Annotated in this window: 46 protein-coding genes and 1 pseudogene (1 of these 47 running past the window's edge); 21 read left to right on the top strand and 26 right to left on the bottom strand. The window is 45.0% G+C overall.

All coding sequences use genetic code 11. The annotated features are described in order from the left end of the window. A protein-coding gene (locus tag V3V99_11510; GenBank protein MEE9443279.1) for an O-methyltransferase crosses the window boundary here: on the bottom strand, positions 1-165 show its start. Its footprint begins 426 nt before the window's first position; 165 of the gene's 591 nt are visible here — the first part of the coding sequence; its start codon is at positions 163-165; its stop codon lies off the left edge, out of view. 294 nt (positions 166-459) lie between these two features. Here V3V99_11510 and V3V99_11505 point away from each other — a divergent pair, with 294 nt between their 5' ends. The 10 genes from V3V99_11505 to hemG all read left to right on the top strand — a co-directional run bounded on the left by V3V99_11505 (position 460) and on the right by hemG (position 11,356). Beyond that, positions 460-912 (top strand): ubiquinol-cytochrome c reductase iron-sulfur subunit, encoded by a 453-nt coding sequence (locus V3V99_11505; protein ID MEE9443278.1) that lies wholly within the window; start codon positions 460-462, stop codon positions 910-912. Continuing rightward, positions 912-2,039 carry a cytochrome b N-terminal domain-containing protein gene (locus V3V99_11500; GenBank protein MEE9443277.1) on the top strand — a complete coding sequence of 376 codons (1,128 nt, stop codon included), beginning with the start codon at positions 912-914 and terminating at the stop codon, positions 2,037-2,039. The genes V3V99_11505 and V3V99_11500 overlap by 1 nt, the downstream gene beginning before the upstream one ends. 10 nt (positions 2,040-2,049) lie before the next feature. Next, complete coding sequence (locus tag V3V99_11495) at positions 2,050-3,285, top strand: cytochrome c3 family protein (protein MEE9443276.1); 1,236 nt, start codon at positions 2,050-2,052, stop codon at positions 3,283-3,285. 140 nt (positions 3,286-3,425) lie between these two features. Then, entirely contained in the window at positions 3,426-4,307 is an 882-nt protein-coding gene (locus tag V3V99_11490; protein MEE9443275.1) for a DMT family transporter, read from the top strand. A 181-nt stretch (positions 4,308-4,488) separates the two neighbouring features. Next, a complete protein-coding gene (locus tag V3V99_11485) occupies positions 4,489-5,829 on the top strand; it encodes a HAMP domain-containing sensor histidine kinase (GenBank protein MEE9443274.1) in 1,341 nt (446 codons plus the stop codon). Then, positions 5,826-6,536 (top strand): response regulator transcription factor, encoded by a 711-nt coding sequence (locus V3V99_11480; GenBank protein MEE9443273.1) that lies wholly within the window; start codon positions 5,826-5,828, stop codon positions 6,534-6,536. The genes V3V99_11485 and V3V99_11480 overlap by 4 nt, the downstream gene beginning before the upstream one ends. Further along, entirely contained in the window at positions 6,533-7,597 is a 1,065-nt protein-coding gene (gene hemE / locus V3V99_11475) for a uroporphyrinogen decarboxylase (GenBank protein MEE9443272.1), read from the top strand. The genes V3V99_11480 and hemE overlap by 4 nt, the downstream gene beginning before the upstream one ends. Further along, on the top strand, positions 7,575-8,942 hold the full coding sequence (gene hemN, locus V3V99_11470) for an oxygen-independent coproporphyrinogen III oxidase (GenBank protein ID MEE9443271.1): 1,368 nt from the start codon (positions 7,575-7,577) through the stop codon (positions 8,940-8,942). Before hemE ends, hemN begins: the two co-directional genes overlap by 23 nt. A gap of 6 nt (positions 8,943-8,948) precedes the next feature. Beyond that, positions 8,949-9,989: a ferrochelatase gene (hemH, locus tag V3V99_11465; GenBank protein MEE9443270.1), complete on the top strand. Its 1,041-nt coding sequence runs from the start codon at positions 8,949-8,951 to the stop codon at positions 9,987-9,989. Further along, positions 9,986-11,356 (top strand): protoporphyrinogen oxidase, encoded by a 1,371-nt coding sequence (gene hemG, locus V3V99_11460; protein ID MEE9443269.1) that lies wholly within the window; start codon positions 9,986-9,988, stop codon positions 11,354-11,356. The genes hemH and hemG overlap by 4 nt, the downstream gene beginning before the upstream one ends. 92 nt (positions 11,357-11,448) lie before the next feature. Here the strand turns inward: hemG and V3V99_11455 are convergent, their stop codons facing one another. The 4 genes from V3V99_11455 to V3V99_11440 all read right to left on the bottom strand — a co-directional run bounded on the left by V3V99_11455 (position 11,449) and on the right by V3V99_11440 (position 16,958). Then, positions 11,449-13,062 carry a (Fe-S)-binding protein gene (locus V3V99_11455; GenBank protein ID MEE9443268.1) on the bottom strand — a complete coding sequence of 538 codons (1,614 nt, stop codon included), beginning with the start codon at positions 13,060-13,062 and terminating at the stop codon, positions 11,449-11,451. Continuing rightward, a complete protein-coding gene (locus tag V3V99_11450; GenBank protein MEE9443267.1) occupies positions 13,055-13,990 on the bottom strand; it encodes a respiratory nitrate reductase subunit gamma in 936 nt (311 codons plus the stop codon). The genes V3V99_11455 and V3V99_11450 overlap by 8 nt, the downstream gene beginning before the upstream one ends. Before the next feature lie 57 nt (positions 13,991-14,047). After that, positions 14,048-14,572: an Rrf2 family transcriptional regulator gene (locus V3V99_11445; protein MEE9443266.1), complete on the bottom strand. Its 525-nt coding sequence runs from the start codon at positions 14,570-14,572 to the stop codon at positions 14,048-14,050. Between the two features lie 232 nt (positions 14,573-14,804). Continuing rightward, entirely contained in the window at positions 14,805-16,958 is a 2,154-nt protein-coding gene (locus V3V99_11440; protein MEE9443265.1) for a thrombospondin type 3 repeat-containing protein, read from the bottom strand. Positions 16,959-17,558: 600 nt separating this feature from the next. Here V3V99_11440 and V3V99_11435 point away from each other — a divergent pair. The 7 genes from V3V99_11435 to V3V99_11405 all read left to right on the top strand — a co-directional run bounded on the left by V3V99_11435 (position 17,559) and on the right by V3V99_11405 (position 26,600). Beyond that, on the top strand, positions 17,559-17,954 hold the full coding sequence (locus V3V99_11435; GenBank protein MEE9443264.1) for a CBS domain-containing protein: 396 nt from the start codon (positions 17,559-17,561) through the stop codon (positions 17,952-17,954). Between the two features lie 367 nt (positions 17,955-18,321). Next, positions 18,322-20,070, top strand: coding sequence for a serine/threonine-protein kinase (locus V3V99_11430; GenBank protein MEE9443263.1), 1,749 nt, complete (start codon positions 18,322-18,324; stop codon positions 20,068-20,070). Positions 20,071-20,154: 84 nt separating this feature from the next. Further along, on the top strand, positions 20,155-21,207 hold the full coding sequence (locus V3V99_11425) for a CsgG/HfaB family protein (GenBank protein MEE9443262.1): 1,053 nt from the start codon (positions 20,155-20,157) through the stop codon (positions 21,205-21,207). A 34-nt stretch (positions 21,208-21,241) separates the two neighbouring features. Beyond that, positions 21,242-22,573 (top strand): tetratricopeptide repeat protein, encoded by a 1,332-nt coding sequence (locus tag V3V99_11420; protein ID MEE9443261.1) that lies wholly within the window; start codon positions 21,242-21,244, stop codon positions 22,571-22,573. After that, positions 22,560-23,699 carry a hypothetical protein gene (locus V3V99_11415; GenBank protein ID MEE9443260.1) on the top strand — a complete coding sequence of 380 codons (1,140 nt, stop codon included), beginning with the start codon at positions 22,560-22,562 and terminating at the stop codon, positions 23,697-23,699. The genes V3V99_11420 and V3V99_11415 overlap by 14 nt, the downstream gene beginning before the upstream one ends. A gap of 12 nt (positions 23,700-23,711) precedes the next feature. Further along, positions 23,712-24,560: a hypothetical protein gene (locus tag V3V99_11410; GenBank protein ID MEE9443259.1), complete on the top strand. Its 849-nt coding sequence runs from the start codon at positions 23,712-23,714 to the stop codon at positions 24,558-24,560. Between the two features lie 63 nt (positions 24,561-24,623). Next, the gene (locus V3V99_11405) at positions 24,624-26,600 is read left to right on the top strand and encodes a hypothetical protein (protein ID MEE9443258.1); all 1,977 of its coding nucleotides are present in this window, start codon (positions 24,624-24,626) and stop codon (positions 26,598-26,600) included. A 51-nt stretch (positions 26,601-26,651) separates the two neighbouring features. Here the strand turns inward: V3V99_11405 and V3V99_11400 are convergent, their stop codons facing one another. The 21 genes and pseudogenes from V3V99_11400 to V3V99_11300 form a co-directional block, all read right to left on the bottom strand. Further along, positions 26,652-27,179, bottom strand: a complete 528-nt coding sequence (locus V3V99_11400; GenBank protein MEE9443257.1) for a hypothetical protein — start codon at positions 27,177-27,179, stop codon at positions 26,652-26,654. A gap of 28 nt (positions 27,180-27,207) precedes the next feature. Next, entirely contained in the window at positions 27,208-29,406 is a 2,199-nt protein-coding gene (locus tag V3V99_11395) for a GTPase domain-containing protein (protein MEE9443256.1), read from the bottom strand. 6 nt (positions 29,407-29,412) lie between these two features. Then, positions 29,413-30,327, bottom strand: coding sequence for a hypothetical protein (locus V3V99_11390; GenBank protein ID MEE9443255.1), 915 nt, complete (start codon positions 30,325-30,327; stop codon positions 29,413-29,415). A gap of 23 nt (positions 30,328-30,350) precedes the next feature. After that, positions 30,351-31,793, bottom strand: a complete 1,443-nt coding sequence (locus V3V99_11385) for a hypothetical protein (GenBank protein ID MEE9443254.1) — start codon at positions 31,791-31,793, stop codon at positions 30,351-30,353. Positions 31,794-31,890: 97 nt separating this feature from the next. Next, positions 31,891-32,802 (bottom strand): type VI secretion system baseplate subunit TssG, encoded by a 912-nt coding sequence (locus V3V99_11380; protein MEE9443253.1) that lies wholly within the window; start codon positions 32,800-32,802, stop codon positions 31,891-31,893. Next, complete coding sequence (locus V3V99_11375; protein ID MEE9443252.1) at positions 32,799-34,487, bottom strand: hypothetical protein; 1,689 nt, start codon at positions 34,485-34,487, stop codon at positions 32,799-32,801. The genes V3V99_11380 and V3V99_11375 overlap by 4 nt, the downstream gene beginning before the upstream one ends. A 3-nt stretch (positions 34,488-34,490) precedes the next feature. Next, positions 34,491-34,865 (bottom strand): GPW/gp25 family protein, encoded by a 375-nt coding sequence (locus V3V99_11370; GenBank protein ID MEE9443251.1) that lies wholly within the window; start codon positions 34,863-34,865, stop codon positions 34,491-34,493. 8 nt (positions 34,866-34,873) lie between these two features. Then, complete coding sequence (locus V3V99_11365; GenBank protein MEE9443250.1) at positions 34,874-36,655, bottom strand: phage baseplate assembly protein V; 1,782 nt, start codon at positions 36,653-36,655, stop codon at positions 34,874-34,876. A gap of 66 nt (positions 36,656-36,721) precedes the next feature. Then, positions 36,722-37,126 carry a type VI secretion system tube protein TssD gene (gene tssD / locus V3V99_11360; GenBank protein ID MEE9443249.1) on the bottom strand — a complete coding sequence of 135 codons (405 nt, stop codon included), beginning with the start codon at positions 37,124-37,126 and terminating at the stop codon, positions 36,722-36,724. 39 nt (positions 37,127-37,165) lie between these two features. Further along, on the bottom strand, positions 37,166-38,602 hold the full coding sequence (locus V3V99_11355; protein MEE9443248.1) for a hypothetical protein: 1,437 nt from the start codon (positions 38,600-38,602) through the stop codon (positions 37,166-37,168). A gap of 16 nt (positions 38,603-38,618) precedes the next feature. Then, the gene (locus tag V3V99_11350) at positions 38,619-39,062 is read right to left on the bottom strand and encodes a type VI secretion system contractile sheath small subunit (GenBank protein MEE9443247.1); all 444 of its coding nucleotides are present in this window, start codon (positions 39,060-39,062) and stop codon (positions 38,619-38,621) included. A 30-nt stretch (positions 39,063-39,092) separates the two neighbouring features. Beyond that, positions 39,093-40,181 carry an AAA family ATPase gene (locus V3V99_11345; GenBank protein ID MEE9443246.1) on the bottom strand — a complete coding sequence of 363 codons (1,089 nt, stop codon included), beginning with the start codon at positions 40,179-40,181 and terminating at the stop codon, positions 39,093-39,095. Then, complete coding sequence (locus V3V99_11340; protein MEE9443245.1) at positions 40,181-41,635, bottom strand: AAA family ATPase; 1,455 nt, start codon at positions 41,633-41,635, stop codon at positions 40,181-40,183. Before V3V99_11340 ends, V3V99_11345 begins: the two co-directional genes overlap by 1 nt. 158 nt (positions 41,636-41,793) lie before the next feature. Further along, a complete protein-coding gene (locus V3V99_11335) occupies positions 41,794-42,558 on the bottom strand; it encodes a hypothetical protein (protein ID MEE9443244.1) in 765 nt (254 codons plus the stop codon). A 3-nt stretch (positions 42,559-42,561) separates the two neighbouring features. Further along, positions 42,562-44,082 (bottom strand): LysM peptidoglycan-binding domain-containing protein, encoded by a 1,521-nt coding sequence (locus V3V99_11330; protein MEE9443243.1) that lies wholly within the window; start codon positions 44,080-44,082, stop codon positions 42,562-42,564. Further along, positions 44,083-44,988 carry a hypothetical protein gene (locus V3V99_11325; GenBank protein MEE9443242.1) on the bottom strand — a complete coding sequence of 302 codons (906 nt, stop codon included), beginning with the start codon at positions 44,986-44,988 and terminating at the stop codon, positions 44,083-44,085. A 2-nt stretch (positions 44,989-44,990) separates the two neighbouring features. Next, positions 44,991-45,425, bottom strand: a complete 435-nt coding sequence (locus tag V3V99_11320; protein ID MEE9443241.1) for a DcrB-related protein — start codon at positions 45,423-45,425, stop codon at positions 44,991-44,993. A 47-nt stretch (positions 45,426-45,472) separates the two neighbouring features. After that, the gene (locus tag V3V99_11315) at positions 45,473-45,979 is read right to left on the bottom strand and encodes a hypothetical protein (protein ID MEE9443240.1); all 507 of its coding nucleotides are present in this window, start codon (positions 45,977-45,979) and stop codon (positions 45,473-45,475) included. Then, positions 45,966-47,075, bottom strand: a complete 1,110-nt coding sequence (locus V3V99_11310; protein ID MEE9443239.1) for a PQQ-binding-like beta-propeller repeat protein — start codon at positions 47,073-47,075, stop codon at positions 45,966-45,968. Before V3V99_11310 ends, V3V99_11315 begins: the two co-directional genes overlap by 14 nt. Before the next feature lie 17 nt (positions 47,076-47,092). Further along, on the bottom strand, positions 47,093-50,506 hold the full coding sequence (locus tag V3V99_11305; GenBank protein MEE9443238.1) for a hypothetical protein: 3,414 nt from the start codon (positions 50,504-50,506) through the stop codon (positions 47,093-47,095). Between the two features lie 774 nt (positions 50,507-51,280). Then, positions 51,281-51,580: pseudogene (locus V3V99_11300) on the bottom strand (PAAR domain-containing protein). Between the two features lie 287 nt (positions 51,581-51,867). Here V3V99_11300 and V3V99_11295 point away from each other — a divergent pair. Genes V3V99_11295 through V3V99_11280 form a run of 4 tightly spaced genes read left to right on the top strand, consistent with a single transcriptional unit; the run spans position 51,868 to position 57,256 of the window. Continuing rightward, positions 51,868-53,673 carry a serine/threonine-protein kinase gene (locus V3V99_11295; GenBank protein ID MEE9443237.1) on the top strand — a complete coding sequence of 602 codons (1,806 nt, stop codon included), beginning with the start codon at positions 51,868-51,870 and terminating at the stop codon, positions 53,671-53,673. Between the two features lie 33 nt (positions 53,674-53,706). Then, the gene (locus V3V99_11290) at positions 53,707-54,381 is read left to right on the top strand and encodes a hypothetical protein (GenBank protein ID MEE9443236.1); all 675 of its coding nucleotides are present in this window, start codon (positions 53,707-53,709) and stop codon (positions 54,379-54,381) included. Between the two features lie 38 nt (positions 54,382-54,419). Beyond that, positions 54,420-55,328, top strand: coding sequence for a hypothetical protein (locus V3V99_11285; protein ID MEE9443235.1), 909 nt, complete (start codon positions 54,420-54,422; stop codon positions 55,326-55,328). Between the two features lie 2 nt (positions 55,329-55,330). Further along, positions 55,331-57,256, top strand: a complete 1,926-nt coding sequence (locus tag V3V99_11280; protein MEE9443234.1) for a T9SS type A sorting domain-containing protein — start codon at positions 55,331-55,333, stop codon at positions 57,254-57,256. Positions 57,257-57,671 lie beyond the last annotated feature (415 nt).

The raw sequence follows: 57,671 nt of genomic DNA, 5'->3' as shown, positions 1-57,671 counted from the left end.
CCCGGCCGGAGCGGAAGCGGCCATCAAAGCAATAAATTTTCCCGATTCGGGAGGAATCTGACGCAGGCGATCCATTCGGTCGGTGCCGTCGGTTCTATCGCGGGCATCCATCTCTTCAAGATAATTCATTCTTTTTTTTACAGCTTCCGGGATATCTCGCAACATTTGCCACTCCTATATTCATTTCGGCATTCAATAAATAAGCCGAAAATTGTTGAAACCGTGATTTTACAATTATATTGACGTAAGCAATCGTGATATTATCAATAAAAATCTGCATCATGGACTATCATGGATTATCTAACTCAATTTTTCTATTGCCGATGTGACACATTATTATTACATTCCTGTCTGAGATATCTACAACATTAGGGGTTGTTTTAATTTTATTGACTTGAGATATTGCTCAGGGTATAAGTGCGCTTTTAAATCCGGGAATTTTGATCGAAAGGGTAAATATTGCAGGAAAAAAACGTTTCCAGACGTGGCTTTATAAAATGGATAACGGGGGGCGGAATAGTCGCTTTTCTTGCATCGGTTTTCTTCCCCGTTGTAAAATTCATTATTCCGCCCGAATCAGGCGAAGCCAACGTATCGCAAGTCAAATTACCATTCGGGCGTGCTGAAATTGAAGCCGAAGCCAAAAAATCCAAAACCTTCAAATTTGGCCGTTCTCTCGGTATAATCGTCGCAACTCCCGAAGGCGAACTAAAAGCTCTGGCCGCGGCCTGTACTCATCTCGACTGCACCGTTCAGCATCGCCCCGATCTGGGAATAATCTGGTGTTCCTGCCATAACGGTCGATACGATCTGAACGGCAATAATATATCAGGCCCTCCCCCGAAACCGTTGGAACAATACATTGTCAATGAAGTCGGCGATGAAATCTTTGTTGCCAGGGAGACGTCATAATGCCGAATGATAATAATCGCAGAGTTTCGAACTTGAAAGAGCTATCATTTAATTGGATTGACAGTCGCCTGAAAATTAAAGCCCTGATCGATTACATGAGCAGTAAAATCGTCCCCCGGCATAATCATTCTTCTTTTTATTATCTGGGCGGCGTTACCCTGTTTCTATTCCTGGTTCAGGTTTGCACCGGAATTTTGCTGTTGATGTATTATCGCCCGGGGGCTGAATCGGCCTATGAATCGGTAAAATTTATTGTCACCGAAGTTTCCTTCGGATGGTTGATTCGATCGCTTCACTCATGGTCGGCAAATTTGATGGTCCTTTTTGCCTTCCTCCACATGTTTACCGTATTTTTCACCCACGCTTATCGCAAGCCGAGAGAATTAACCTGGTACACCGGTATCGGCATCCTGGGGTTATCATTGGCATTCGGGTTTTCAGGATATCTTCTTCCCTGGAATGAGTTGTCTTTCTTCGCGACTCGAGTTGGTACCGGGATGGCTGGCGCGGTTCCGATTATTGGAAAGCAACTGATGATTATCATGCGCGGCGGTGAGGAGGTTACCGGGGCTACGATTGGGCGATTCTTCGGATTGCACGTCGCGATCTTGCCGGCCCTATTCGTTGGATTATTATCTTTACATTTGATCTTTATCCAGCGTCAGGGCATGAGCGAGCCTCTTGAATGGGCCGACAAAAAACCTGAAGAAAAAAAATATATCAAGTTCTTCCCCAATTTTCTGTATCGTGACGCTCTGGTTTGGCTGATAATGTTAAACATCCTCGCGCTCCTCGCGGTTATTTTCCCGGATGGAATCGGCGTTATCCATTGGCCGTTGGGTGAAAAAGCCGATCCCTTCGCACCGCCCCCGGCCGTTATCAGACCCGAATGGTATTTTATGTTCGCGTTTCAAGCCCTGAAAATGCTGCCCGCGCATGTGTGGTTCATCGAAGGCGAACTTTTCGGAATGGCTGTGTTTGGACTGGGCGGGATGATCTGGCTATTAATACCGGCTTTAGACAGAAAGGCGGCAAAAAGTAAACGATCTAAGTTAGTCGTAGCCTTCGGGGCAGTCGTGGTTCTGTTTATGCTGGCTATGACAATCATTGGTTACCTGGTGGAATAAAGGCATGATTATGAAAACTATATTGAGCATACTGGCGTTGGCGTTATTATACATACCCGTTTTAGGTCAGGGAAACAGTGATAATTGTCTGAATTGCCACCTCGACTGGGAAGACGATGACGGACCGGCGCACAAAATAACTCGCGATGTTCATTTTCAAAAAGGCCTTGGTTGTGCCGATTGCCACGGTGGAAATACTTCCGCCGATGACATGGACGACGTTCGCGAAAGCCGCGATTATATCGGAATTCCGGATTTCCTGAAAGTTCCCGATTTTTGTGCCCACTGCCATTCGGACGCCGCATACATGCATGAACATAATCCCTCTCTACCCGTTGACCAGTTAGCCAAGTATAAAACCTCGATTCACGGACAAAGATTATTCGGCAGGAAAGACAAAAAAGTTGCCAACTGCGTATCGTGCCATTCAGTCCATGAAGTAGGCGGGGGACGTATGCCGCATTCCAGTACCCACCCGGTCAATCTTCCGCAAACATGCGGCAAATGTCACGCCGATACCGAATACATGGCTGAATATGGAATCTCGACATCGCAACTCGACGAATTTACCAATTCGATACACGGGCAGGCATTACTCGAAAGAAATGATTTAGGCGCACCGGCCTGCAATGATTGTCACGGAAATCATGGCGCCGCCCCTCCCGGTGTTAATTCATTAGCGGCGGTTTGCGGATTATGTCATGCTATCGAGGCAGAACTTTTCAATCGATCACCTCATGCCGAGGCCTTCCGGGAAAATGATATTCCGATGTGTGAAATCTGTCATTCAAATCACTTCATCATCAAACCTTCGGATAGCATGATCGGCTCCGAAGAACCCGCCATTTGTACCGACTGCCATAGCGCCGATGACGGCACGATTGGATTTATGACGGCCGACAGCTTGCGAGTATCTATCGATAATTTGGTCCGCTTTCACGGAAAGGCTCAGCAAACGTTGGATGAAGCGATCGCTAAAGGGATGATGACCACCGATGAAGAATTTTTGATGAAAGAAGTCGATCAGTCTCTGATTCAAACCCGAATGCATATTCACGCCTTTAATATCGACTCAGTCGAGCCCAAAGCCAAACTTGGTATTGCCAAAGCCGATTCAGTCAGGGTTATGTCGGCCGAACTTATTGATGAATACTATTTCCGGAGACAAGGTTTAGCGGTCGCAACTTTGATTATTACTTTCCTCGCGATCATGCTCTACAGGAAAATCAGAAAGATCGAAAAATAGATTTATCTATAATCATCACATGATTCAAAAGATTGAAATCGGCCGTTTTAATACGGCCGATTAAATCCATAATAGATAACAATATCTCCGGGCAATATAACTTGACATTGCCTTAACAATAGTTTTACTGAAGATTAATCATGGCCTCCAAAAAGCTCAAATCAGCCTTCGCCGGCGCGGGTTTGATATATTCCGCCGCAATATGGGGATCGACATTTTTTATCGTCAAAGATGCCTTAAGCGGCGTGGATCCGGTAATTATGGTAGCATACCGATTTTTACTTGCCGGAATTATTCTGCTTCTATTTCTGATATTTACAAAGAGGAATGCTCTTCAGAATCTCCGCCGGGGATTTATTCTGGCGTTAGCGTTGTGGATACTCTATATTCTCCAAACTATTGGTCTCCAATATACGACCGCTTCAAATTCGGGATTTATTACCGGACTTTTTGTCGCCTTCATCCCTGTTTTTAATTTTATCATCTTTGGTCGCAAATCACAATTCATGGAGTTGCTGGCTGTATTTTTGGCACTCCTTGGCCTCTGGATTCTAACCGGAGGATTGCGGGATATAAATACCGGCGATATCCTGACCGTTGGCGCAGCTGTTATGTACGCGCTCCATGTCTTATTTGCTGACAAATACATGAAAGGCGGCAGCGACGCCTATGTTTTAAGCTGCCAACAATTTTTGTTTATGGGAATCTTTAGTGTAATAGCCGGAATTATATTCAATTTACCCTTTACTATTGCCGGGCCGGAAATAGGATGGGTAATTGTTTTCCTTGCTTTATTTCCGACCTTATCAGCCTTCGTGATCCAACTTCTGTCCCAAAAACTTGTGGCGCCCTTAAAAGTTTCCCTGATTTTTGCGACAGAACCGGTCTTCGCGGCCGTCTTTGCCTGGACCTTCGGAGGCGAAACCCCAATCTTGCATCGAGCCCTGGGAGGCGTATTGATTTTCATATCTCTTGTAGTTTCAGGATTGCCATCACCCAAAATATTCGCGCGGGGAAAATAATTATTCATTGCGCTGTCCCCCAATATATAGACCTCATGACATTTCTATGACAATTACTTTTAGGTCGGAACTAAATTCGTCAACGAAAGGTTACTTTTATCGAAATTGTTAAATTTGACAATTAGCGTATAGAAATTATATGTTAGAAAAATAAGACAATATTCCAGAGGAATTTCTGCTAATGACGACTATTCGTGAAAAAAGACCAACCCGGTTCGCCTTCATTGTTTTTATTTTTGTTGTCCTGTTTTGCATCGGACAATTGACCTGGTGGATTATTTTCCAAATCGATCAAGCCCAAACATTGTACCATAGGTCCGTCGAAATTTATGAATTAAAAATTGAGAAACTTACCGCCCAAATTAATAGTGAATTTCTACGAGTACTTGAAAGCGCCATTATGGATTTGGAATCGCAGAAAACTTCTAACCGAAATCTCGCTCAATATCTTGACAGCCTGCTTACTGACGCAAGTGTCTCCGGATGGATGACTGAGGAAAACAATATTAGGCAAACCGGAGGTAAAATAGATTCGGCGTTTTATACCGTATTGTCATCGGGAATCATAATTTATTTTGACAGAAACTACCCGGCACGCCTGGCCGAACAAAAAAGTCTTGAATTGGAATTCTATTTTTCCGGCCAATCTAACGGCCAATCGGGATACTGGGTATCTTCGGAAATGTTTTCCATCTCTCCCGGAGTATTAGATAATCTGGAAAATGAACTTGATCGCCGGATTAGAATGTTCTTCTCCGAAGGCGGCTTTTTTACACTGATTATTCTTTTGGGGGCTGCCTTCATTTATCGCACGTTGCGTCGGTCGGAAGAATTGAAGGCCCGACAGCAGAATTTTATTCAAGCCGTAACCCATGAATTCAGGACGCCTATTACTTCTCTTCGACTGTACCTGGAAACACTCCAATCGGGCAACGTCAACTCGGAAAAAACAGGAAAAATAATCCCCCGGATGATTGACGACACCAATCGTCTGGAAGACATGATCGATAATGTTTTACAGGCCGGTCATTTCAGCAAGAGCGATTATTCACCAAAACTCAGGAAGACGAATTTATCCGATGATCTGGGGGAATATCTGGACGGCATTGAACCGTATATAACTCGGAATAGAGGCAAACTTAATCGCGACATTCAGCCCGATATATATGCCCAAACCGATTATCAGGCTTTGGGGCGAGCCGTCAGAGCGTTAATCGATAACGCCATGAAATATTCACCTCCGGATAATAAAGCGATTTCAATAATCCTTACCGCTGCTGAAAGAAATGCGGTAATACAGATTATCGATACCGGAATTGGAATCCCGCCTACGGAAATCACTAAAATTTTCGACAGATTTTACCGTATCGGCGATGAAATGACTCGTACTGTTAATGGTAGCGGATTAGGCCTGTATCTGGTCAGGCAAATTATCAATGCCCACAGTGGCACCGTTACGGCATCATCCAGGGGGACCAACCAGGGTTCGAAATTTGTGATAACTCTTCCAATAGCAAAATGATGAAGAAAAAAATACTCATAGTCGAGGATGAAGCTCATATCGCCGACGGCCTCCAGATGAATATGGAGGCTCAAGGTTATGAGGCTGTTATCGCCGCAGACGGAAATATGGCTCTGAAATTATGGCGTCGGGGCGCCTTTGATCTGATTATTCTCGATATTATGCTCCCCGGCATCGATGGCCTGACAGTTTGCCGTACGATTCGCAAGAATGGCGATCGCATTCCAATATTATTTCTTACTGCCCGGGATCAAACCGATGACAGGGTTGAGGGGATAATCGCCGGCGGTGATGATTACCTGACCAAACCGTTCAACCTAAAGGAACTGTTGGTTCGCGTGTCCGCCATTTTCAGACGCCAGGCCTGGTTCAGCGACAAAGCGATATCTAAGGATAGATTTTCATTCGGAGATTTCTGGGTTGATTTCAAATCTTTCCGCGCCCGAGGCATCAACGGTGAACAGGAATTATCTCAGAAAGAATGCATGATTATGAAATTATTGACCGAACATGCTGACGAAGTCGTTACCCGGGATATGATCCTTGATGCCGTCTGGGGATATGACATTTATCCTTCCAATAGAACCGTTGATAATTTCATCGTCAAGCTACGAAAGATTTTCGAATCCGATACGGCTCATCCAAAATACCTGCATACCATCTGGGGTACGGGATACAAATTCACACCGGGCGGGGAAACCTCATGAGTAATTTCAGTTTGATCGACGCCGCCTGGGGCAAACCGCATGACCGCATACCGGCCTGGATTATGCGTCAGGGGGGCCGCTATCTGCCCGAATACCGGGAAATCAAAAAAACTCACACTTTTCTTGATATCTGTCGCTCTCCCCAATTAATGGCCGATGTTGCCCTGCAACCGGTGGATATAATCGGTGTCGATGCCGCCATAATTTTTTCTGATATCCTGCTCCCCCTCGAGCCTCTGGGCATTAAAATCGGATTCGATAAATCGGGTGCCAAAATAATGCCTCTGATTAGAACAGACAAGGATGTCGCATCTCTTCGCGAATATAATCCGGAAGACAAATTGAAAATCGTTTTAGAGGGGATATCGGAAACTAAGAAAAGACTAAAAGGCAAACTCCCCCTTATCGGTTTCTGCGGCGCGCCTTTTACTCTTCTACATTATATGGTCGAGGGAAAAGGAAACGGTGGAGGAGCGGAGATTAATCGCTTTATTCATGATAACCAATCGGCCGCCGAAAAAGTTCTTGATCTTCTATCGGATATCCTCGGTGAGTATTTAAAAGCCCAGATTAAGGCCGGAGCCGATATAGTTCAGATATTTGACAGTCGGGGAGAAATTTTATCTCCGGAAGATTATCAACGTTTCTCCCTGCCATATATTCAAAAGACGCTCGAAAAAAGTAAAACCCCTGATATCCCTCGGATTGTATTCAACCCAAATTGTTCTCCTTATCTTGAATTATTAGCCGGTCTGGATTGCGAAGTTATCGGGATTGATTGGCGAACCGACCTCAAACGCGCCTTTTCTATTCTGGACGGTAAAACCGTTCAGGGAAATTTGGATCCGCATCTGCTTTTAACATCGCCCCGGATAATTCAAACCGAAGTTATGCTATTATTGAACGAAGTGTCCGACTATAATCGATATATTTTCAATCTCGGTCATGGTATTCAACCGACAACACCTGTCGATAACGCTCGCCTTGTTATAGAGACGGTTCACACATACAACTACAAAAATAAAGGTGAAAACAAAATTGATTCGACAACTACTTCATAAATACGATCGCCCCGGCCCGCGCTATACAAGTTATCCAACGGTTCCGGAATGGCCATCCGAATTCGGCCCGAGTGATTACATGACGGCTCTCGACAACGCTTCGCAAACGGATAAACCTTTATCGATGTATATCCATATTCCGTTCTGCCGCCGAAGATGCTATTATTGCGGGTGCAATACCAGCGTCACATCAAAGCCCGAAAAACCCGACCACTACCTGAACATCATTGATAAAGAACTTCAAATGGTCGCGGAGCGATTGAAAGACCGCAACCGTCTTATTCAGATGCACTGGGGCGGCGGCACCCCGACCTATTTGTCGGAAGAACAACTCATGCGCCTATTCAATTCCGTAAAGAACCGATTCGTTTTCGAGAATGACGCGGAAATCGCTATTGAAGTTGATCCCAGGATTACGACTCCCGAACAGTTAAATCTATTGCGCAATCACGGATTCAATCGAATTTCATTCGGTGTTCAGGACTTCACGCCTGCGGTTCAAAAAGCAATCGGTCGCAATCAGACTCATGAGGAAACTGAAAAACTATTTAATCATTGCCGAGAACTCGGTTTTACCGGTATCAACATTGATTTGATCTATGGTTTGCCGTTTCAGACGGTCGAAAATTTTTCAGATACAATCCAAAAGGTAATCGATATGGGCGCTGACCGGGTCGCCGTTTACAGCTATGCCCACCTGCCGAGCATAAAAGAACACCAGCGAAAAATTGATGAAAATAGGCTTCCTCAGGCTGAACTGAAATATGATCTTATCGCAACGGCGGTGGAAAAATTCCTTGGCGCCGATTATGTCCAGATCGGTATGGATCATTTTGCCCGAACCGATGACGAACTGGTCAAAGCGGTCGGCAGAGGAACTCTGCATCGTAATTTTATGGGTTACACGAGCAAATTAACCAGCGATATGATCGGAATCGGGATGTCGGCTATCGGCGATATCGGCGGGTGCTTCACGCAAAATATATCGGAACTCAACCAATATATGGATACGATTGAGGGTGGGCAATTTGCGATCTCGAAAGGCATAGTATTAAGCGAAGATGATGAAATTCGCCGCTGGGCCATCATCTCAATTATGTGCAACGGAGTATTAAATTTCACGGAGCTCAAAAGCCGTTTTGGCGTGTCATATTCGGAGTATTTTGCGGAGGAAGACAAAGACTTGTCTGAATTCATTTCCGATAAGGTACTTAATCGCTCAGATGAGGGTCTTACCGTTCTGCCCGGCGGAATGATATTTGTCCGAAATATCGCTATGGTCTTTGACGCTTATTTGCGCGACCGACGGGATGAAAAAACTCCTCTGTTTTCGAGGACAATCTAATTTATTATGATTGAGAAATTTAAATCGCTCAGCAATTACCTCGAATATCCCGCAGATGAGTTTGATTTTTCGGCTAAGAAATGGGGCGTCCTTTTATTGAATATGGGCGGCCCCAATACCCTCGACGATATCCAGCCATATCTTTTCAATCTCTTTTGCGATAAAAACATTATTAAACTGCCTTTGTCAATTTTACTGCAAAAACCACTGGCGCGATTTATCTCAAACCGTCGCGCCCAAAAAGTAAGAGCGCGCTATGAAATGATCGGCGGCGGCTCCCCGCAATTGAAATGGACTAAATTAGAAGCTGGCGGATTGGAAAAACTATTAAGTGAATCTTTCCCTGAAGTCAAAACATATATCGGCATGCGATATACGCCCCCTTCTATACATGATAAACTCGACCGGGCGGTAAAAGACGGATGTGAACATATAATTATCCTGCCCCTCTATCCTCACTATACTCTTGCCACGACCGGGACATCGCTTGCTGATATTATCAAATGGGTTCGTCACTCGCAAAGCGATATCAGCATATCATTAATCCCTCATTGGTATGATCACCGCGATTTTATTTCGCTTTTACGTTCCCGAATCAATGATGGGATTTCTAAAATGCCTGATAAGAACAATATTCATATTCTCTTTACCGCTCATTCGCTTCCGGTCAAATTAGTCGAGAGCGGCGATCCCTATGTCACTCAGGTTAAGGAAACGGTTAGACTGGCAGGCAAAGGGCATCAATATCACCTATCCTATCAATCCCGAAGCGGCCCGGTAAAGTGGCTGGAGCCGGAAACAAAATCCTTAATCAAAAAGCTGGGCAATGACGGGGTCAAAAATTTGGTAGTTTTACCGGTCAGCTTTGTATCGGATCATATCGAAACCTTGCATGAAATCGATATTGAGCTAAAAGAAATCGCTCTTGAATCCGGGATCGTAAATTTCATCCGCACCGAGTCTTTCAATGATGATCCGAAATTCATCGAACTACTGGATTCCCTGGTGCGGGAAAAGATCGAGGCAAAACAATCGGTTGAATTATGAAAAAAGTAGCAATCATCGGCGGTGGTATTTCCGGATTATCCACCCTTCATTTTCTCAGGCGGCGCCATAGCGATAAATATCACCCGACACTTTTTGAAAAGGAATCACGTCTGGGAGGAACTATCGGGACTGACCGCAAAGACGGTTTTATATCTGATTGGGGACCGAATGGATTTCTCGATAAAGTTCCATTGACTCTGCAATTAGTTTCAGAATTGGGTATTGATGATTTGCTCGAACCGGCTAATCCAAAGGCCGAAAAACGTTACATCTATCGCAATAAAAAACTACACGAGATTAATCCTTCTCCTCCCAAATTCCTAAGCTCCCCGCTGATTTCATTAAGAGGACGCGCTCGTCTTATGGGTGAATTTTTTATTAAAGCAAAAACTAACGATGACGACGAATCAATCTTTGATTTCGCCCAAAGAAGAATCGGTCGTGAAGCTGCGGAAACATTAATTGTTCCGATGGTTTCCGGAATATACGGAGGCGACGCCCAAAAACTATCACTTCGAGCTTGTTTTCCAATCATGGAAGAGATGGAAAAAAATCATGGCTCACTTATTAAGGCCATGATAGCCAGAAAAAAACAGGGAAGTAAAGGCGGCCCGGTCGGACCGCAGGGGCGACTCACTTCTTTTAAAAACGGCCTCAATACTCTGATCGAAACTTTTGAGAAAAAATATTTCAATGACATAAAATCGGGAATGGAAGTCATCGCTATTAGAAAAATCAATGATGGCTTTGAGTTGAATTTCAAATTTACTCCCGCCGAAAAATACGACGCCGTCATCTGCGCCGCCCCGGCCTACGCCGCTTCGGCCTTAACCGGGGAATTGAACGACGAACTATCTCAATTATTATCATCTATTCCGTATGCGTCAATCACCGTCGCCTGCTTCGGATACAAATCCGAATATATTGAGCACGACCTTTCCGGATTTGGTTTTCTAATCCCTCGTAATCAGGATAAGCGTATCCTTGGCTCCATTTGGACGTCTTCGATCTTCTTCGGGCGTTCACCCATGAATATGGTGCAACTAAGAACCATGATCGGCGGCGCCACCGATCCGGAAGCAATTAATTTGACTGATGATGAACTCACGGCTCTCTTTCACCGTGAGCTGTCAGAAATTCTCGGCATAAAGAATGAACCCGATTATGTCAAAATATTCAAATGGTTAAAGGGAATCCCCCAATTTGTCATGGGGCATCCGGATAAGATAAAAAAGTTAATGGAATTCGAAAGCAAATTTCCCGGCCTGTATTTTACCGGCAACGCCTACGACGGCATCGGTCTCAATGACTGCATTATCCGTTCAGAAAAAGTCGTCTCAAATCTCAATGATGCATCAAATGATTAGAATCGAATAATTCAAAAATCAAATTAGAAACGCCCGAAAATTTATAATTAAATTCCGGGCGTTTAACCTTTTGACTAATTCGAACTCCAATTCTAACGCCAATCCCATTCAAGGAACGGCTCTTCGATTTCCGGCATAGCATTGACAATCAGCTCAACCAACCCGCCGTAGAGGATATTGCACCGGTCGAATAAACCATACGCCGCGAACATATCCCTCATTGCGCCCTTGCAATTAGAGCATGGCGCGCAAACATATTTCTTGTGTTCGGGTTCAATAATATCCTGAAAAACATCAAGAATCTGCCGCAATTTGGCGCGCCCCGAGACTATTTGCCGCCAATCCGGGAAGTTTAGATCCTGAGTGATGGCAAAACCGCTCCCCCCGCCACAACAATAGTTTTCGACTCCATGCGGTGTCATTTCGCGGAAATTGTTGCAGACCGCTTTGAGAACATCGCGCTGCGGCTGAACGATGCCCATCAAACGAACCATATTACAGGGATCATGAAGAGTGACGGTAATATCATCATTGCGCGATGGGTCGAGTTTCAATCGTCCGCTTTTGATTATATCCCGCAGTAAAGTCATTGAACTTTCACGGGGTATATTAAAATCGCCGGTCAAGACACGATCGGCAATGACCGTCAAGGCCTTATGAGCATGACCGCATTCCGCTATAACGATTTTCTTTACTCCCAGTTTCTTGGCGACTTCCACATGTCTGAGGGCCACCCGGGCGAATTGCATGTCATCGTACCAGGTGCCATAATTAACGCTGTCATACCCAATTGCTTCACTTGATAAAGTATAGTTAATTCCGGCTGCCTCGAGAATTATTGCGAAGGCTTCGGGATTTTCCGGCCAGGCCAAAAATTCTCCGGCATTATGAATAAGAAGGATATCAGCGCCTTCCTTATCCATCGGCCATTTGAATTTCATCCCGGCGCGCTCTTCAACCTCCTCTTCGAGAAATTCAATATTATCAAGGTAAGCTACGGTTGACATGCCCGTACTGGAACCAACTTTTAGCTGCTGCATGGAGCCTTTCTCGTGAAGCGGAGTAACGGTGATGCCCATCTCCTGGCTGAAAATTTTTCTCAGTTCACGAGTCACCAATCCGTTATCAGCCCCGATAGGACAAGTTTGCGCGCAACGCCGGCATATCGTGCAGCGATAACACAACTCCATCAAACGGGCCACCATCGTCCAGCTGGCATTAATATCATTGCCCGATAATTTGGCGAATATCTTGCCACCGCTTTTGACATATTTTTTATACAAACGCCGCATTATATCCGATCTGAAGGTCGGACGATAAATCTCCTCCTGTCCCGATTCGTTAAAAATGGGGCAAGCCGACGCGCAGGTTTGGCATTTGACGCAGTACTCCATCGTAAGAAACAGCGGTTGTAAAAAGGTCCAGTTATTCTCTTTTTGGAATAGTTTCTGAAGACCTGCCAAAAACTTCTCGACCAACTCCTGCTTTTCTTCCTCGGTTTCCGGTCGAGGAAATTTGAAGGCCGTCACGCCGTCCAGATCACATTCCAGCCTTTCTTTCTTTTCCGGAGCCAGCTCATTAAATTTTGGTTCCAGTTCAAGCTTGTCATATGGCGGCGGTAATGGCAAAAATCTCGATTGATCGAGTTTGACAAGCTGCCCCTCTTTACTTTCAAAATCTTTTATTGATACTTTCGATTTAGCCATTGTCCTTTTTCTCCTCGGTCGGATTCGTGGTTGCCACTTCGGCCCAGGTCGAACCTGCCTTGATATGAGAGGCCGACCAACTGACGCGATATCCCAGAGCGTTTATAATTGATTTTTCTATTTTACTGCCCCGAGTATTAGGCGAATCTTCCCAGCGAATTTTATGGTATGTAAAATATTTGCTAAAGACATGCGTCATGTGCGTAAACGGATAATAGAATAACAACGCTCCCAGAGCCCAGAGATGAGTCTCAAGAGCCGGCGGCATTACTCCCGCCGGAGAAAACGTAATCAAACTTTGGGCATACGAACGCAGGTAAACGTATCCGCCGTCATACATCCAGCCTGCGATAAAACCGGTGATCAGGAACGCCAGCATAAACAGGAGATTGACATAATCCGACATTACCGACGGTCCGCGCAAATCATTCCTGAAAATACGCGACAGAAAAAGCCCGGTTCCGCCAATGATACTAAGCGCCCAGCCTGCCGTACCCAGTATATTTGTCAATGAATAAACGAAAGTGCCAATTCCCGTTGATTCGGATGATAGCGCATTTCCAGACAATCCCATCAAAGCTCCGATTAAAATCAGAACCAAAAACCCGATCAGGCAATACAGTCCAAAATGAAAGGGAAAAGAAAAAATCCATAAGGAGCGATTGTTCTTATATACCGAATGGACAAAAATGATTTCTTTGGCCATCTCTTTTAATTCACTAAAAAGTGAAACATCCCGGGGTTTGGTCCACCAGTCAATTTCTTCATAATACGACCCGCCATATTCACCCTTCCCTTTTTCATGGGGAATGGGATATAAATCCCACCTCAGATGAATCGGCATTCGCGCTATCCGTATCATTTTGATTAATACGACAAGCGCAAAAAAGGCAATGGCGATGTAATTAAACAATTGTAGTGCGTTCATATATCCCTCCAGATATTACCGCCCTTTTATATTCTTAATCCCACTTATTTCAAGCAATCACAATTCACTTCGTTCGGATGGACATCCGAACATATAAATATCTTTATTTTCCAACGCCAGGCTTTGCAAATGCAAATATGGCGAATCCGGATATTCGTCCTTAATCCGAGTTATCCAATCCCGGTCAACTAAATCAGCGAGAGTATATTGATCCAATATCTCCTGCACCTTGTCAGAAATCAGAGACCAGATCGTTCGAGTTTCACAAAACACGGCATTCAAACATACATCCGGATTGGCCACGCATTCGGTCGCGAATATCGGACCGTACACCGCCCTTATAACCTGTCGTAAAGTTATTTCACGAGCCGGCCGCGCCAACTGATAACCTCCGGCCCGTCCGGAAACTCCTATAACCAACCCATGATCTTTGAGAAGAATTATAAGCTGGCCCAAATATTTTTTCGATAAGCCCGTTACCTTTGCGATATTCTTCAATTGAACCAATGCGGTCTTTTGCTGTAAACGAGCCAATTCAACCATCATTCTTAAACCATATCGAGCCCGGGTTGGAAATTTCATTTCCGATAGCTCCAATTACCCAAAAACATTGTTTTAACTCAAAAACCTACTAAAATGATAGGTTTATTGGCCGAAAAAATCAAGTGAAATCTTTCACAAAGTATAAAATTATACGTTAATTGTCTGGGGTCTACAATATTCATTAAGTTATTATCGATTAATCCATTACGGTAACAGTCAAAAAAAGAGCCCTTTTTCAAGGGCTCGCAGAGTACTTCTTGTTGTTTGAATATCACCTACATTCACAAGGCCCCGGACCGCCTCTGAAAACCCGATTTATCAGCCAGACGGCATCGCCGATATTGACCCGGTCGTCACAGTTAACATTGCCTGCTTCAAGGGGTTCAGGAGCAGGTCCGCCTCTGAAAACCAGATTTATAAGCCAGACAGCGTCGCCAATATTCACATTCTCATCACCGTTTGCGTCACCGCAAATTACCACACAAACATCCCCAACTCCATCCCCATCACCATCGGCTTGATCGGGATTATATGTATTGGGACAGTTGTCACACTCATCGCCGACACCATCGACATCAACATCATCCTGATTCGGGTTAGGAACCGAAGGGCAGTTATCGACAGCCTCACTAATTCCGTCTTCGTCAGTATCTAAAAATATTCCGGCGAAGTGAATGAATTTACTGGTATCGGGATCGCCCTTCATTTGATATTCCCATACGGCAATGGTCCCGTATTCTGACAAATCCGAAGTACGGTATTCATTGACAACCTCATCGGTCTCGACATCGCTAATAGCCTGCGGTTCGGTCCAGGTTACTCCGGCATCGTGAGTTACAATCTGAAATAGGGTGTCGCCTCGGATAAACGTCCCCATATAAATATCCTCGGAAACATTTACGACTCGGGGAAATCGTTCGTCATCGGTGGAGGCGACGACAACGCTGGTCAGCATCGAGCCATGATCCCCGTCAGATCCCTCATTATACCAGCAGATAATATCCCGATCTTCAGAAGTACTATCCGAATAAAACTCACTCAGAATTACAATATTGCTGTCGCTGGCTGCAATCGAAGGGTGCATGACATGATCGGAAGCGTCTTCCATAGAATAAATATAAGCGTTGCTATAAGTAATGTCGTTCGGATCGCCGAATAAATCCCGACGAATAAATAATTGCCATTGACTGGCATCGGGATCATAAAAATCATAAACGGCATAAGAAAATTTGGATACCGGATCTATATCACAGGTCGTCGAGTTGCAACCGTCAAGCCAATACAGGCTTAACGTCCCCATATCCGGTCCGTCGGCCTGGTAAAATAAATGCGGACCGTCGGTCATACCGACATCATAAGTGGTTGTGCTGATAAATGAAATTACACCAAAGCGATATTGGCCGGGAGCTTGTGAAAATTCCTGTGAGCTTTCGCAGGCGATATCAGCCATTTTCATGTCTCTCCACCCCATAGACCCCCAGCTCCATGATGATAAACTCCATGTATTTATATCAGTCGAACTCTCGAAACTAACCAATAATATCGGAGCTCCGTTTTCTTCGCTCGACCCCGGAACCATGGTACCATAAAACTGAGAACCGTTGCCCCAGTAATCTACCGAAGGATAATAAAATTCACCGTTAAAAGCCCCGGCCGACGGAAAATTCATACCGGCGTCACTGGAGCCATACCAGAACACTGCTGTATCGGCAGCGTTTTCTTCCCAGCCAAAGATAATATCGGTTGTTCCGGAATAGGCCGCCGCCGGGTGCAGCATCGTTGAGTCGGTTAATTCCGGCGCGGTTTCATAAGAGCATTCGATCGTATATGCTCCCGGTCCCTCGCCCAATAATCTATCGCCGTCAACAATTATATAATAAGTACCACCGGCTTCAAGTGAAATATCCAGCAAAGCAGCGCGCGGAAGCCCGGTACAAATTGGATTAACCCGATTACAGGCGATTAAATTGCTCTCTGAGGTTTGATAAATCCAAAGCCTTGTAAAATAAGAGGAGTTACACGAGACGACATTGAGTAAGCCATTCACACTGGGAGTGAATGAATAAACAACATCTGCAAAATCCTGATCCGCTTCGCTGTTGCAACTCTCTTCGTAATCATCATTATATCCGGCCGTTGTACCCGTCCCGGTAAAAGGCATTGAATTAATGACGACCGCCGAGGCAATATTGTCACCTCCCTGAGTGACTTCTAACGCTCCCACCGCTTTGGCGCCCGGGCTTTTAATCTCTTTGCCCGTACTGGTTAGATTTACTGGCGCTGAAGGAAATAACATGGTTTGAGTTTTTCCCAAACGCAAATCTTTCGTCTTTTGCCGTGTCGCAGAGTCATTATCCGCATAAACGACATTGAGACATAAAATACCTAACGCGATCATTAAAATGATAATGGTAAGACGTTTCATATACAATCTCCGGTTGGGGCCGGAATTACTGGCCGCGATATTTTTATTAATCCGTAACGAGCAACGGATTTTGCCAATCGATATTGAGCAAAGCATATACCAATCTTCAAACCGTACGGCGGAAAAAACTAATTAGGTTGTTCGATTTTTGAACACCTATAAATAACAACGGATTTTCCCCCGGGGTGTTTTAAATTATTTGGGGAAAGCATTTAAGCTTAACGCATTCTTAAACATAACCGAAATTTAGATTGACGGCTATTGCCATTTTCAATAATCTTCGAATAAATCAGGAATTGCCCGCTTTGATATCCGATATATCTTAATCAACACAAACCTATTTCGGTGCACTCATTTGCACAAATTATTACCAGGGAAAACACAATTTATATCGCCGTCAATATTTTACACGTCATCATATGCAATAATATTCTATGAGAATCCGTATATATTTATAGCACTCTTGACGATACGGTTTACAGGAGACGTTAATATCGTGAAACGACTTGAATTAATGGTTCAATTGTGGTATATTGTATCGACAGGAATGGGTTAATTCGCTAATTATTAGGAAACATTTTTACCGATCGGGGGACTTTGATGCAGATTAAAGAACTATTAAAAAACAAGAAACCGCCCGTTACTATAAAACATCGTGATACCATTGAGTCGGCTATGAGAATATTAATCGACAATAAAATCGGCTCACTCATTGTTGTTGACGCTGATAAAAAGCCAATCGGAATAATTACCGAGCGGGATATCTTTCATCTTGCTTTTCGGTACCGGGGAGATATGATGGATATGCGCATCGGCGATCACATGAGCGGAAACCTGGTTATGGGCTCACCTGACGACGATATTGATAAAATCGCCGACCTGATTTCAGCCAATAAGATTCGGCATATCCCCATAATGGATAATGATGAGTTAACGGGTATAATTTCAATTAGAGATATTGTGCAGGCGCGGGCGGAGAGTATTATCGCCGATTAAATAATAAAAGGACGAGAAATCTTAAAAAGGCGGTACCCGAAAAGTCCGCTTTTTCTATTTTTGTCGAATAGAAGTTACCTCCATCATCTTAAATGATTCTTGGTCAGGTTGAATGAGCCCTTGATAATCGGCCATAGCCTTTTTCTGCTCTTCACCTAATTTATCTCAGGCTGCGTAAGCGTGCAGAGCCGTTATAAGTAAAGCTGCCAGCATCAAGGCCGAAATAAATCGCGCGGCTGAATTCATCAGACTTCCTCCAATTTGATCATTATCTGATTATTGGAATACACTAACAGAAGATTCAAAACTTGGTTCCCCATTTTTTTATTATTATTGCCTGCCATTTTTTAAATCCGTATATTTTTGCATGACGGAAAAAATCGGAAATTATAAATTATTGAAAAAAATCGGCGCGGGTGGCATGGCCCAGGTCTATCTGGCTGTTCACCAGGATGTTCCTAACCTGAAAGTGGTGTTAAAAGTCCTCTCTGATCCGCGCCTCGTCGAACGATTCAAACAGGAAGCCGATAAACTGGCTCTTCTCGATGGCTACGGCCACATCTGTCAGATTAAGCATTTCTTCAATCACGGTGACGATATTGTTATCGCCATGGAATACATTGACGGCGTTACCCTTGAAGATATGATTAAGGAGAGGGAGCGCCTCGAACCCCAGCAAGCCATCCAGATCATCTGCGGCGTATTGGAAACCCTCGAATTCGCTCACAATAAAGGTATCTTCCACCGCGATATAAAACCGGGCAATATCATGATTGATAGGAACGGCCAGGTCAAAATCATTGATTTCGGGATTGCCAAGGGCGAAAGCGATCCCAACCTGACCGTGGCCGGAAGCTCCTGTGGCACTCCAACCTATATGCCTCCCGAACAATTCAATCCGACCAAAGATATAGATTATGCCAAGGCCGATATCTACGCCGTGGGAACAACTTTGTATTTTATGCTCACCGGGAAATTGCCCTTCACCGGTGACAATGCCTTCGCTTTGCGCGACGCCAAGTTATTTAATGATCCCAAACAGCCGCGGCATATCGTGAACGAAATCTCTCGTGAGCTCAACACCATTGTTATGAAATCAATCAGTCGGGAACCGCAGGACAGGTACGCTTCGGTCGGCCAGATGCGCGAAGCTCTTGAAAAACTGCTGACCAACGCGCCTGTAAAAGATAAAATTCCGGTCGCGCAGCCCCAACCGCAAGTATCTCCGATCACATCATCGAAAAAAATCATGACGAAAAAGAAAAACAATCCCGTCATTATTTCCGGCATTTCAATTATTATCCTCGCGGCAATCACCTATTTCGTTTTTTGGAGTGGCGACGATTCACGTTCTATCAATCCGCCCGGATTGGTATCCCCCGGAAATAACGATACTCTTATGACAGCATTGCCGGATTTTACCTGGACTCCGGCAACAGGCGCATCAACATACAGATTGGAAATTGGCGATGACGCCGATTTTATATCGTCGCAAAACATCCCTGAATTAACCGACAACCGATACACTCCCAATATCGATATGGCGGATGGATTATACTATTGGAGAGTAAAATCTGTTGATGCCGATGGGAATCAGAGCGAATATTCGCGGGCCCGGATATTTTATATAGAAACGATTGAAGACAAAATTATCGAGAACGGTTATCTTAGATTGAGCGTTAATCCATCCGGCGACATATATATCGATGACGAGCTTCAAGCTCGCGATCAAAAATCATTCACCGCTGAATTACCGGAAGGCCCATATACGATAAAAGTCGAAAACAGCCGCAGTCGGCAAAAGAGATTTAGCGAAAAAATTGAAATCCCGGCCAATGATACAATTGTAAAATCTTTTGCGTTTACGTTTCCGCCGCAGCGTCCCGCCAAAGAATACGGAGAAGTCCGGATCGGATCCAAACCGATAATCGGCGCTCTCGTATTTATTGACGGTACTCCACAGGAGCGGCGAACCAATAATACATTTAGAATGGAAGTCGGGCGACACATAATCAAGGCTGTTTTGGTCCTCAATGACCGGGAGCTCGAAAAAACAGATACAGTTTTTGTTGAAAAAGGCGGATCACATAAGCTAATTTTCGATTTTGAGGAATAGAAAATCGAATCTGAATTTGTGCTCGAAAAACGGGAATTTTCCGTAAGGATAAAAATAAAAAATATACAGGTGGAGGTATCTTTCATGTTAACCAAATATCCACTTCATAAAACCATCTTCTTTTTACTCGTGCCATTGCTAATATTATCTCTTCCAGCCATTGCATCGGCGCAGGATGAAGTGACAGTATCTGATCGTCTCAGCGATGCCATAACGTACTATACTGATCTGGAGTTCGATAAAGGCATCGCGGTCGCCAATGAGCTTTTGGCTTCGGGGAACCTGGAACCCAAAGACAGTATCGCTGTTTACGCGGTCTCAAGCTTATTAACGTTCGGAAAAGGCGAAAACTTCATTAAGGAATCTTTTTCGCTTCTTGACAAAATGGCTAATATCGGCCCCTGCAAAATTCATCTCCCCTACGAGTTCTGGCCGCAGCAGCTTCGCGATCATTGGTATAAGATTCTCAAGGCACGCGATATGATGATCTGCCCCGAAGAAGGCGACGGTAAAATCAGAACAATCGCTATAATGGAATTCGATAATTACTCGGTCGGAAAATATCAGGAGGAACTCGGCTTTATAACCAAAGGTCTGGCTGATTTCTTTGAGGCTGATTTTGGTAAAATCAGTGATCTCAAAGTCGTCGAACGGGATAAAATTGAATATATCCTGAAGGAATTGGAATTGAGCAAATCCGGCATGGTTGAAACCTCAACTGCTGTCCGTGTCGGCAAGATGCTGGGAGCCCAGATGATGATCTTCGGGAGCATTACTCAACTCGACAAAAATAACTCCAAAATGTTGATTAAAGCCGTTAAAGTGGAAACCTCAGAGATCATAACGACGGTTGAACGCGAAGGCAAGCCGGATTACTTCGCCATGCAAAAAGAACTGGTTAAGGAACTGGCCGAAAAGCTGGATATCGAGCTGAATGACGAAACGATTAATCTCCTCGATGAAAGCGGTACCGCATCCTACGACGCCGCGACTTTGTATTCCCGCGGTCTGTATTACATGGATAAGTATGACTATAAGCAAGCCTATGAATTTTTCCGGCAGGCGTACGAGAAGGATAATACTTTCACCGAGGCCAAGCGCAAAATGGATATCTATCGCCCCCTCGCCTCGGGTTAATTTGGATTGTTGCCATTAAAAGCATGAGGTAATTATGGTACGAAAAATATTACTGGCGCTTCTCATCCTGGCCGTTACGGGTTGTTCGCAAAGCCTGTACATGCAGGGACGGCATCTGGCCGATGAGGGTCGGTATGATCAGGCCGTTGAACTTTTATATCAGGAAATAAAAATAAATCCCCAAAGCGCCGAGGCCTGGCGAGAGTTGGGCGTTGTTTTCTATAAAAAGAACGATCTGATCAAATCCGAAGAAGCATTGTCCCAGGCCAATAGCATAAAACCGATGGCGAGGACAAATCTCTATCTGGGTTTGATTCATGAAAGCCGGGAGGATTTTCCAAAAGCGATCCAATCTTACCGAGCCGCCATGGGATTGGATCCAGGCTCATCCATCGAGAAAAAAATACGAATTCGTTTTGATGGCTTGATCGCAAAAAATATCCAACGCGAAGTATCCGCCGCAATAAACAACGAAGCCGGAATCAAAGCCGATACGATACCGAACAACACCATCGCGGTTGTGGATTTCGACAATACTTATCTTTCTGCAGAATTGGCGCCAATCAGTAAAGGCCTGGCGGAATTAACCGCCGTTGACCTGGCCAAAATAGGTAGTCTGAAAGTAGTCGACCGCCTGAAAATTGATGCCATCATGAACGAGATAAAAATGGCCGAATCGGGTTATGTCGATCCCGCCATGGCACCTCGAGTTGGCCGACTTGTCGGCAGCAATCGCATCGTAACCGGATCATTAGTCGGATTGGGGGATGAAGTTATCCGCATGGACGGAGTCGTCGTCAATACCGGCGACAGTTCATCGCAAGTAACCAATCCGACCGAAGGGGATATCCAAAAAATATTCGAAGTCCAGAAAGATTTTGTATTCAAAGTCATAGACAATATCGGTATTACGTTAACCGCCGAAGAACGCGACGCGATAGAGGAGATTCCGACCGAATCGTATCTGGCCTTTATGGCTTATTGCCGGGGATTGGATTACCGGAGCCAGGGATTAAATCAGGAAGCTCAACGAGAATTTCGCAATGCTCTCAAAAATGATCCCGGATTTAACCAGGCCCGAGATGAAGGAGACGCGGTCAACCGGGCCATTTCAACCGATGCGTCCACATCGGCTTCGTTTGATCAATTTGAAGCCGATATTGTCGCCGCGTCCGATCAGGAACAAACTGTATCCGGCGCGGATAATCTGCAAAATTTGAATTTGACTAAAAACGGCTTCATGCGCGACGACGGACGTTTCGGCTCAACGACAGATTCACCGTTGAGAATTGATGACCGCACAACTGAAATAATTGTCAGATATGGAACCGTTATTATTCGGGGGATTCTCGATGCAAACTGGTAAAATAATCTTAGCAGTTATAATATGCGCCATTCTAATTGGCAACATTCAGACTGCATCCGCCCAAATTGTATACGGTCAATCGGCCTCAGTCAAGGCGCGAATGACCTATACCAATTGGAGTGTTGATTACGAAAATGGCAATAGTCTTACCGTTAACCAATTTATGATTCCTGTAAACGGTTTTTTACCCCTTCGGGACAACTGGGAACTGCGTTATCATGCCGCTAGTATATCCGGTGGAGTTGAATTGAATGACGGAACCGAAAACAGCCTTTCCGGTCTTGGCGACCTTCGTTTGATGGTAAATCATTCCCTTTCTGACGATAGGTTTCTATTCAGTCTCGGATTAAATCTTCCCACTGGAAAGAAAAAATTAAACCTTGGCGAAGAATTGATCGTGATGAATCTCCTATCCCTAAATTATCTATCATTTCCGGTGCGGCGCCTGGGCGAAGGGATGGGAGTAAATCTCCTTTTCGGTGGAGCGGCCTCCAACGGTGTGTCACGACTTGGAGGAACGATTTCTTATCAATATCTCGGAGAATATAATCCTTTTGATAGTCTTGGCGACTATGATCCCGGCGATATGATTAGCCTGTCAGCCAACGGCGACACTAAAAAAGGGAATACCGTTTTTTCGGCGTCAATGACATTTTCTCTTTTCTCCGCCGATAAAGCCGATGGGCAGAAACTAAGAAAACCTTCAAGCCAATTTGAAATTTCAACGGGATTTGAAACGCATAAGCCAAAATACAGCTATTTGGGAAATGTTGCTTTACTCCTGAGGGGTCGAATAACAAATTATGACAATAATGAAGAAGTGTTTGAGCAATTGCGCCTTTATGGAAATGAATTTTTCATAAATACCGCTCTGGTTTATCACCCCGATAAATTATGGTCTTTCACACCACTCGTACAATTGAGAGTAATCGGAAACAATGAATTTGAAGATGACAATAAGCAAGGAAGTTCCGCGATTTTTGGATTTGGTGGAGAGTACGCACGAAATATTGGCGAAGGCGTTGATTTTAATACTGGAGTGACTTACTTCACCGGCGATGCCGATGGCGCCAAAATTAAACTGAGTGGATTTCAAATAACCGGTGGTCTTATCGCCGCCTTTTAAAAGAGAAAAACTATGCGGAAATTTACGTCTTATAAAAAACTGATACTTCTGGCTTGTTTAGGCCTCATTGTATATTGGATAGGCGGTTGTTCTGAAAGAATTACTAACACGAATAATGCCGAATACACAGCCGTTAGTATCAATACAAAAATTCCATCCTCAAAACTATCGGCTCTCGTGACACATGGTCTTTTGGCGGTCAATGCCCGCGATATAGATTCGACTCTGGTCGATACTTTGGAATATATCGACGGTTTTATGATAGGTGAGATCATTGTCCCAGCCGGTTCCGATAGGACTTTTACAATTCAGGTCTATGATGCTACCAATCAGCCTTTGTATTACGGCTCAGCCGTAACTGATATACTACCCGATAGCGCTATTGAACTACCTATCGAACTCCGCCCTTTCGGGTCCATGCTCAACTTTACGCCTCATTACAGTGAAGTTGTTATGGGCGATAGCGTTATAATAGATATAAATCTGTTTAACATCCCCGATCTTGGTAGTATTTCCATTGACCTTATGGTAACGCAAACCGGTCCGATGGAAATCATGTATACAACCAGAGGCATAACTCTTTGTGATAGCTGCGATGTCTGGCACGAGGGCACGGCGATCGGAGCCTGGATCAGGTATGATACCAGCCAGGTAGTCTGGTCATTAACTGATAACGTTAATGGCGACGCCCAGTTGGCTCGCTCTATATTTCGTACTTATGCCGATTGGCAGTTTGATACAGCCACAGTAAAAATCACCGCTGTAATTCAGAGCATGTATGGCAATTCCGATCAAGGCCCCATCCCTGTCAACTCGGTATATGTTGACGAATCTGAAATATTCCTTATATTTCCTCAGTAGGCGCTGAATGTCCATCGGGCGCCCAAATCAGCCAATCCGGTAATTCCCGGCGGGAGGTTTCAGGTGAAATCACGGGGTGTAAAGAACGCGGCGATTGGTTGGGGGATTGTTGTTCTATTATTATTTTTAAATCTGGGCTGTTCGGATAAAATTATAAATCACGATAATACTCTTTATCTAAAAATCTCATTTGGATATAAGCCTAATCATGCCGCCGCTTTCAATCCCGATTTTTACAGGTTAACGGTCAGCGGTAACGATTTTGAACCTATTGAAGTTATAATAACCCCTCTTGAAGGCGTCCTGGAATGCCAGGTCGAAGTCCCCGCCGGGCCTCAAAGACATTTTTTACTCGAAGGATTAACCCTTGACGGCCGCGTTATCTATCGTGGCGAAACCGTCTCAGATGTCACCGAAAACAGTGCCATTAATCTCGATATTCAAATGTATCCTGCCATACCGATGCTTAACATTACGCCGCGTTATACTAATATCTTAATGGGGGAACCGTTTACCGTCGACGTTCAGGCATATAAACTGAAGAACCTGTCAACCATATCGTTCAGTCTTGATTTTGCCGGGACGGATGGATTGGTTATTCCGGATTCGGTAATCCTTAAGGCCAACGCCAATACCGATACGCGACTTTTATCTGAATATTCCGCCACATCTGTTGCGATAAACATCCTGCAGGGTACTACCCCTGTTTCACTCACAGATACATCAGGATATGGCACTTTGGTAACATTTTATTTTCGAACTCATTCGGCGACGGCCTTAACCTCTGATGTCGCGGTTATGTCCCTTCAATTATATCAGGCAACTGAGCTTATCGGTGACTCGATTGCAATTGCCGACATCGCCGTTGACGGCGCCCTGATTGAACTATTCCGAGATATCCCGACCGGCGATGATACCCTCACTAACATAATCTGGCAAACGACCTTCGGCAAATCAGGAGAAAATTGGGGCAATAGCATCGGTCAAAATCAAGACGGTTCCTTCACAATCGTCGGGCAAACGCTTGCCAGTGCGGGCGGTATTCTGCCTTCTTCTCAGAATTGGGATATCTATTTAATTAATATCGACTCAACCGGTCGACCTCTTCTGGAAAAAACCATTGGAGGTTCAGGTAACGACGGCGGCTATGATTTGATTATCGAATCCGATGGAGTAGTCATAACCGGTTGGACAAGTTCATTTGGCAATGGCGGCGTCGATGCCTATCTGTTAAAAGTCAATGCTCACGGTCTGGTTGTCTGGCAAAATAGTTTTGGCTATACTAAAAATGACCGTAGTAATTCCATCATCCCGACCAATACCGTAGGATATTTACTGACGGGACAAGCCAATCGTTATTCCGTTCATGGAAGCGATATTTATATTATTAAAACTAGTCAAAACGGAACATCGATTTGGGAAAAAACAATTCATCTCAATGATTATGATGAAGGTATGTCGGCCATTCCGGCTTCAGACAATGGCTATATAATAACGGGAGTTACCGGATCACAACAAACCGGCGATTTCGATATTTATGCCGCAAAAATAAGCGAACAGGGAGATATCATCTGGGAAAACACTTATGGCGGCGATATGCGTGATTGGATAAAATCAATAATTGCCGCTCCGGATGGTGGATATTTATTATGCGGTTACACCTTTTCTTACGGCGTCGGAAGCTGCGACATTTATCTTATCAAGATAAACGAGGCAGGCGACTTCGTTTGGCAAAAGACTTATGGCGGAGCCGGATATGATTACGGCAGTTCAATCATAACCGCCGGAGACGGCGGGTATCTCATCGGCGGCGCGACCGGTTCGGAAGGTGCAGGCAACAGCGACGCCTGCCTTCTCAAAATAGATGAGGCCGGCAACCAAGTACTTTTTACGACCTTTGGCGGCCGCGGTAATGACGAAGCCTTCGATATATTGAATCTTCCCGAAAACAAAATTATAATAGTTGGCGCCACGGAATCTTTTGGCTCGGGCGGATATGACGCCTATGTAGTCAAAGCTGAAATCGAAATTGTCCAATAAAAAAAGGCGGCCATTCGGACCGCCTTATCGAAATTCAGAATAGATTAAAATCTATTTACTTTCCAGAATCGTATTTCCCGCTGTTTTTACGGTATAAATAGAAGCGGTATTTATCTCACCCTGACTACCCTTGATGAATAGCCCGAAGATGAATAGATATGACAAGGTTTTCTTATTCTTCCCGGTATTGTCAATATACCCGGTCAACTTAATTTTCGAACCGTCAACCGTATTGTATTCGCCTTTTGTCTCAAATTCAATAAACTCAACCTTGATATAGCCGCCTTTCCCGCCTTTACCGGCCGGTTTCACTTCGGCAACTTTGGCCATCGCCTGCGCCCCTTCTTCCACAACCGTCTTTCCCCCGATTTGAATCGGCTCGGCGAGGTAACAAATAATCGGTACATCGGCACTCATGTTTCCCGAAGAAATCTTAATTCCCGGAGCGAATTTCAACTTCACGTCGGTTCCCTGCGGAAGCTGCAGCGTGGCTCCAAATGACAAGGCCGTAAATGCAAACCAGAAAAACACAACCAGCCCCACGCAAAACGAATTTCTATATATTGTGTTGAATTTCATTATACCAACTCCTCAACCTTGACAGGTTCTACTTCAACTCCGGCATCCTTCCTTTGAGTCCCGGATTGAAAGTAATAATAATTTTCTTGCCTATATTATCAAACGAAATTTCGCCGTCCATGTCAAATATAGAAAAATCACTTTTCAAAATCTTCTTATCGCTCGCATCACGTCCCCACATCTCCGCGGCCCCCAGAGTATCGAGCGCGATATGAATCACGTCGCCTTTTTTCCATGTCAGCTTATATTCGAATCCGGACAAAACCTGGGTTTGCTCCGCCCAGGCTGGGTCTTTGCCCCTGGATGTCACCTCAACATGCAGATGCCCGTCTCCCGGAATACTCTCGACTTTATAAGTATAGGTTCTCGGATTCCACCATTTTTTGGCGTCGGAAATATAATTATTTATCATTTTCAGATTGGCCTTGTCGGCCTCGCTGTCAAGTTGACTTTTAATCGTCCTGAGTTCAGCGACCGCCCGATCAAGCCGGTAGGACGGGGAATCATTCCCGTTGACCTTATCAATCAAATCGCCCAATTCTACTGCCGCTTTCTTGGCGGCGACTTTTTGGACTTTCTTTATCTTTCGTTCGGATAAAACATCGCCAAGGGCCATTTCTTCTTTGGATAATTCTTGCCCGTAAAGCCCGCGATCCGTCTGAACCTGCTGTTGAATCGTTTGCCACACGGCCGTATCGTTAGGGTTGGTTACTCCCTGAGCGAACAAATCCCAATATACCAATGCCCGTCCACTGCGCTTGTAAAGGATCGAAGACTCGTCTCCCTGATGATAGCTTTGCAGAGATTCCAACAGACTGTTATGCTCAGGGGCGAGTATCAAAGACTGATCGGATGGATTTAACCTGGGCCATAAATTCGTATCGGCTACAACGGCCGCCATCCTGGAAATATGGCCATTGAGAAGTTGAATCGCTTCCTGCTGATTAAACCTCCTATACGCTTCCCGAATCCTCTGCGACGGCGCCTGATACTTGTCAAAAAACCATTTTACCGCCCACGATCGCTCATATTTGTCATAAGCCTGAATTATCCGCCTTCTCTCCCTGTCGGTCGTATTGAATATCTTGCCATCATAGGCCGAAATAATGTTTTCCTCAACCCGTTCCGTCCGGGGCAGTAAAAAATTATGATGATATAGAAAAGGAATTGAAAATACGACACACCAAATTATGCTTATCGTCGCGACCAGCTTGGCCAATGACCTTACTTTGGAAATCCGCTTGCTTCTTACGATTGAATTCAAAAGCCAGTAAAACGGCTCTTTAACACCTATCGGACGTATCCTCTCCGGAGGAGCATAAATCGACCGCCCAATATCGGCTCCGATTTTCTCCGGTGTCTGTCCCGTCGCCGAAATAAAAAATATCTGAAAGTCGAGAGTTCTCTCCAGAACAACCCGAAAGAAATCTTTCAATCTAATCAGAATATTCCTGACCGAACCGGCCCAGGAAGCATTGGAATTTATTCTGGGATCGGCCAGTATCTTTTCGAGAAATGATTCAAAATCCTCAGACGCCAGATACTCATCTTCTGCTTTTATCAGTGAAACCTGGTCCTCTCCGGAAAACCCCGGCAGAATATCGGACTTTGTAATAACTATCCCGATAGGAATTGGCAATCTTGATTTCAACGGCGCCAGTTTTTCAAGAATATTAATAAACGACGCCACGTGAGCCTGGCTTTCGAGTTCGGCTCCCATAATCTTGGGATCATAGAAAAACAGAATCCCATCGCATCCCGTCATATAATCTATGACTTTGTCAGCCAGATCATTCTGACCCGTTATCGCGATTGCCCTGCCGCCATAATCATAGGCCACAATCGAGATTTTTTTGCTGCGATCGAGGATAGCGTTGAATTGAAGCAATTTATCCGATGGAGTCGGGTCGGGGAATTTCTTCTCGCTTTGAAAATCAACGACAGTCCCGGCATCGGCCGCCGTCCCCAATCCCCAGAGTGAACGATAATTCGATAAAAACTCACCGGCGGTAATATTATCGGTTACCGATATCTGCAATCGTTTGGAGATTTTACACTCTTCATTGAGGACTGTAAAATATACCGTCTTACCCGAATTGGAATGGCCATAAATACCGATTCGAGTTCCCGACGGCCAGTGAGATGGAGTCTCGCCTTTTTTGCCTTTAGCCCCGCCGGCTGCTTTGGCGCCCTTTTTGAAAAATTTGAAAATCTTGCCCAATTTCATCGTCAACTACCCGCCCTGAATTTCACTGGCTTTTTGGTTAAATCTCTCCAATGTCTCCTCGGAATAACTAATCCATTTATTGGGCACATAAAACGCCAGCAAAATAAACAGGATTATCATAACCGCGTAAAAACCGTACGCCGCCGAGCGCTGACTCATCACCAATCTGAAATAAGCGAAACTTGCGAAAGCGCCTTTGATCTTTCCCCAAACCTCGGAAAAGAACTCGGCCACTTTCGACCAGAAGCTGGTCGTCTTCAGGTAATTCCATTCCTGAAGATAATCATTGTTCAGTTTGGATTTTTTGGAGAGTTTCAAAAAAGCATCAATGCGATGCAGGTGAAATTCGAGACTGTTGCGATCTGTTAATAATTCCTTGCCCAGGGAAATTCTCCTCCGAGCCAGTTCCAAAAACTTGACCGGATCTGACATCGCATCAAACGACTCGGGAGTCAATCCCGCGTCCACATCCCGTCCAAACTTATTCAAATACCGCGCCAGCTCTTTCATAAGAAACAAATTCAAACGAAAATTATTATTCAGACTGCCTTCTCTGAAAAGTAAATTAAGAAGCTGTCCCTCAAAAAACGCGATATCCCGCTTGCTTGCTCGCAGATCGCGGCAATACAAATAAGATTTATTAGACTGTCCGTCAATGTCCGCTTCCGATTCGAAGAAAGTAATCAAAACCTGCAATGTGGTCTGACGAAGGTCTGACGAGGTCAATGGCGATTTCTGTATTTTGCTCAGGAAATACTGATCAACGTTAATCGCCTTATCGCGCTGCTTTCGCAAAGCCTGAAATATGGCGTAAATACCGTTATAGGTTTGTATAAATGCCTCCGTCTTAAACTCGGCGTATTGATTCTCAAAAGTATCGATGTAGGCAAAAAGCTCGTCAATGTAAGATCTAATATCCAAATTTCATGCACCTGTCTGTCACTTTAAAGACTATATATAATTAAATCCATCTGACCCAATCCATCAAACTTCGAAGAATCCGGGGCTCCCCGGAATATCATCGTCATCTGATGGACCGATGACGACTCCAATAAATCTCGAGGATGGAGAGCGACTTTATTTCCGAATGCCAGGGTATCGATATCGACCGGATCGGTTTCACCCAATCCCCGGGCCTCATTAATCCCCAGCCGAACCTGCATATTGCGCCATTCACTATCGGAAAACAATGATTTCGACATAAGAATCACGGTATCGGAAACCGGAGAAGCGGAAGTAATATTGATTATCAGGTAACTCAATTCGCCCACTTGTTCGAGACGACTCGCCGAATAAGCCAGGTTTCGATAGGTCTTCCCGGAATAGGTCAAAGTCTCTGTAGCCATAGCCTGTTCGCCCAGCTCTTCTTTCCTGGTCTGAGCCAAAAAGGCAAACAGGTCTCGCAGCGGATTCAAAATCCCATCTATGGCCTGTATCATACCACCGATATCCTGATGATTATATTCCATTAAGATAAAAGAATCAATCGAAGCTAAGAAACTGCCAATATCGCTCCGCAACTCGCGAGTAAAAAACTTCTCGTTCAGGTAATCTTTCAAAGCCGGATAGAGGTTCAAAAGAGTTGAAACGACCCGGAATAATTTCTTGAAATAAACGATCATATCGAGAGGATGTCCGGCATTGGAGCCGGTGACAAAACCATCATTGTTTGCCGCCAGATGCAGAATTACCCGCCCCAGGGTTTCTTTGAATGCGATCTGAAGACCGGAGCTCTCCCCTTTCAGAGTTCCGCTGACGGTAATGGCCCCATGCGCCCGCGTCGATAGCGATAATAAATTCTCCACCCGATTTTTCAACTCGCTGGCCTTCTCCGAAAGCCGACTATCGGCAAAAATATTCAGACACGGGGGATAATAGTCGGGCGCAACCACAACTTCGCTGCCGTTAATATTCAACCGGGCAATCTGGATAAAACACCCCTGCGGCAAATCCGGAGGCGTTCCGACATGAAGGGAATAATCATTTGTCAGATATGGTAAACGAGGGATATCTTCCGACGGTTCGGGATCGCCTCCCGGTTTCTTGGCTTCAGGATTGACCGCCAGATAGACGGGTATAACGGTCGCATTAACATCGGCTTCGCCTTTAATAATTCTGTTTTCATCAACATTGATATAATATCCTTCCGATGTCACCGCCTGGCATTGATTGACTTCGACCCGCAATCGATTTCCAGCCAATGTTAAATTTAGAGATAATGCTCCCTGACCCGAAGCCGATTTCCGGATTAAACCGAAATTATCAGAAACGCGCAATGCGTGCCAGCGAATCAATTCTTCAAAATATTTTTCCTGGTCGGAAAGATGCTTTTTATTGATAAGCATCCCATCCTGCCAATTAACTGATTGCAATTTCATATCGCTCATTGTTCCGCCTTAATTCCATTTTCAAGTTAGCGTCGCCGGCTGATTAAGTCAAGAAAGTTGACAGATTGATATTTTAGCCGGTATGTTTAACTTTGAGTCAAATCTGAACCGAATACCCTAAAATGGCATTATTATCTTTCTCTCCAATGATTGTCTGATTGTCCGAAACTTGAAAAATCAGTTTATATTCCAGATTGCTTGGCATACATAGGCCAAGTAAAGTCTCCAATTTCTTCCGTTTTGATTTGCCCGGCAAGAAATCTTTAATCTCATCCCGCTTGATTCCGCCAACGCGTACGCCATAACAGGAATCGCATTCGGTAAAAGATTTGCCCAAAATCAATTCCCGCCCCAGCCTGCCGGTCATCGATCCGAGATAATACCGCAGGTCATTCGGAATTTCATATTCGCGCGGGAGATTTTCAATTATTTTAAATTTGTAACCCAAAACAGCCTGGAGAATTTTCTCAACACTGACGGCATTCCCAGCCCATTCATTAAAAATAGGCAATAACGCCGCCCAAAGAGAGTGACCGCTGTCGCTTCCCGTTTCTTTTTTAACATCAAAATCGAAAAGAGCCAAATACTTTTCCAGATATTCCCGTTCGACAATTCCGAAATTATATTTCAAAGCATGGTATCTTGTTTTGGATTCAAAGCGAATTACGGCTCCGTCAAAAGGCGCCATAAAATGCCGGGAGCCCTGCTCCCAATTGCCGCGAGCAAACCGGCCTTCCAGGCCATAAAAAAACTGATAAGGCATAAAGTCAACTGCGCTGAGAAATCCAATCTCTAATGTTATCGACGCATCCTTGCGCAAATCAGATTCCGGAGACGGACTCTGATTGAGAACCTCGCCTTTATAATTCTCATATTCGCCAACCGCCAGAAGATTTATCCGATCAATGTCAATTCCCATGCGAGTAAGCAAATTGAGAGCGGTCGTATAATGAAACGGATGATGCCGATGACAAAAATCGGGCATTTTATCTTTGCCGAAATATATCATCCCGGAATAATCTCCACCCGATAGTGCGTATTTACAGGCGAACGGGATTTCAGGAAAGCCGCCAGCCTCGTCTTGAGAAGCTCAATTTCATCCTCGGAATAAAACTTATCCTTTTTTACCGTAACTTTTGCGATAATGCATCTTCGAACGCCGGAATTCAATCGCTCGATACCGTTCTCACACTCGGCGCCCACAATTCGCGGATCAAAAGTCTTCGCCCATCTTGAAATCCCCGAAAAACTCAGCGACCGATCCCGATTACGCAACCTGGCCGCCACCTCCGTCATTATTTGTTTTTCGGTCTTGGCCGGAATCGCTCCATTGACCGGAATTATATTAATGGCTGAATCAATCCCCGGATGGTTCTCATATAATTCCTCGATCATCCCCGCCTCAATGCCATTAGCCTCAATCCCGGCAGTGACAGAATAGTTGACCGTTATCGATTCCGGAGGAAGTTCAAGTTCCGACGGAAAATCAAACCATAAAACAAGCCGGTTATTGCGCTCTTCCGGTGAATAAAATCTATCAGATGACTGCGTAATCAAATGACGCGGAGTATAAGTTCGCCCATGACTATCAACAACACTGGTAATCTCGAGAATACTGGATAAATCCTCGGGCAATTCCACCTCCACCAAACGATTCCCGCCGGTATGTTTGAAGAGCGTCAAATCGTTTTTATTGACCGCGATAAAACTATCGAAATTTATTTCAAATGATGATTGTAATCGTGCTTTATCGCCACCCGACTGTAAATCGAGGCGTATCCAGTATAAATGTTCCAGATCATCAAGATCACGCAATCCATCTTTTTCGGCCAAATCAACCAGTTCCGGATCGGCGGGCCCCAGCTCCCAGGTCGATGCAAAATTTTCAGGAAGGACAATAAAACTGTCTTCCAGAGATTTGAACAACTCCGAGCTATTCCGCAATCCTCCCCAATCCGAATAACTGCCATTCTCGGCGAAAATCGATTCCAGCGAACTGGTTAAACCGGGGCAAAAACCGCAGTCTTCCTGAAACGAACCAAAATTCGACCCGGGATACCACCAGGCCCAGCGAAGCTGTTTGAGAACATTGGGGATGCCGCTCAAAAAAATCGTGCTTCCTGTCAAATCAACCGGGGATCCCGAATAATCGAGTCCAATATATATCTGATATTTTGCTCCTGCCGGAAATGACGTTCTTATCCGGGACGTTGACGACATTTCTTCCTCGCTTACAGGAGATAAATCGACCAGATTGTCATCGACACGAACAAATACTTTATCAATGCGGACATCCAGCAATTTTTCGGTTTTAAGCGGTGAGAAGAAAAACGTCTGCCCCCCTTCACGCTTTTCTTTATAAAAAAATTTGGTATGGATATCAACCTGAACTAAGGGGTCTTTAGTTTTGCACTTCATAACCGTAAACGCCGGAACCGGCCAGCGCATACTTTCCGGACACATTGACCGGATCAGAGTATTGACGGCCACGTCCCAGACCATATCCAGCCGACCGTCAATTCTTTCCAGTTGCTGCGCGTATAACTGGAGTAATATCCTCATGACCGGATCCATCCGTTCCGGAGCGGCCGGTATGGTATTGTCAAAAGCCCGCAATTGCCGATGCATCTCGGCAAAAATTTCCTCTTGTGATTTGGATTTTGAATGACGTATGGCTTCGGATTTATCGTTCACATTTTACCCCAGTAGATAACTCGCCTCAAATTTCTGCTCTTCGTTGTCTTCTTTGTAATTGCCGGTAACCTTAATCGCCATACTCACCGAGTGCGGCGTGGCACCGTCAATTCTCACCAGCGAAACAGAAATATTATACAATCTTTTTTCATACTTATCTAACGCGTTTCGCAAATTGGATCGGATATCGGCCTTATTGGCGGTCAGCAAATCCGAAAATTCCTTTTCCCAGATATCACTGCCATAATCAGGTTCAAAAGGTAGTGATCCGCGCCGCGTGCACAGGATTAATCCGATTGAAAACTTAATCGATTCATCAAGCTTGGCGCGGTCGAGGTATCCTTCCCGCAAAACAAAAGGTAACGCTAAATTTTCCATAGAAGCCGTTAATTTAATTGTATCGGGGTTCCTTTTACGGTAACCATTGTTCCCTCTATTTTATATTCAATACCGGCCTTGGTTGCCATATTCATACTCGCCTCGGATTTAATATCGCCACCGGATTTGATTTCAATCTGGCCGCCATCCAGTACAATCTTGCTGTCAGCCTTGAGTGTAATATTTTTCGATTTTATGGTCACGTCTCCGTCTGTCTCAACCGTAATCGACGGACCGCCGGAATCAATAATCACCTGGCTTCCATCGGCGGCAATTATCCCGATCTGTTCCCCCCCGCCGGAATCATTAATAATAATTTTATTGCCGCTCTTGGTTATAAAACCCTTAACACTATTATCATCCGTGCCGGTATCGCTATGCGGCGCGTTATCCTTATTATACAGGGAGCCGATTACAATCGGTAAATCAGGCGATCCCTGTTCATAACCGACCAACACTTCATCGCCGATTTCAGGTACAGAAAACCAGCCGCGGTCTTGCCCGGCATGGGGTACGGCGACCCGAATCCAGATGGTGTCGTCGGCGTTCCACGGGAACTTGACCTTGATGCGACCCATTTTATCCGGATCAATGTTATCGACTACTTCGGCCGTTTGTAGATTGGTTACCGACGCTCGAGCCGAATGCGATTTGGGAAAGGCGACATCAACCGGTGTGCACTCAAATTTATTGGTATAGCTGCCCGCTCCAAAAGTATGATGGACTTTGGTGACCCAATAAGTGCCGTCCAGTTTACCCAAGCCACCGGCCTTGACGCATTTTCCAGGAGCTATCTGGGGGTGGCTGCAGGTGCCCTGACATAAAATCATCTTTCCTATAGCTTTATTTCTCTCGTTTTGCAGTACTTTGTCGAGCCCTTGAGCGTCTGCTACAAATTTGGGAGCATCGCTAAATCCGGATTCCGTATATATTTTTTTGGATGCTTCCGTGCTTTTCTTGGACGTCTCGGAAATTGAAGATTGGGTTGGTAATGATTTCGAATCCTGATCAAATGTTTTTTTCTGTTCATAGTTATAAACCGACGATGTAAACTCGGCCGATGCCGTTCCCCAACCATATACAAAGCCGCCCAAGGTATATCGCCAGGCCAATTCTATGGTGTTTGATTGATGGGCCTTTTCGACATTGAATTTTTCACCGTCATAATATGCATACAATCCCGAACCGGATGCCAAACGCATAATAAATTCAAAATCAGTTTCGCGATATTGAACGCAATATTTCATTTGACCGCCGGTCGATTCGACATTTCCAATAGTAATGGGATAATTGCGCAAAATTGAACCGATTACATCGGATGCACTCTGATCCATGAAAAAATTATTGTGCCTGGCCCCGTCCATTGCTATTGTCGGGCCATGTGCAGTAATAATGCCTTCATTTATTCCATCAATTCTATTTCTTATCTGGGTTTTGGTTATGATTCCCACGAAAGTTGACTTAATTGGTCTAGGTTCATCCGGCACCTCCATTTCAACTTCAAAGGATATCGACTTTCCCAAAACATCTGAATAACCGATTGAATCAGATAACTCATTTTCTTTCTCATCGAAACCATATTCATGAATTACAATCTTTACCACATGGTGAGAATCAATTGTCTGGATTATTTCGATTCGGTTAATATCGGAGCTTTCGATTTTCTTGCCATCAATCCATAATTTAATCGCAAAAACACCCGAAATACCTCCCCCATCTTCAAGGAGATCATCAGAAAATAGATCTATTGTCTTTTCGTTATCGGAATATTCTTCTTCTTCACTCACCATTATGCGGCCTGTGGATAAAATTGTTAAACGGGCGGGATAATAAATCCCGCCCGGTAATGCGATTAATTATTCTTGCCAGCGGTTGTCGATCTCCGCGTCGGCGATAGTCAATTTATGGCAGGATATTTCGAAATACTCAGAAATCTGATCTTCGGGATTATTTTTAACATGAGGGACTTGTTCCTCATACTTAGTGATAAATCCTTCTTCCCAGGTCAGCTCTTTCATCGCCGCATCGTCAGGATTGTTGAAAGTAACCTTACCCGCTTTCCAGTTCGGCTTGCTCGAATCCATTGCCCAGCGGGCGATATCAACCGTTTCATCCGATTCGCGGGTTATTTTAATGACACCGGCGTGGGCCCTGTCAGACGGGCGTCCGGTTTCATCCTTGGCGGTGTACAGGCCATATTCGACCTTGTAAACGTTTTTGTACACAACTCCATCAATCTCCAAAATTGGTCTCCGTGCCATAACTGGCTCTCCTTATTTTTAGTTATTACAATAGGTTTTTTACTTATCCTTCACATTGGTTGCGTTATCCTCATTCCACGCTGTGAATTCAATATTGAAAGTCCGCGCCGGATATTTGGGATTAAGAGCAACCTTGATATCGATCTCCTGGCGTTTACGCATTTCATCATCGGCGAAAATCTCAACTCTGTAATCCTGCAAAATATTATCCCCGCCCGAAATGGCCTTCATGAATTTGTCGATATCGCGACGCATAGTATCGACAAACTTCTGATCAATAACCGAAAAAGTCTGTTTATTCAGATAATTTCTCAATGTCTTGTACACATAATCATAAGTCCGGCGAATCGAATATATATTGAACGTCTCTTTGGTAAACAGCGTCGCGGCACCCATTGCCACCGCCGTACCTTCAAAACTAACCATTGGATTAACGCCCTTTTCATTTATCTTGGAGGCATCCGGTTGATTAGCCTTAAACCGTAAGTACTTGGCGTCGGCTATCTTACCGTGTTTAAATCCGGCCATTGGCTGCTGCATACCCGCTGTCGTATCGCCCTGATACATCTTGCCGGCCACGACCGCCGAGGGCGGTATCCACATATCTTCATCCTCATATTCATTGGCGGCTCTGGCCTGAACATAGTTGGCGAACAGCGATACGTATTGCTTATAATCGTCGATTCCGGCCAGACTGGCGTAACTAGGATCGTCAAGCATATCCATAACCTCATCGACCGATTCAAAATCGGGTAAATCGGTCATAACATGGACTTTATTGGGAAGTCCCAGCATCCGAGCGAAACCGTCAATATTTTCAACGCTCCCCAGATATCCCGGAACGACAGCCATCGAGAAACATTCTTTGATACTCCATTCCCGGTACAAATCAGCGACCGCCTTGGAAACTTCCTCAAATTTCTCTTTGTCATCAGGGTTGGCCAATTCTTCAGCGCTGGCATTAACGAAATAAGCGTTTACCTTTTCATCCGGTTCCTGTTGCGCATTGGCAAAAAACTTATCAATTGCCCGATACGTTGTTTCGATTTCGCGGTTGGCACGATGCACTTTCTTCATGTTTTTCTTAAGATTCTCTTCCAGCTTGGCCGATTTTTCGCTGAGTTTCTTGCGCTTATCATCGTCCGCTTCATCGGCGGCGAGAGCGTTAATCCAAGCGTCCAGCCTTTGCGCCAAAAGCTTGCGCTGACCCGCGAAATCTTTCTTGTTCAGAAATTCCTTGCGCTGGAAACTCTTCTTGGGATCCAACCATTCAACCCCTCGAACCAGATCGCCATCCGGAGTCTTAAACGACGGCATTAGAGCCGATAACTTCTTATAATCGCCGAAATTCTCGCCCAAAATAGATGCGAATTCCTCATCGGAAATCTTTTCTATCTCAACCGCTTCCTTTTGGGGTGCGGCATCGGCGGTTTCAGCCTGCTGCGGCTGCATTTCATTTTTTTCTTCTTCGCCCATTTATCCTCACCTCTCTTTATTCTTCGCTTAACAGGTCAATGTAATACCTGGCGAGTTTTAGAAGCGCTTCCTTCTTGTCTTTGTCCGCCAGAGTTTTCTTCAGGGAATTGTTTTTCTTCAATTGTTTTTCGAGATCATTTAATATCTCTTTCCCATAATACACTTTTTGCAAATAATCATTCTGGTCAATCAGTTGCTTACTGCCGAAATCTTTCATCGCCTTAATCTCGAAATCGGCATTGACCTGTTCCCCATCCGTGGAATCCATCTCGACCGAAAAAGACGGACGATATTTCTCGAAAACTTCTTTGAGATTGTTGCACCGCACCGGAGTCACGTCGGCGTCTTCATCGTTGTTCAGTTTCGCCGCATAAAGAAGTTTGTTGGAGGGGAGTAATTCCACCGGGATGGAATCGTCGCGCTTTATCTTTTCAGTCGCGCCCAGAATAAATTTGGCCATCAAATCCTCCGTTTTATTTAAGTTTAATCTCTATTTCTTTTTCGAAAATACATACTCTTTATTCTTCACATCTATCTCAATCTCATCGCCGGAGGATACATCTCCGGTAATGATATCCACCGATAACTTATTAATGATATCCTTTTCTATCGTTCGCTGAATCGGCCGGGCTCCTAACTCAGGCGTATAACCGTCTTTGGCAAGTTTGGCTAATGCCTTCTTTGATAAACTCGCCTGTATATTCTGGTCTTTAAGTAATACGCACAGATTTTCAAATTCCAAAGCCGCGATTTTCTCTACCTGTTTCTGCGTAAACGAATGAAATATGATAATATCATTAAGGCGGTTGAGCAGTTCCGGACGGAATTTGGAAAATAAAAACGACCGTACTTCTTCCATATCAAGGTCGCGTCCCTCGCGGTCCGCTTCCAGAATTTTCTCGGCGGCAAAATTGGAGGTTAAAACCACAATCGTATTGGAAAAATCAACCGTCCTTCCCTGCCCGTCAGTCAAACGTCCGTCATCCATCAATTGCAATAAAACATTGAAGACATCCATGTGAGCCTTTTCAACTTCATCAAGAAGCACCACCGAAAACGGTTTTTTCCTGACCGCTTCAGTCAAAAGTCCGCCCGCCTCATACCCGACATATCCGGGAGGCGCGCCAATCATTTTGGCCACCGAATGTGACTCCATATACTCCGACATATCCAACCGCACCATCGCGTTTTTATCATCAAATAAAAATTCGGCCAATAGTTTGGGTAAATAGGTCTTTCCCGTTCCGGTCGGCCCCAAAAATAAAAACGATCCTACCGGACGATACGGAAGCTTGAGACCCGAACGCGCTTTGCGAATGGCATTACAAATAACCTTGATAGCCTGATCCTGCCCAATGATTTTCCTGGACAGATAAGATTCCATATTTATCAGGCGGTCTTTTTCGGCGGTCAGCATTTTTGTCACGGGAATCCCCGTCCGACGGGCAATCACAGCCGCGATATCGGCATCCTCAATCCGGGGTTCCAGATTATCGACAACCGGCTTGAGGGCTTTTAACTTTTCTACTTTGCTCTTATAATCAGCCTTGAGATCATTCAGATTAATCTTTGTTTCCATTATGCCGACTCCTTGTTGGCAACTTCAACGCGATGTCCCCAGTATCCGTCAAGCATATCAACTTTGCGAGCGAATTCATCGAACGCGATTCGCAGTTTTTCAAAATCTTCCTTGTCTTTATCAGGATCCTTGCCTTCGCATTCGGAAATCAGTTTTTCCACATCCCTGGCTTCTTTTTCCACGAGCGGAATATGTTTCTTAGCATATTCCTCTTTGACGCTAAACTCCGAACCAGCCTCGTCAATTATATCGAGAGCGATGTCGGGCAAATTTCTTTCGCTCAAATACCGCTTGGCATATTTTACAGCCCCGATAATTGCCTCGGATGTATATTCAATCTTATGATGCTCCTGATACTTGGAAATTATTCCTCGGGCAATACGAATAGCATCATCAAGGTTTGGCTCCTCGATGCGGATTTTTTCAAATCTTCTCTCCAGGGCCTTGTCTTTTTCCAAATGCTTGGTGTATTCCTCTTCGGTCGTCGCGCCAATAAGCCGAATTTGTCCACGGGCCAGAGCAGGTTTCAATAAATTGGCGGCGTCAGTTCCGCCGGTCGTGCCGCCAGCCCCTACGATAGTATGAGCCTCATCAATAAATAAAATCACTTTGCCCGCCGTCTTGACGACCTCTCCGATAAGATTTTTTAGTCTCTCTTCAAATTCACCTTTATACTTGGCTCCCGCCACCATCGCTCCCATATCAAGTTCCATTACCTTAACATCTTTTAGAGCCTCAGCTACTTCGCCATCGACTACAGACTGCGCGAAACCTTCCACGATTGCCGTTTTACCAACCCCCGGGCCTCCGATTAAAACCGGGCTGTTTTTGCGCCGCCGCAGAAGAATCTGAACAACTTGTTGGATTTCTTTATCCCGTCCGATCACAGGATCGAATTCACCGGCCGCGGCTCGATTAGTCAAATCGATACAATATCGCAGTGTCCCCGATATTTTTTTCTCTTCGGACGCGGCAGCTCCGGCTTTCTTTTCGGCTGTCGCCGTTATCTCCTCGATTGATTTGCTGTCGGCGATGGCTCGATAGATATCTTCCTTGGTGATTTCGAGCTTTTCCCGTACATAAGGTGCCAGTTGCGATTTGGGGTCGAATATGGCGATAAATATGTGTTCCGGTTCTACCAGCGCGTCATATAATTTCGTTTTCTCCTCAATAGCCCAGTTTAATACTTCCTGCACCGAAGGCGACACCGCCACTTTTTCCCGGGTTGAGCCCCGGCTTGATTGATCTTTTAAATGGGTCTCGATGACCGATTCCAAAAAAGCGATGCTCTTCCCCAGCTGATTGATAATCGACTCCACCTGCGACCCTTCCTGCCGGATAGTCGCGACTAATAAATGTTCGACTTCGATTTCAGGATGACGAAATGACTGTGTGATCTCGCGAGCGTTTTTTATTAATGCCCGTGAATCCGAAGAATAGTTGGCAATATCCATATTCGCCTTCTTTTCGATTCGTTGTTAATATTGTATGCGCATGTCAAATTATGCCGGCAATTACCCTGCCTGCGATAACCCCTTATTTTACAATAACTACCACGCTGTTGTCAACTACTAATTCTGTCTGCCGCATCAATTAATCTTCAAAAAAGCCTTTAATATCTTTTCGCAACGATGGCATCGAACCACATATGAATTTGTTGATCGCTCATGCCCGCACTGGAAGGAATATTGCCTTCAATTACCGGAGTTATTTTGAGAACCGCAAAGCCGATTTCGTTTTTTGTATACCACCAGCGTAATAATTCCACCGGAGAGAGCTCATAAAACTCCTTATCCTCAATTTTCTTATGCGATCCAAAATAGGCGCCCTTATTGTAATCATCTCTCACCAGTTCCATTTTTTCCGAATTTAATAATAACTTACGGGCCACACCATTAAGTCTTTGTTCCGATTTTAATCCACTTTTTTCAAATTCTTCCAGGGTCAATTCATTCGGCGTGAGTACAATGACCAACATATCCATTTGATGCCAAACTTCAACTCCGAAATCAATTGTCTTGTACTTAAAATACAGCGCATCCGGCTCGTTTTCCCTTCTATGATGTATTTTTTTTAAGGCGATCGCCGGAACCGAAAAATCATCGCTTAATAAATCCTCCTGCCAACTTTCCGCCGATCGTATTGCCGCTCGCGGACCTTTGCCCAGACTATCAAAGTCAATATCCTCAAATTCGAAAAAGATGGATGAGAGTCCGTTTGACTTCAATTTATTTTCCAGCCATTCCGATTTCATAATTTTCTCCTTATCACCGTTTTTTTCCTCCTGCGAACATCCGGCTCCAAAAAACAAAAACATGACCAGAAAACCCATTATAACCGAACGACCAACGGAGTGGCAATATAGTTCTCGAAGCATAGTTTACCCCGGCAAAACTTCCGCGGCCATAGGTGGAGGCGGCCAGGGATTTCTATGATGCGTACTCCACCACAAGCAGCTTTCCTGGCCGTCGGTCAGGCAAAATGTCTGGGCGTACAAAAATTGCGTACCCGGCTTGGGAACATAATAGCACCAGGAAATCAAAGCGCAAACTTTTTCCAGGATTTCGCTTGGGGAATCCTCAATAGGCCCGCCGCCGCCATAATATTTTGTCACTTTGTTATCCGTAAATCTAAAAGTCGCTTCATAAGTATTCCACCCCGGCAGCCATGTCACTCCGTCTCCCGCAGTTGCATGATCGACCATGGATACGATTTCTTTTGGAAAATGTTTATGATGTTCGGAATTGGCTGAATGGGGAGGTCTTTTGCTGGAAGAGCGCTTTTGCTCTTGATAAACGGGAGACGCCGCTGCCCAGGCTTTGGCGTAATCGTTATGACTTCGGGTCATCCCCTTTCCTTTTGGCTTGGCAAAACTGGGCCAGACAAAAACCAACTGTCCCTTCAACCCCAGCATCGCCGCCGCGCTTTCAATAAACGAACAAATAGTCATACACTGACCCCGCTCATCATCAACCACCAGTTTCCATGGATTTTTATTCCCGTTGGCGCTTAAATCATATGAACCGTTATAACTTTCCCAGATAGATTTTACAATCTCATGCGGGTCTTTTTTCTTTTGTGCTATTAAGGCGGCATACCTGACTCGATTGGCTGTCAGATAATTATGATTCTTTCCGTCATTATTCGCCATCGGCCAGCTTTTAGCCACTTTAGGGGTGCCGGTTGTTATATATATATCGTGCTTGGACGTTCCGGCATCTTGTATATTGAGGCCATCACCCTGAACACTCCATTTAATCTCATAATCTTCGACAACGCCCACTTCTTCAAGAAGTTTATCATCAGCCGTTACGACAACTTCAACAAAACCGCTGACAAATTTCGTTTTCCCCGACTTAAATGATAAACCTGGATGTTTTCCGGTCCCAATTAGTTTGCCTTTGGCAGACAGGCAATTTACCGGCTCAACCTTCATCTTCACCTTCATTTTAATTTTCTGTTTCCAGGTATGGCTTATCGGAAGAGCTTCATCATCGTTTTTGCCGGCAATAAACTCGGGTTTTTCGATTTTTTTTCGTTCATCCCCGTTTTGCGGATTTTTCCAATCGTCATACTTAGCCAGCATCACATGATGATCGGTTATATAAGTAATCGATACCAATTTTATGCTGGCAATCGGCTTTTTGCCAGGACGCTGCCGGGGTGCGACTACTTTAATTCGCTTTCCGCTGGCCGCCGCAACTTGATTCGCCTTAACCCCGGGTACCCAGATTACTTCGCGGGGATGTATTAAATTGGGATCGGGATGAGATGCCTTAAATGCTTCATTTTCAGAATGATTGTATATTATCCGCCAGTGAGCGACACCGAAGCGCCGCGCAATTCCGGACAATGTATCACCTTTTCTAATTGTGTAATGAAATCCATCCTTATCGCACATTTAATCTCTCTCCGGTTCAGAGACCTCAGCTTCTATTGCCTCGGGGAATTCAACCCTCACTCGTCCGGGCGGAACGTCATCAATCCGGATATTGCCATCGCCGTCCGTTTTGCCCTTTTTCTCGCTACCGTCCGGAAGAATCAAAACATAATCCTCGTTTGCGATTGGCACTTCCTCTTCGTCGAGTAATTTTATTTCCACAAAATCCTTAAATTTCAAAAGTTTTGATTCCTGCTCGCGACCGAATTTCTGCCCGTTAATTTCGATTACAAAAAAGTATTCGGGTGGATTATAGCTGCTTCCGTATTGGTCAAGTTCTTCCTGCGTCGGGATTTCATCGGTATCCTCGTGATATTCATACTCCCATTCGATTTCAATCTTATTTTCCCGGATATTGGCAGGTATTTCACAAATGCGGTCGTGAACGCCGTCACTGTCATATTCATAAATAGTGATTTTTGCCTCATCGTTATCGCGGCACCCGGAAACATCAGCCGATAATTTCAGAGTATCTCCCCGGCGAGCCTCTTCCGCGCTCCATCGCATATTGCTTACGACAATTCGCGGGCGGGCCAGAATTCGATTAGATTCCCCGGAAAGACCATTGGCCGATAGTTTCACTTCAAAGTAAACTTCCTCATCCGCCTCCACATCATCAGGAATATCAAACGAGCCGACAAAAACATTATTTCTTATAGTCGAAGAGATTTTTCCCAGACTACTGCCGCCTGATGATTTTCCGGTCACTTTTATCTTGGCCCCATTACCGACAAAAGCCGTTATTATTTCAAATTCCGCCTTGCCGCCGATGGGTGCCGAACCCGATCTCCATCGGGTCGATGCCATCGAAGAATCCAGAGTTATTTCATGCTCGGTATCGGTTGATTTTGTAAACTTCAAAGGCATAATTACTCATCATCCGAATGCGGCACAGGCTGAAACGAATTTATTATTCCGTCCACTTCATGCCTGAGAGTTTTTAGAGTTTTCTTTGAAAAATTGGCCGAAAAATTATATCCGGTGCCCTCAATGATTAAAAATAGTAACTTCTGAAATACCATCTTTCCATCGGGAGATATCCACTTATAAACGCATTCATAAGCGGCGTTGCCGTTTGGCAGAGTCTTATCTTCTTCTTTGATAATCGCGGCGTCGGGCATAGCGGTAACGGCATTGTCTATCCGTTCCCGGGCGTATTCATATAAATCAGCGTCGCCGATTTCAGGTTCAACGCTCAAATTAAGAATATGCTGCATCCCGCCGTCTTCCAGACCCATGTATAAAAACGTTGTCCGGTCTACCCAATTATCCGAAAGCTCCAATGTGAATATATTGTTTTTCATTTCCTCTATCCCGTAATTTGTTTCTCATCCAAAAAATTTAATCTATCTTAATCTTCATCCAACCGTTTATTAAACAACTCCATCAGAACTTCATTTACTTCATTCAAAGGTTTAACCAATTTATCATTTAATCTGCCAAACTCATGCGACCAATCAATTATAACTTCATCATCAATCACAAGACGCAATCTTTCAGTGTAATTAACATCCGGAGGAGTTGGTACAAAATCTTCATCAGGTACATTGCTGTATCGCGGCACGTCTATCTTTTTTATTTTCTTCCAGACCGACTTAAATTCATTGGTGCTCAGAGTTACCGTTTTTTGCTGCAACGGCGAATCTTCAGGTTGAGGTCGTTGAGTGTTTGTAGAATGAGGCTTATACGAAACGGTGAGACTATCCCCGATTTTCTGCAATTTCGGACCGTATGAAAACTTGTAAGTCAATTTTTCCGGCATTTGCTCGTTTTCCTTACAGGATACGTTTAATCCGCCAATCAAAAAAATACCCAACAACGCCGAGATTCCAACTTTATATAAACTACCCGATAGCATAGAGAGTATCCCTGCTGGCGACAAATACCTGCCCATTCCCGTCGACAACGGGAGGGGTCACGATCGGCTCATCGATGACCGTTTCAAAATAATATTCACCGGCTTCATTGAGATGATAAACCATATCGGTTGAAGCCACGAGAATTGAACCGTCGGAGAGAGCCGTCCCAAAAAGCAAATTGCCGCGCAATGGCTTAAAAGTCCAATCCACCGCGCCATCCTTAATCGCAATTAACATTGATGAAGTCAGAATAAATACATGCTCATCCGACAAAATCGGCGGCGCAATTGGTTTTACCGGCGGAATATCAAGATTCTCAGAATGTGCCGTTAATTCACCGTTAAATTCCGCAATCGCCACTTCCAGCCCTTTCGGGCCGCACCCCGCAAAATACAATTTTCCGCCCTTGCCGCAACTCATCCAGGCGGTATGCTGTTCAAGCGGAAACGGAAACTGACTGACAGGCTCGGGCGTTCGATTCTGACTATCGAGGTCAAATACGACCAACTCGCCCTGTATAGATGTTACGAAACGGCGATTTTCAATATCGGCCAGAGGTATCAGCGGGCTTCTATTCCCTTTGAATATACAACTCCAATCAAATCCCGGCATGGTCCCCGTAAGCAGATAGATGAGCATCTCATCAGAAGGCTTATCATGCGAAGATGTGTATTGTAATTGAGCGACAAGTCCTTTTTCCAGAGGCTCGAAGAAAACCAAATCAGAATTTTTGGTTATTCCCGACAGAAAAATATCATGCGCTTTCTTTCCATCAACCACCGATACCGCATGAATTAAATTTACGGAATCGGCTGATCTATAGTTGATTAAATCATTTTGCAGCGCTACCTGACACCCGTAATACTTGTCGCGTTTCCATAGCTGTAAACCCTCGGAAGAATAAACGAATATCTTCCGCATTCCATCGACGACTATTTGATTATCAGAACTCAGAAGCAGGCGAGATTCGGCCGACACTTTTTCATCGCCGGTAATAATTCGCCTCCAGGCAATATCTCCCCCAGAGGTAACATTTTGGTTCACCCATCCGTCATGGCGGCTGTTAGCAAAATATCGACTATATATATCGCTCATAATCCAAACCCTAAATACTATAAATCATTAATAGCATAGGCGTGGGTAGCGTCACCGTAATGATTCTGCACCCATGCGACAATTCTTGCAAAATCAGCCTTTACCAAATTGCCCGTACCGGTTTCGCCGAACAAACGCCGAATAAGTCTTGTGCGCAAATCCGCCCCACTATCCGCAAGATCCCCCCAATCCGCATTTATTACTTTACCAGCGTTAGCGACACTATGCGCGGCTTGGAATTTTATCCTTAAATCAAAATGAGCGTCACCCGGCGCCGCTCCGGCGTAAGAAAAAGCGGGAGCGCTGCCGGTGGTATCAAGCTCATAAACCTGATAATGGGGAACGAAATACAAATAGATATTTTTAAAACCATTTGCAGCGGTAGTGCAGCCAATTCGGAATTTATCATTGAGCATAGTTCCCAGCGCGGTGTTTAAATTCTGCGCCCACGCTCGGGCGTTTGCGAAATCCCAGTCATCCGGATTGTTATCAAACTTTATCGCCAGTTTCGTTCTCACAACCAGGATTGAATCAAAAACCTGACCTGCATGAATCATACGGCTCAACTCACCATCGCCAAGTTTATACAAAAGCAAATCACAATCAACATCCGGTTCGATTGTGTAATTTATTTCGGTCCGAGCCGCCTCGGCCACATTACGATTTGCTTCTTCAAGTCGAAAATTATGAGTTAAAGTGTCTGTTGCCTTGCATGTTAATTTGAATTCGGTATTATGAAAAAAATCGTAAAGCGGTTTTGTATTATCCGCCGAATCGTCATGTAACCAGCAGACGAATTTCCAAAAATTTCTCATGCGTGCCGTGCGGTTTACGCGCATTCTTGACAATTTATCGCACATATACGGACCGCCTTCAGCCGTATATGGCTGATTGTACCTGGGCAAATCACCCCAGTTATTATCAGAGCTGTCTTCAAAATCATATAGATAATCATCCCAGTTGCCCGTCGCGTGTCCGAATTCATGATGATTGGTTAACACATTGTAAGTATTCCCGTCAGTATCCGCCAGGGCATTATCAGGATCGGGCGTCCCAAAATAATTGGGATCATCTTCATAATCACGGGCACGCAGCTGCGCTTCTTCCGGCATCGTCCAGGCGCCCGAAGCCGCCCCGCTGCTGAGAGTATTGGCGATGATATTGGTCACTGCCTTGGCTTTGCCTCCGCGACCGCTTTTCTTAACTTCAAAAAAGTGAAACGGCCGAATAATAATATCATGCGGGTCCGGAACCGGTTCCGCGTCGGGAGGAGGAGGAGCCGGCGGAGGACCATGCTTTTCTATCAAATAATCCTTATTTGATCTTTTCATCGCGTTATTCATACCCTCTTCGCGATGATTGGTCACGTCGGCAACCGTCCCTCGTTGTCTCCCTCCGGACTTATTAACCCGAGTCAGGCGGGTCGACCAGTAAATTATCAGATAGGCCAGCATCTTATCATTGAACGCGGCGCAATTATGAATATAATGCATCTCATAATTACCCACCGCCGCCAAATTATTTCTTTTTCTGAGACCGTAATTCTTTGTCCGGGCATCGGCGTCATTTTTTGCATCAACCACTTTCTTAATATGTACCGAAGTATCTTCCAGCACCGCCAGACGAGCGCCCAGAACGTGATTGCGGCTAAATCTGAAATTCGGATCCCGGTCATGCGATCTCTTGTCATAAACATCATAAAATTTACCGGCAAAACAAATTACCCGAGTGTCATCGGGCACATCGGTAATTAGATTTCTACTAAATTCATGGTTGGTGAAACTTGGCTCATCAGCCTTGGGATTGTGAATCCGCAGCGCCTTGAGTTTTTTTAAATCATAGGCGACTTCCGGCATACCGGCGATATCGCGATGTTCAATATGAAATAAAGCATAACGGGAATCATTGCTCAGGTTACGATCGGTCGTGCCGTTCGGACGCAAATCCTTAACCTGCTGGCTTCGATTGTTTTTAGCCAATACGATATCATCCAAAGAAAACAACAAAGACTCGCTGGCTTTGGTTTTATTATTTCTATAAGGCTTCAGGCGAAGTTCACTCCTGACAACCTGACGATAACGAGCCCCTTCCAGATTATCCCCGTCCTGATATCGTGTCCAGTACTTTCGGGTGGACCATTTATACGGCAAGTCATAATATTTCTGCCGGTCCAGAGCCGTTAAAGCCGTTACCTGCGCCGTTGATAGAGCTCTCCTTTCCGGTACCGCATCCTCAGCATCGGTATAAAGAAATATCGTGTCGGTCGGCGGGTATGGATCGCCCGGAACCGTCTCAAATCCAAAATGAATTTGATTTCGAATCCTGTTTTGCGGTACCTTGACCGTATATACTCCGTCTTGAAAAGCCTGCCGTACATTTTCTACTTCCCGACGCCGACGCCCCGAGTACGCCTTAATCTCCAGACAATTGATAACCGCTTCCACCGAATTTTTTGCCCGATTATAGTATGTAAACTTCAAATGATACGGCCACGCATTGAGATCTTCTATATCGCAAAAGTTAAGCTCGTATCCGCCCCGCTCGCACATCGGGAACCTCTCGGCGACAGCTTCCGCTTCAGGGCAGGTCAATACGTTTACGTCCTGATTGAAAAACAGTATTTCCACCCGGCAATTATTATCGCCGCCGCGATATCGGTCGTGAAAATCGGCATGAACCGGAATCCTGTCGGCGCATGACAACCATTGCGCGGGATTGGCGTACTGATGCATTCCGCGTAGAGTATTCAGTTCTGTCAGGCGAACGCCCAACGCCCGTCGGATGCGATCTATATAAAGATCATAGACAACTTGCCACGCTCGCTCCGGCCAGAGATGATTTTCACTTGAATTTATCGAATTATGAAAATTGTTGGGAACGCGATCGGCCCTTGAGACGGAACGATTATAACGGCGGAAAAAGCGTCGAACCATCGGCCCGTCACCGTCATCGCCGTCAGCCCATTCATTATTTATCTCGGGAGGAGTGCAGTTCCAGCCTTTAACGCCGCTGAAATAAGCCATGATTCTCTTATAGTCTATGATTTGATGATGTCCGGCTGAAACCGTCGCCCATTGATTTTTATTGCCGGTTAGCAAATATAAAATACTTTTGGCCCGAAATTCCGAGATGCTTCGATTTAGAGCAGAATTTTCACCCGCGTCATAATGGCCCGCCACCAGCATCTTCTTGCGATCATCCATCTCAAATTGCTTATAGGCCAGCGCCAGAAGTGCAAAACCTGGTGGGGGAGGCTCATCGGCTTCGACGTCATCAATCCGATCCGGCATCAACACCGAACTGCCATCATTAAAAAGAGTATTTTCAAATTCAATGATATCAATCGGAACGGGAACAATTTGATGTTCAGCCTCGCCGCCGGCATCGGCTACCGCTTCAGCGCCGACACCGACTACATCCGGACCATGCATAATTCCCCACTATCACTATTTTTTCTTTGGTTCATAAGAGACACGAACTCGCCCCGGCGGAACATTCTTAATTTTCGCCTCTCCCTTGGAATCCAGTTTATCCGATACGATTTTGCCGTTCGGCATCTTAACCCTATATTTGGCGTTTTTTACAGGCTTACCGTCTTTATCTTTCAATTTGATTTTGACTTCAGCTTTATAGGTAATATACTTTGAACGCCTCTTGGTGCCATCGGCTATCACTTCAAAACAAAATGAAGGCGAGCTATAATTTTTCTTTTTTTCTTTACCATCCTGAATTGACAATAAATCTTTATCGATTTTCAATTCCCATTCGGCCTCAGCCTTTTCTCCTGATACTTTTGTAGTAATCGCCGTTAATTTTTCCTCAGGAAAATTTATATCCGAAACATATACATTAAATTCCGCATCGGTCCCATCCTCGATACCGGACATATCTGCCTGAAGCTTTACCTTGTCGCCCAGCTTGGCCGATTCCTTTGACCATTTGGCGTCAGTGATCGCTTTAAGCTCAATCTCATAGCTCCCCTCTTCGACGCCGACTTTCTTTATCTGCCCTGCCAGTTTCCCAGGCACTTTGCGACCATCCGGCCCTTTAACGGTATAATTAACTCCCGTAATCGGCTTACCGCCTTTGTCTTTGAACTTAACATCGAGGTAATGCGACTCCTTATCTTCAACCGCCGCGGTCGAACCGGTCGCCTTTTTGGCGGCCTGCCCCATACCGGCTCCGCCTCCACCGGCTCCACCGTCGCCGATTAATACCATTGGATTTCCGACAATACACGCGTCCGGAGGCCCGGTGCAAATCGCCGTGTCGCCCATACGAGCCGCCGGTTTGCCGCCTATCAAAACCAATACCCCGGTAGCCATAACAGTTGCTCCAACATGCGGGACAGGCGGCACGCCCGGCGTCACCATCGGGCAGGTATGCATATCTCCCATCACCGCCGCCGGTTTACCTCCGATTAAAACCGTCGGGCAACCGGGACCGGTTATGACGCCCCCGTGGGCTGTTTGATCTCCGACACAAACTGCGGGTTTTCCGGCCATCCTCGCCTATCCTTTTGAATAATTTGATATTGAGCTACCGCATTATACATACAATACGTTTCTCAAGTCAACATTTTGTTGATTGCGTTCATTCGTTGAAAATAAGAATTTCCGAGTTTTCTCTTTCGTGCGTAGATTATTTTTTGAAAAAAATTTGTTGCGGTAAATAATTAAAACACAATACATTTTAGGCTGTAATAGAGTGCGGCGCCGATTCGGGTTAGAATAAAACCAACTCTATAATTATGCCCGAGCGGCAATTAATATACTCAGGCAGGGAGCCGTCAATGCCGGATGATAATGATACCTTGTTAGATGAGGGTTCCTCACAAAATAATCCCGATCCGCTGGGAATAATCGGCTGGGTCATCGGGAGTAAATATAAAATCGAAACCTATATCGGCGGAGGGGGTTTCGGCGAGGTTTATGCCGGTTATAACCAGAATTTAACCGAACAACGGGTTGTCGTGAAGTTTTTCAAACGGGTTCAATCCCGAGAAAAATTCGACAAAGAAGCCCGCATCCTGTGTCAACTGAACCACCCCAATATCTGTCGCGTCCTCGATTATCTCCCCGACGAAGGAGCCGCCGTCGTCGCTTACATTGACGGTAAAGACTGCAGTAAAATATTGAAATCGCAAGGCGCCCTCCCGGAAAAATTATTTCTGACTGTCGCCCGTTCAATGAGCAAAGCTGTTGCTTACGCTCACAAGCAAAAAATCGCGCACCGCGATATCAAACCGGGAAATATCCTGGTCGATAAAAATGAACACGTTTATCTGATTGATTTTGGTATCGCCAAAGAAATCGGCGGGGACGCGACCAAAACCGCCTATACCGCCTTAACACCAATGTTCGCCGCACCCGAACGCCAGGCCGGCGACAAAAATTATAATCCGTTCAAAAGCGATATTTACGAAATGGGCATAACGCTGTTTAACCTTGCCACCAACAGTTTACCCTATCGCAATCCCGTCAATCCGATTTTTTCCGAATGGGGAGGCAAGGCCGCTGAAAAATTATCTCCCGAACTTCGCCGCATTCTCCTCAAAGCGACTCATCCCGATCCCGAAAAAAGATACCAATCCACGGCCGACATGGCGGCGGATTTTGAAGAACTCGATGTCGCCTTTGGTTCCGGCAGGAAATTCCCGACCAAAACGGTTGTCGGCGCCCTATTAGTTATAATTCTCGCCATCGCGGGCTGGCAATACGGCCCCGGATTATGGGAGCAGTATTTCGCGGCTTCGCAATCGAATGAACAGACGGAACTGGCACAGGCGCCGGAAGAAAAAACGCTCACAGATGACGGCTCAGGCGACGCGGCCGAGACAATTAATCAGGAAACCTCTGAAACGGCTGAACAAATTTCCGGAGAAAAAGAACAAATAACAAGCTTATCACCTGAGGAACAAACAGCTAAACAGGATACGGAAAATAATCTTGCCCGACAAGAATCTACCGAACAGGCGAATATCCAGACCGAATCGGAGACTGAATCCATCCCTCCTCAGGAAGAGCTAAAACCGGAGGAACCTCCTCCCCCGCCGCCAATGAGTCGACTTTTGGTGCAAGCCGCCCCGACTGACAATATGGTATTGACAATTGACGGAAACAAATGGGATACCGACAGGAGAACCGAAATTTCGCCGGGAAATTATGAATTGGTGGCCATGCATCCTGATTATCCGCTCTATCGAAAACCGTTGAGGTTGGCTGAAGGAAACGAAAATATTTCTATCGATTTGATCGCCGAATACGGTCAGCCGGAACTGATCGATATGCAGATAGCTGTTATTCCTTGGAGTGAACAGCATATATTAAAAATATCTTTTAACGGCCGCGAGAGAACATTTACCAATTTTCCGGTTCTTGATTTGCGGCAGGCCAAAGGCGAATGGTTTGTTTCACTGGAACTAATACCTTTATCAGAAGAAACGGCAGGCAATATAAATATAGATTCATGCGTTACTTTTCCACATGGGGGAGGACCGCGCAGTACCATATTTGGTGAAGAAGGGAATATTATGCTGGGAGCCGAAGGCGATGAGCAAATCAACTCGGTGCCGATGGTTATTTATTGGTCTCAGTAACGAATTTTGAATAGCACAAAATCTGGAGGTTTTATGCGTAAAAATAGCCTCATATATCGAGCGGTCGTTGTCCCGCTCTTCGTTTGCTTTTTACAGATGATAATGGCCCCATCGATGTTGTCGGCGCAACCGATCGAGTGCCCGTATGACAAATCCAATCCTGCTCTCGATAATGCCCGGATAAGTTTCAAATCGCTTAACTATAATTGTGCCGAACAGGAAATCCTCGACTATTTAAAGGGAGAGCAGTTGACAATCGAACAAAAAGCGGACGCCCACGTTCTCCTGGCCGCGGTTTATTACGCGAAATTAAAAAATGACAAGGAGAAAAAAGCGCGAGTAATTGAACAATTCAAAGCCGCCTTTGAATCTTATCGAGACTGGCGCGGCGAATTGGATATCAGTTCAACCGAATTTATCGAAATGATGAATGAAGCTAAAACATTGGTAGATGAAGAAGCCGAACAAAAAAAACCGCCCGTCGTCAAAGAAGTTACTTCCGAACCCGCGTTGGAAACTCCAACTATCACTGAAACCGAGGAAGGCATTAAAAAATCCAAGCCCTGGTATACTAAATGGTGGGCTATCGGCCTGGGTGTCGGAGTTGTTGCGGCGGTGGTGGTGGCCGCTTCAGGAGGAGGAGGCGATGAAGAACCGGTCGATAATACCCTGCCCGGATTTCCTGACCCTCCGGCTTCAAAGAAGTAGCTTGGGAGAGGATATGGTAAATCGCTTAAGGAGACGGGATGCAAGCCTTTATAATTAAAGCCACTTGTCTGACAGTAATCATCATGATTTTTTCTGTGGCCTTGGCAGCAGGGCAGGTTGTTGATAATACGGCCAACACAATTATGTACCAGGGCCGGTTAACCGATGCCGACGGCAATCCCATCAGTGCGCCGGTCAGCGTCCTGTTCACAATCGGAACCACCGACGATATTTCCACCGTAATCCTGTATGATACCACAATGACTGTCGCGGCTGATGAAAACGGAATTTTCACCGTTGAGCTGGGACCGTTAAGCACGACCGTTTTGGACGGTTCCAAAAGATATCTTGGCATAAACATAGAAGGCGATGGCGAAATGATGCCCCGCCAGCTTTTGACATCCGCCCCCGCTTCGCACACCGCGGCACGAACTTCGCATGAACCGGGCATCACCTATCGAGCGTCTCTACCGGCTGCTGTATTAAGAGATTTATCCGCTTCAGTCATGGCCATGGACTCAGTTACAATTCAAGTTCCATCATCAGGATTTATTTATGTGACAGCTACGACTTCATTTGCTTTTAGCCATATTGTGGGTATCACTGATCAGGTATTCATGAATATCTCGGAGATAAAAAGTATCGTGCCCGAAAATTTCGGTTTAATTACCCAAATTATCCCTTCGGGTCTACCGACGGGTATTTTTATTGAGCCAGTATGCGCTCAACGCGTTTTTACAATCCCCGCAGCCGGGACTTATAAGTTTTATGTAAATAGCCAACTCACGACCGGATATAATCCGGGTGACGCCTTTTATAATTTGGAAATCACGGCCTGCTACTTTCCAACTAATTACGGAACAGTGAGCAGTCCGGCCAATACAGGCGCGGACGGTATAGAAAATGCCGCCCCTGATTTGCAGGATATTGAAAATGAATTGAGGTAAATATGAAGTATTTTGATAATGCGTCGATTACCGAATTTCTTTCTAAGGGACAATTCAGTCTAAAGTCAATTATCGGGCTCGTTGTTTTGATTTCGATTCTGCTTTTCTATCCCGCAACCATGACCCTGGCTCAATCAACCAGCAATAATTACTCACTTACCTTTAGCGGGCCAATAGGAGGAGGCGGAACATCGGCTTCAACCTCTTATGCGATAACCGGAAGTATACCCCTGACAGGTTCCGGCGTTTCCGCGAGCGGATCTTATATCGTCTCCGGTGGAATAATCGGGCCGCTTACGGATTTGACTCAGGTAACGGTCGCTTACGACCGGCCAAATGTTGAATTTGTCGAAAACGTGGAGCAGGTACTAAAAGTCGCTTATTCAGGCGGCACTGGTATCGCATCGGGTACGATTTATTATCGTCAGGGAGGCCAAACCGGATATAGTCTTGCCCAGATGTCTGCGGGAACAGGTGACACTCTAATTTATAATTATCCGGCCAATCAATTAGGCATACGCGGCGTCGAATATTACTTTACAATCACTCGTGATGCTTCGTCCATCAATATTGGCACAGCACAGGAACCGTTTGCGTTTGTAGTCGAACTGGATAATGCTGAAGCCCAGCGTCCCGGTCCGATGCCAGACGCTCAATATCGTATTATTGGTTTACCGCTTAACCCCAATTCGGCTTCGGCATCGGCTGTCTTCACCGACGATTTGGGCAGCGCCGATAAAACCGTTTGGCGATTGGGCAGTTTCAATAGCGCGACGGGAACGGTAAGCGAATTTCCCTCGGTTTCTTCAGTTCGCCCCGGCCGGGGATATTGGCTGATTGCGAGAGGCGGCTTGACATACGGTTCGGCTGGTTCGTCAGTTAGGCCTAATCAGGAGTATCTGGGCAATCCTTATTATGAAATCCCTCTCGACTCCGGATGGAATTTAGTAGCCAATCCCGTTGCTTTCAACGTAAACTTTGCCGATATCTTGATTGAGTATAACGGAACCGTTATTAGCGGCCTCCCGGATTCACTCATAGACAATGCTTTTTACCGGTATAACGGCGCCTCATATCAAAACGTGGTTACCATTCCCGCATGGGACGGCGGATTCGTCTTCGCTCACCGGCATGGCATTTCCGCATGGGTTCGTTACCGTCAGAGCTCCAAAAAAGCCCCACCCGTAAATAAACCATTCGTGTCGGAGAATTCAAATGATTGGTTTATTGAATTGAAATTAGAATCAAACGGTTTGATTGACGACGCCAATTATGCCGGTGTCAAAAGCGATGCTCTGACCGGAAACGATAAATATGATCTTTCGGAGCCTCCTCCCGCGCCAAACGCTCCTTACCTGGCCTTCAAATTGCCCGAAAATAGTGATCGTCTCAGGCGAATCGATATGCGACCGGAGATTTCGGACGGCCTGACCTGGGATATTGAAATATCAGAAGCTTCAAACAGAATCTTAACCTTAAGCGGACTTAATAATCTGGAAACCGGCTATTTCGTGGCGCTGGCTTTCGATAACGGTACCACGATTTATTCCAGCGATGGGATTGAATTACCATTGGCGGATGAAATAAAGTCGGCCCGGTTGGTGATCGGCAATAAAGGCTATTTGGAAGATGAAGAGGTTTCGCTTCCTCTGCGATATGCTTTAAATCAAAATTACCCCAATCCGTTTAACCCTATGACTAGCATCATGTTTACAATACCTGAAGCGGGACATGTTCAACTCAATGTACATAATATTTTGGGGCAACGCGTAAAAACACTTATTAATTCGGAGATGGAAAAAGGCGAATATACAGTCACCTGGTATGGGAAAGATGAAAATGGACTGTTCGTCGCCAGCGGCATCTATTTTTATCGCATATCCGTAAATGAATTTACTCATAGCCGAAAAATGATTCTATTAAAATAATTTCTTCGCATGCATAAAGCAGGAGCCTCAAATCAGGCTCCTGTTCTGATACAAAGTATATTAATTAAGATGAAATCCGAGCTTATTGGCTACTCCAGCGTGTCTTTTCATTTAATATCAATAATTAAAAAACTTCGCCAAACTGCATGAAAATCGTTGCAACTTCTCAATAATTGTATATATTTAACCAAACATAGGATGTAGGGGGCTGGCTTCAGAGTTTATCTATAATAATTGCCTAAGGGGGCTGGCAATATCCTAATAATTCAAGTATAGTATAGGCCAAGATCCTCTACTACAATCGCAACACTTTACTTATCCGAAAGGGGTACTTTTATGATTAAAAGAACCTCAGTACTATTCCTCCTCTCCTTTCTGCTACTTGCGTTTATCGGCACTTCGCTTACTTATGGCG

This window comes from Candidatus Zixiibacteriota bacterium, assembly GCA_036480375.1.
Taxonomy (GTDB): domain Bacteria; phylum Zixibacteria; class MSB-5A5; order GN15; family JAAZOE01; genus JAZGGI01.
The sequence above is the reverse complement of the archived record's forward strand: the minus strand, read 5'-3'. Positions and strand labels throughout refer to the sequence as shown.

Coding starts and splice junctions, on each gene's coding strand:
- V3V99_11350 (MEE9443247.1), bottom strand. CDS start 39,062: ATGGCCAAATTTATTCTGGGCGCGACTGAAAAGATAAAGCGCGACGAT.
- V3V99_11445 (MEE9443266.1), bottom strand. CDS start 14,572: ATGAAATTTCCAACCCGGGCTCGATATGGTTTAAGAATGATGGTTGAA.
- V3V99_11380 (MEE9443253.1), bottom strand. CDS start 32,802: ATGATATATTTCGGCAAAGATAAAATGCCCGATTTTTGTCATCGGCAT.
- V3V99_11290 (MEE9443236.1), top strand. CDS start 53,707: ATGCGTAAAAATAGCCTCATATATCGAGCGGTCGTTGTCCCGCTCTTC.
- V3V99_11315 (MEE9443240.1), bottom strand. CDS start 45,979: ATGCTATCGGGTAGTTTATATAAAGTTGGAATCTCGGCGTTGTTGGGT.
- V3V99_11440 (MEE9443265.1), bottom strand. CDS start 16,958: ATGAAACGTCTTACCATTATCATTTTAATGATCGCGTTAGGTATTTTA.
- V3V99_11295 (MEE9443237.1), top strand. CDS start 51,868: ATGCCGGATGATAATGATACCTTGTTAGATGAGGGTTCCTCACAAAAT.
- V3V99_11490 (MEE9443275.1), top strand. CDS start 3,426: ATGGCCTCCAAAAAGCTCAAATCAGCCTTCGCCGGCGCGGGTTTGATA.
- V3V99_11480 (MEE9443273.1), top strand. CDS start 5,826: ATGATGAAGAAAAAAATACTCATAGTCGAGGATGAAGCTCATATCGCC.
- hemE (MEE9443272.1), top strand. CDS start 6,533: ATGAGTAATTTCAGTTTGATCGACGCCGCCTGGGGCAAACCGCATGAC.
- hemH (MEE9443270.1), top strand. CDS start 8,949: ATGATTGAGAAATTTAAATCGCTCAGCAATTACCTCGAATATCCCGCA.
- V3V99_11320 (MEE9443241.1), bottom strand. CDS start 45,425: ATGAAAAACAATATATTCACATTGGAGCTTTCGGATAATTGGGTAGAC.
- V3V99_11285 (MEE9443235.1), top strand. CDS start 54,420: ATGCAAGCCTTTATAATTAAAGCCACTTGTCTGACAGTAATCATCATG.
- V3V99_11385 (MEE9443254.1), bottom strand. CDS start 31,793: ATGAGCGATATGAAATTGCAATCAGTTAATTGGCAGGATGGGATGCTT.
- hemG (MEE9443269.1), top strand. CDS start 9,986: ATGAAAAAAGTAGCAATCATCGGCGGTGGTATTTCCGGATTATCCACC.
- V3V99_11400 (MEE9443257.1), bottom strand. CDS start 27,179: ATGAAATTCAACACAATATATAGAAATTCGTTTTGCGTGGGGCTGGTT.
- V3V99_11330 (MEE9443243.1), bottom strand. CDS start 44,082: ATGTGCGATAAGGATGGATTTCATTACACAATTAGAAAAGGTGATACA.
- V3V99_11325 (MEE9443242.1), bottom strand. CDS start 44,988: ATGCCTTTGAAGTTTACAAAATCAACCGATACCGAGCATGAAATAACT.
- V3V99_11365 (MEE9443250.1), bottom strand. CDS start 36,655: ATGGTGAGTGAAGAAGAAGAATATTCCGATAACGAAAAGACAATAGAT.
- tssD (MEE9443249.1), bottom strand. CDS start 37,126: ATGGCACGGAGACCAATTTTGGAGATTGATGGAGTTGTGTACAAAAAC.
- V3V99_11310 (MEE9443239.1), bottom strand. CDS start 47,075: ATGAGCGATATATATAGTCGATATTTTGCTAACAGCCGCCATGACGGA.
- V3V99_11395 (MEE9443256.1), bottom strand. CDS start 29,406: ATGAAATTGGGCAAGATTTTCAAATTTTTCAAAAAGGGCGCCAAAGCA.
- V3V99_11355 (MEE9443248.1), bottom strand. CDS start 38,602: ATGGGCGAAGAAGAAAAAAATGAAATGCAGCCGCAGCAGGCTGAAACC.
- V3V99_11370 (MEE9443251.1), bottom strand. CDS start 34,865: ATGGAAAATTTAGCGTTACCTTTTGTTTTGCGGGAAGGATACCTCGAC.
- V3V99_11420 (MEE9443261.1), top strand. CDS start 21,242: ATGGTACGAAAAATATTACTGGCGCTTCTCATCCTGGCCGTTACGGGT.
- V3V99_11410 (MEE9443259.1), top strand. CDS start 23,712: ATGCGGAAATTTACGTCTTATAAAAAACTGATACTTCTGGCTTGTTTA.
- V3V99_11495 (MEE9443276.1), top strand. CDS start 2,050: ATGAAAACTATATTGAGCATACTGGCGTTGGCGTTATTATACATACCC.
- V3V99_11345 (MEE9443246.1), bottom strand. CDS start 40,181: ATGGAAACAAAGATTAATCTGAATGATCTCAAGGCTGATTATAAGAGC.
- V3V99_11415 (MEE9443260.1), top strand. CDS start 22,560: ATGCAAACTGGTAAAATAATCTTAGCAGTTATAATATGCGCCATTCTA.
- V3V99_11430 (MEE9443263.1), top strand. CDS start 18,322: ATGACGGAAAAAATCGGAAATTATAAATTATTGAAAAAAATCGGCGCG.
- V3V99_11435 (MEE9443264.1), top strand. CDS start 17,559: ATGCAGATTAAAGAACTATTAAAAAACAAGAAACCGCCCGTTACTATA.
- V3V99_11425 (MEE9443262.1), top strand. CDS start 20,155: ATGTTAACCAAATATCCACTTCATAAAACCATCTTCTTTTTACTCGTG.
- V3V99_11450 (MEE9443267.1), bottom strand. CDS start 13,990: ATGAACGCACTACAATTGTTTAATTACATCGCCATTGCCTTTTTTGCG.
- V3V99_11280 (MEE9443234.1), top strand. CDS start 55,331: ATGAAGTATTTTGATAATGCGTCGATTACCGAATTTCTTTCTAAGGGA.
- V3V99_11455 (MEE9443268.1), bottom strand. CDS start 13,062: ATGGCTAAATCGAAAGTATCAATAAAAGATTTTGAAAGTAAAGAGGGG.
- V3V99_11340 (MEE9443245.1), bottom strand. CDS start 41,635: ATGGATATTGCCAACTATTCTTCGGATTCACGGGCATTAATAAAAAAC.
- V3V99_11305 (MEE9443238.1), bottom strand. CDS start 50,506: ATGCATGGTCCGGATGTAGTCGGTGTCGGCGCTGAAGCGGTAGCCGAT.
- V3V99_11500 (MEE9443277.1), top strand. CDS start 912: ATGCCGAATGATAATAATCGCAGAGTTTCGAACTTGAAAGAGCTATCA.
- V3V99_11485 (MEE9443274.1), top strand. CDS start 4,489: ATGACGACTATTCGTGAAAAAAGACCAACCCGGTTCGCCTTCATTGTT.
- V3V99_11335 (MEE9443244.1), bottom strand. CDS start 42,558: ATGCTTCGAGAACTATATTGCCACTCCGTTGGTCGTTCGGTTATAATG.